The organism is Streptomyces sp. NPDC002926 (assembly GCF_053591755.1).
Map to the genome: position 1 here is coordinate 102,419 of NZ_JBSFUK010000013.1, position 41,357 is coordinate 143,775.

Consider the following 41,357-nt stretch of genomic DNA (forward strand, 5'->3'; position numbering starts at 1 on the left):
TCCCGCTCTAGCGCGCCTATCGCGGCCCCCCGCCCGCCGGGAGCCGGCCCGGCCCCGGCACGCAGGCCCCGGCCCCGGCCCTTTTGCGTACGACGCCCGCACCCGCCCGTCCGGTGGCTCGGCCCCCGGGTCCCGGCGGCTCGATCGTCGCCGTGACTGGCTTTCGGGGCTCGGCTCCCGGATCCCGGCGGCTCGATGGCCGGCGGGGCTGGTGCTGGGGCTCCGCCCCCCGGACTCGTGCCTCGATCGTCGCCGGGGCTGGTGTAGGGGCTCCGCCCCCGGGCCCCCGCCCCCGGGCCCCCGCCTCAGTCGCCGGCGGGGGCTTGAGTCTGCCGGTTCGGCGGACAGGTGAGCCCGTCCGGCGACTGAGGACAACGCCCGAAGGGCCTGCGGCGTCCGGGGCTTGCCCCCGGTTCGGGAAGGGGCGGGGTGGGGGCAAGCCCGCCGCAGGCGGCCGGAGTCAGGCCTTGCGGAGGCGGAACGTCAGGGACAGGCCCTCGTCCGTGAACGGGGCCCCGTAGGTGTCGTCCGCCGGGTTCGTGGTGAACGTCGTCGCCAGCACCTCGTCCGCGATCAAGCCGGCATGCTCTGTCAGGGCCCGGGTGGTGGACGGGTCCGTTGCGGACCAGCTCACCGAGATACGGTCCGCGACGTCCAGGCCGCTGTTCTTGCGGGCCTCCTGGATCAGCCGGATCGCGTCACGGGCCAGGCCCGCGAGACGCAGCTCCGGAGTGATCTCCAGGTCCAGCGCGACCGTCGCGCCCGAGTCCGAGGCCACCGACCAGCCCTCGCGCGGGGTCTCCGTGATGATGACCTCCTCCGGGGAGAGGGACACCGTACGGCCGTCGGCCTCGACCGACGCCGTGCCCTCGCGCAGGGCCAGCGACAGCGCCGCGGCGTCCGCCTCGGCGACCGCCTTCGCCACCGCCTGGACGCCCTTGCCGAACCGCTTGCCCAGCGCACGGAAGTTCGCCTTGGCCGTCGTGTCGACCAGGGAGCCGCCGACCTCGGAGAGGGAGGCCAGGGACGAGACGTTCAGCTCTTCCGTGATCTGGGCGTGCAGCTCGGGCGAGAGGGACTCGAAGCCCGCCGCCGCCACCAGCGCGCGGGAGAGCGGCTGGCGGGTCTTCACACCCGACTCCGCACGCGTCGCTCGGCCCAGTTCCACCAGGCGGCGGACCAGCGACATCCGGGAGGACAGGGTCGGGTCGATGGCGCCGAGGTCGGCCTCGGGCCAGGTCGAGAGGTGGACCGACTCAGGGGCGTCCGGCGTGACCGGGACGATCAGGTCCTGCCAGACCCGTTCCGTGATGAAAGGGGTGAGCGGGGCCATGAGGCGGGTCACCGTCTCGACCACGTCGTGCAGGGTGCGCAGCGCCGCCTTGTCGCCCTGCCAGAAGCGGCGGCGAGACCGGCGTACGTACCAGTTGGACAGATCGTCGACGAATGCCGACAGCAGCTTGCCGGCGCGCTGGGTGTCGTAGGACTCCAGGGAGGAAGTGACCTGATCCACCAGCGCGTTGAGCTCGCTCAGCAGCCAGCGGTCCAGGACCGTGCGCTCCGCCGGTGCCGGATCCGCCGCGGACGGCGCCCAGTTGGACGTACGGGCGTACAGCGCCTGGAAGGCCACCGTGTTCCAGTACGTCAGAAGGGTCTTGCGGACCACTTCCTGGATCGTGCCGTGGCCGACCCGGCGGGCGGCCCACGGGGAGCCGCCGGCCGCCATGAACCAGCGGACAGCGTCCGCGCCGTGCTGGTCCATCAGCGGGATCGGCTGAAGGATGTTCCCCAGGTGCTTGGACATCTTGCGGCCGTCCTCGGCGAGGATGTGGCCCAGGCACACCACGTTCTCGTACGAGGACTTGTCGAAGACCAGCGTGCCCACGGCCATCAGCGTGTAGAACCAGCCACGCGTCTGGTCGATGGCCTCCGAGATGAACTGCGCCGGGTAGCGCTTCTCGAAGAGCTCCTTGTTCTTGTACGGATAGCCCCACTGCGCGAACGGCATGGAGCCCGAGTCGTACCAGGCGTCGATGACCTCGGGGACGCGCGTCGCGGTCTGCCGGCAGGTCGGGCACGGGAACGTGACATCGTCGATGAACGGACGGTGCGGGTCCAGCGCCGACTGGTCCGTGCCGGTCAGCTCGGTCAGCTCGGCGCGCGAGCCGACGCAGGTGAGGTGGTTCTCCTCGCAGCGCCAGATCGGCAGCGGCGTACCCCAGTAGCGGTTCCGCGACAGCGCCCAGTCGATGTTGTTGTTCAGCCAGTCGCCGTACCGGCCCTGCTTGACCGAGTCCGGGATCCAGTTGGTGTTCTCGTTCTCCTCGAGCAGCCGGACCTTGATGGCCGTGGTGCGGATGTACCAGGACGGCTGCGCGTAGTAGAGCAGCGCGGTGTGGCAGCGCCAGCAGTGCGGGTAGCTGTGCTCGTACGGGACGTGCCTGAAGAGCAGCCCGCGGGTCTGCAGGTCGTCCACGAGGGTCTCGTCGGCCTTCTTGAAGAAGACGCCGCCGACCAGCGGGACGTCCTCCTCGAAGGTGCCGTCGGGGCGGACCGGGTTGACCACCGGCAGGCCGTACGCGCGGCAGACCTTGAGGTCGTCCTCACCGAAGGCGGGGGACTGGTGAACCAGACCCGTACCGTCCTCGGTCGTCACATACTCGGCGTTGACGACGTAATGCGCCGGTGAAGGGAACTCGACGAGGCCGAAGGGACGGTCGTACGTCCAGCGCTCCATCTCGGCGCCCGTGAAGGACTGCCCGGTGGTCACCCATTCCTCGCCCAGCGCCTTCTCGAGCAGCGGCTGCGCGACGACGAGCTTCTCCTCGCCGTCCGTCGCGACGACGTACGTGACCTCGGGGTGCGCGGCGACGGCGGTGTTGGAGACCAGGGTCCAGGGAGTCGTCGTCCACACGAGGAGGGCCGCTTCGCCGGCCAGCGGGCCGGAAGTCAGCGGGAAGCGCACGAAGACGGACGGGTCGACGACCGTCTCGTACCCCTGCGCCAGCTCATGGTCCGAGAGGCCGGTGCCGCAGCGCGGGCACCAGGGGGCGACGCGGTGGTCCTGGACCAGCAGGCCCTTGTTGAAGATCTCCTTCAGCGACCACCAGACCGACTCGATGTACGACGGGTCCATGGTGCGGTACGCGTCGTCGAGATCGGTCCAGTAACCCATGCGGGTCGTCAGCTCGGCGAACGCGTCCGTATGCCGGGTCACCGACTCACGGCACCTGGCGTTGAACTCCGCGATGCCGTACGCCTCGATGTCCTTCTTGCCGGAGAAGCCGAGCTCCTTCTCGACGGCGAGCTCGACCGGCAGACCATGGCAGTCCCAGCCGGCCTTGCGGGCGACGTGATAGCCGCGCATGGTGCGGAAGCGAGGGAAGACGTCCTTGAAGACCCGGGCCTCGATGTGGTGCGCACCGGGCATGCCGTTGGCGGTCGGCGGGCCCTCGTAGAACACCCACTCGGGACGGCCCTCGGACTGCTCGAGGCTCTTGGCGAAGATCTTGCTCTCGCGCCAGAAGTCGAGCACGGCGTGCTCGAGCGCGGGCAGGTCGACCTGGGCGGGCACCTGGTTGTACTGGGGTGGCGTCATCGGCGAGCTCCTCCAACGGACAATGTCTGTTCCGTCGGAGGGACGAGAGCGCGTGCTCCCGCGGTACCACCCTCCTTGGCCCGCCGACCGTGCCGGTGAGCCCCCTCATTGGGGTCGCGATGCCGGGTCTAGTCGCCCACGGTCGTGCTGCGGGCTTTCTTCCGACGGCTCAGGGGTGATGCTTCACCTCGTGCTCGCCCCCGGGCTCTCACCGTCCCCGGGTCGCTCATGGCTGCGTACGAAGCTACTCGTCCCCATCCACGCCTTTCGCTGCGCCCAGTGTACGGGCCCGTACGGCGGGGGGCCGACCGCATTTCACCGGGCCGTCCCCGGCTCGCCCGCGGGCCGGGCGGTTGACCCGAATGGCCACACCTCCTCCGGCGAGCTCCGGCTCCGCCCGGCCGGCGGATTACCGGGCGGGGAGCTGGGCACAACGGATGCAGGTTCGTCTTGCCCCGGCCGAGGCGGGGCGGACCGGCGGCGTGCCCCGTTTGCCGCGGGGCTGGGGCCGATTTATCGTCCCAGCACGATTCGCGAGCGATATCACAGTATGTGAAGGGGCCGCGGCCATGGTGGCGAAGAAGACTGCCGAGAACTCGGCGTCCGCAAGATCCACCGCCGCTGAGGCGGCGGCCAAGGACACGAACGGGAAGAAGAACGCCGTCGCGAAGAAGGCCGTTGCAGGTACCGGCAAGGCGGCTGTGAAGAAGACCGTGGCCGCGAAGAAGACTGTGGCCGCGAAGAAGACCGTGGCGGCGGAGAGAGCGGTGACGAAGAAGGCGTCGGCGGGTAAGGCACCCGCGAAGGAGGCGCCTGCTCAGAAGACGAGGCCGGCGAAGACGACGACCGAGAAGAAAGCCGCGGCCCGGAAAGCATCCGCCAAGAAGACCACCTCGAAGAAGACGAACTCCAAGAAGTCCACCTCCAAGAAGACGACCGGGAAGAAGGCGACGGCCGTGCAGGAGACGGCCGCATCGGTGCCTCAGGTGGCACCGTTGAAGAAGGCACCTGCGAAGAAAGCCGCGGCCGGCAAGGCGGCGCCCGCTGGGGCGACAGCCAAGAAGGCCGCCAAGAAGGCCGCACCTGCGGCCAAGGGGGCGGCGAAGGCCGCCAAGCAGACAGGAGCCAGAACGGTGGGAGCGAAGAAGACCGCGGGTACGGCAGCAGCTGCCGGCAAGAGCACGACAGCGTTGTCCATGGCCCCTACAGCGGCCGCGACACCGCCGGAGGAGCTCGCCGTACGGCCCGGTGAGGACCCGTGGACCCCGGAAGAGGTCGCCGGGGCGCGCGCCGAGCTGGAGGGCGAGGTCATCCGGCTGAACAGTGAGCTCACCTCCTCCGAGGCGGCGCTGGCCGGGCTGATGCGGGACTCCGGGGACGGTGCCGGCGACGACGACGCGGACACCGGGACCAAGAACATCACGCGCGAGCACGAGATGTCGCTCGCCGCCAACGCCCGGGAGATGCTGGAGCAGACCGAGCGGGCGTTGCTACGGCTCGACGCGGGGACGTACGGGCTCTGCGAGATCTGTGGCAAACCGATCGGAAAGGCCCGTATGCAGGCGTTCCCACGCGCCACACTCTGCGTGGAGGACAAGCAGAAGCAGGAACGCCGGGGCTGACCGCGGGGCTGAGACTCCGTACGTGTGTGCCGTACCCTCGTGCTCAGTCAGGGCACCTAGGTTGAGGGACTCACGTGGCAGAGGCGGAGCGCACCATCGGTACGTCGAATCCAGCGGGAGCCGACGAGGCTGCGGCGCTCGCCGAGCAGCCCAGGGGCAGCCGCAAGATCGCTGTGCTGTTCGGCGTGGCGGTCGTGGCCTACCTGATCGACCTCGTCAGCAAGATGCTCGTGGTGGCCAAGCTGGAGCACCACGAGCCGATCGAGATCATCGGCGATCTGCTGAAGTTCGAGGCGGTCCGGAACCCCGGCGCGGCCTTCGGCATGGGCGAGGCCTTCACCGTGATCTTCACCTGTATCGCGGCGACGGTGATCATCGTGATCGCCAGGCTGGCGCGCAAGCTCTACAGCCTGCCCTGGGCGATCGCCCTCGGGTTGCTGCTCGGCGGTGCGCTCGGCAATCTCACTGACCGCATTTTCCGTGCGCCGGGCGTCTTCGAGGGGGCGGTCGTCGACTTCATCGCGCCCGCGCACTTCGCGGTATTCAACCTCGCCGACTCCGCGATCGTCTGCGGCGGCTTCCTGATTGTGATCCTGTCCTTCAAGGGGCTGGACCCCGACGGGACAGTCCACAAGGACTGACAAGGCATACTCGTCGGGTGAGTACAGTTCCCGAGATCCGCACCCTGCCCGTACCCGACGGCCTCGAGGGCGAGCGCGTCGACGCCGCCATCTCCCGGATGTTCGGGTTCTCCCGCACGAAGGCGGCCGAACTGGCAGCTGCCGGGAAGGTGCAGGTCGACGGTTCGGCCGTCGGAAAGTCCGAGCGTGTGCACGGCGGCGCGTGGCTCGAGGTGGAGATGCCTCAGGCGCCGGCCCCGGTACAGATCGTGGCCGAGCCGGTCGAGGGCATGGAGATCGTGCACGACGACGACGACATCGTCGTGATCATGAAGCCGGTGGGCGTGGCCGCGCATCCGAGTCCGGGCTGGACCGGGACGACGGTGATCGGTGGTCTCGCGGCGGCCGGGTACCGGATCTCGACGTCGGGCGCGGCTGAGCGGCAGGGGATCGTGCACCGGCTGGACGTCGGCACGTCCGGCCTGATGGTCGTCGCCAAGTCGGAGCGGGCGTACACCCTGTTGAAGGCGCAGTTCCGGGACCGGGTCGTGGACAAGCGGTACCACGCGCTGGTGCAGGGGCACCCGGACCCGATGAGCGGGACGATCGACGCGCCGATCGGCCGGCACCCGACCCACGACTACAAGTGGGCGGTCACGGCGGAGGGCAAGCCTTCGGTGACGCACTACGACCTGATCGAGGCGTACCGGGCGGCGTCGCTGCTGGACATCAAGCTGGAGACGGGGCGTACGCACCAGATCCGAGTGCACATGGCGGCGCACAAGCACCCGTGTGTGGGCGATCTGACCTACGGCGCCGACCCGACGCTGGCGAAGCGGCTGGGGCTGAGCAGGCAGTGGCTGCACGCGGTGCGGCTCGGCTTCGAGCACCCGTCGGACGGGCAGTGGGTCGAGTTCGGGAGCACGTACCCCGACGATCTGCAGGAGGCTCTGGACAAGATCACTGCGGAGAGCGAGTGAGCGTTTTCGCGGTGCGTGAGGCGGTCGGCCCGGCCGACCGTGAGGCGTGTTTCGCGGTCCGGAAGGAGGTCTTCGTCGTCGAGCAGGGGGTGCCGGCGGAGATCGAGTACGACGCGTTCGACGCGGAGGACGCGGCCACGGTGCATGTCCTCGCGGTCGGCGCGGACGGGGTCCCGCTGGGTACCGGTCGCCTGCTCCACGGCCCGGAGGCGGCGGGAAAGACCGGCGGTGACGATGCGGTGGGCTCGCTGGGCCGGCTCGCGGTGAACAAGGCGGCGCGGGGACTCGGCGTGGGCGTGGCGCTGGTGCGGGGCATCGAGAAGGCGGCGCGGGAGCGCGGGCTGGCGGCGGTGGATCTCCATGCGCAGACGCAGGCGGTGGGGTTCTACGAGCGGCTCGGTTACGTGGCGTACGGGGCGGAGTTCCTGGACGCGGGGATCGGGCATCGGGCAATGCGCCGGGCGTTGTAGCCGAGGCCGGGGGTCGTACCCCCGACCCGGAGCGCGGCGGCCTCGCGCCATGAGGGGAAGCTCCCACAGCGCGCCGCCCAGCGCGCCCGGCCCCATCAGGCCGACAGGACCCGCCTCGTCCAGTCTCCCGTCGCGGAGACATCCCCGGCCCTCCGCATGCGCGCCTGGTGCGGTGATCACGGCCGTTGAGGTGGTTGGGGCCATGTGCGTGGCAGGCTTGAAGTCTTGATCGTTGAGGTTTCGAACCGCCGGAGGGCGCACCATGGATCAATTGGCGCTGCTGTTCCTGCTGTTGCTCGGGGCCGTGGTGACAGTGCCGCTGGGGGAGCGGCTCCGGCTGCCCGCGCCGGTGCTGATGACGGTCGGCGGGATCGTCCTGGCGTTCCTGCCCTTCGTGCCGAATGTCGAACTGCCGCCGGAGTTCATCCTGCCGCTGTTGCTGCCTCCTCTGCTGTACGCGGCCGTACAGCGCACCTCCTGGCGGCAGTTCACGGCCAACATCCGGCCGATCCTGCTGCTCGCGGTCGCGCTGGTGTTCGTCACGATGGCGGCGGTGGCGGCCGTCGCCCACGCGATCGTGCCCGGGTTGCCGATCGCCGCGGCGTTCGCGCTCGGCGCGCTGGTGGCGCCGCCCGACCCGGTCGCGGCGACCGCGGTCGCGGGGTCGCTCGGGCTGCCGCGGCGGCTGATCTCCATCCTGGAGGGGGAGGGGCTGTTCAATGACGTCACGGCGATCGTGCTCTACCACGTGGCGATCGCGGCGGCGGTGAGCGGAACGTTCTCCTGGCCGGACGCGGCGGGGGACTTGGTGCTGTCGGCCGTGGTGGCCGTCGCGGTCGGGCTCGGGCTCGGCTGGCTCTCCAACAAGCTGATGGGCATGCTCGGTGACGCGACACTGCAGATCGGCCTGTCGCTGATGGTGCCGTTCGTCAGCTATGTGCTGGCGGAGGAGCTGAAGGGGTCCGGCGTGCTCGCCGTCCTGACCACCGCGCTCTTCCTCGCCGAGCACACCGCCGACGCGGACGATGTGATGGGGCGGCTGGCCGGTACCACGTTCTGGCAGATCGTCGACATGCTGGTCACCGGGGTCGCGTTCGGTCTCATCGGCCTCGAACTGCACAACGTCTTCGGCACGGCGGACGGGCGCGAGGTGCAGATTCTGGGCTGGAGCGCCGCGATCATCGGGGTTGTCGTGGTCGTACGGCTGCTGTGGCTGATGCCCGCGACGTGGCTCGCCAAGCGCCTGCACAAGCTGCGGGACTACGACGAGGAGATCCCCGTGAGCTGGCGGGAGACCGTCATCATGTGGTGGTCGGGGATGCGGGGCGTGGCGTCGGTCGCGCTGGCGCTCGCCATCCCGCTGAAGACGGAGAGCGGCGCGCCTTTTCCGGCCCGGGACGAGATCATCTTCATCGCGTTCGCAGTCATCCTGGCGACGCTTGTGCTCCAGGGCCTCACCCTGCCGTGGCTGGTCCGGCGACTCGGTGTGCGGGCGGACGCGGACGCGGAGGGCGAGCTGGAACGGAACCTCGCGATTCGCGCGGCGAAGGCGGCGAAACACCGGCTCAGGGAGATCGAGGCGGTGGAGGACCTGCCCGAGGACATCAGCGAACGTTTGCTGCGCACGGCGTACGACATGGGGGCGAGGATCAGCCCGGACATCGTCGACGACGAGCGGCGCGAGTGGTTCGCGAAACGGGTGGAGCGCCTCAGGACGGTGCAGCGGATCCAGCGGGAGATGCTGTCGGCGGCGCGCCACGAGGTGCTCTCGGCGCGCAACGAACCGGGCGCGGACCCGGAGGTGGTGGACCGGGTCCTGCGGCACCTCGACGTACGCAGCTTGCGATGACCGTGGGTGCGGCGGACGCACTGCGGCACCTCGACGTACGCGGCCTGCGGTGACGGGTGGGTGCGGCGGGACGCAATGCGGCGACCGGGCGTCAGCCCCGGCCCGTCCGCGGCTGCGTTTCTCCGCCGTGGTCTCCGTCGCTCCCCTCGGGGCCCAGCTCCACGACCGGTGCGGGCTCCGGGCGGGCCAACCACGATCCGTTCGGCGGCAGCACACCCGGCGGCAGCACACCCGGCGATGTCGCTATCCGCGGCAGCGCGTACGGATGCTTCTCGCTGAGCCACGCGATGATCTGCTCCCGTACGGCACACCGGGCCGTCCAGATGTCGTCGGCGTCCTTGGCCGTGACCACCGCCCGTACCTGCATCGTGCTCGGCGTGGTGTCCGTGACCGCCAGGCTCCAGTCCCGGCCGTCCCACGCCGCGCACTCCCGCAGGATGTCCCGCAGCTTCTCGCGCATCAGGGCCACCGGCGCCGAGTGGTCCAGATGGAAGAAGACCGTTCCGGTCATCTGCGCCCCGCCGCGTGACCAGTTCTCGAAGGGCTTGCTGGTGAAGTACGACACCGGCATGGTGATACGCCGCTCGTCCCAGGTCCGTACCGCCAGGAACGTCAGCGTGACCTCCTCGATGACACCCCACTCGCCGTCCACCACCACCGTGTCCCCGATCCGCACCATGTCGCCGAAGGCGATCTGGAAGCCGGCGAAGAGATTGCCGAGCGTGGACTGCGCGGCGACACCGGCGACGATGCCGATGATGCCCGCGGAGGCCAGCATCGAGGCGCCGACCTTCTCCATGCCGGGGAAGGTCAGCAGCATCGCGGCGACCGCCACGACCACGACGACCGCGATGACGATCCGCATGATCAGCGTGACCTGCGTACGTACCCGGCGTACCCGGGCCGGATCGCGGGTCGAGGACGCGTAACGGGCGTAGGTGGACTCCACGGCGGCGGAGACGATGCGTACCACCAGCCAGGCTCCGGCGCTGATCAGCACCAGCGACAGGATGTGCCCGATGCCGGCCTCCTGCTTCTCGATGAGCCGCCACTTCGTCTCGCGGTAGGACCCTCTCAGCAGGGCGGTGAGCAGGACGACCTGGAGGGGCAGCCGGCAGCGGCGCAGGAGCCCCCACAAGGGGGTCTCGGGGTGGCGGTCGTCCGCCCGGCGCAGCAGCAGGTCGACGACCCAGCCGAGCAGCAGGGTGAGCACGACCGAACCACCGATCACGGTCAGCGGGCGCAGTGCGTTCTCCATGACTCCCTTTGACTTCCTTTGACTCCGTTTGACTCGGACACCAACTGGCACGATGGCCGAATGAACATCATGCTTTTTCATTCGGTCTACGGTGTGCGTCCGGCGGTGCACGCGGCAGCCGAGCGGCTGCGCGCAGCCGGGCACCAGGTTCGCGTGCCCGACCTCTTCGAAGGGCAAACCGCCGAGACCGTCGAAGCGGGCAGGGAGCTCAAGGAGAAGATCGGCCAGGAGGAGCTGCTGCGCCGCGCGATCCTGGCGGCCGCGCCCTACTCGGACGAGGGACTGGTGTACGCGGGGTTCTCCCTCGGTGGCTCGATCGCGCAGAACCTCGCGCTGGGCGACGACAAGGCCCGCGGGCTGCTGCTCATGCACGGCACGTCCGACATCGCGGAGGGTGCGAGCGTGGACGAGCTGCCCGTACAGCTGCATGTCGCCGACCCCGACCCGTTCGAGCCGCACGACTGGCTGAGTGCCTGGTATCTGCAGATGCAGCGGGCGGGCGCGGATGTGGAGATCTACCGCTACCCGGGTGCCGGGCATCTGTTCACCGACCCCGGTCTGCCGGACTACGACGAGGAGTCGGCCGAGCTGACCTGGCGGATCGCGCTCGGCTTCCTGGAGACGCTCCAGGAGGATTAGGTGTACTGCCCGGTGAGGTGGGGAACGGCTGCCCGCCGCGGGTGCGGCGGGCAGCCTTCGGTCAGCCCGCCCGGTAGGCGGTCCAGCTGTCCTTCATCCGCTGCACCTGGCCCGCGGTGAACTGGTACATGCACGGGTCGTAGGTGTAGTCCATGAAGTTGTGGATCGGGTCCACACCGGTCTTGTTGGCGCAGCTGTCACGGCCGGTCGGGCATGCCGTCGCGGCGGTCTTCTCGGCCGGGGTGTCCGAGACGTAGTCGCCGCTGCCGGAGCAGCCGCCCTGGAAGGTGTGGTAGAGCCCCATCCAGTGGCCGACCTCGTGGGTGGCGGTGTCGCCCTCGTTGTAGTTGGTCGCGGAGCCGCCCGGCAGCGAGGTGTCGAGGACCACCACACCGTCGTCGGACGGGTCGGAGGAATACGAGGAAGGGAAGGTGGCCCAGCCGAGCAGGCCGCCGCCGAGGCTGGCGGTGTAGAAGTTGAGGGCGCCGACGCCTCCCTTGCGCAGCTGCGACTTCATCGCCGTCTCGGCGGAGGAGCCTGGCTGGATGCCGTTGTACCAGGTGGCGTTGTCCGTGTAGTCCGTGCCGGCCAGCGAGAACTGGAAGCTCGAGTTGGCGTTGCCGGTGCCCTGGCCGGCGTACGCCGCGTTGAGGACCGAGATCTGCCGGGAGATGTCGGTGGCGGTGAGCTTGCCGGTCGAACCGCTGTGGATGACGTGGAAGTAGACGGGGATGGTGGTCGCGGCGGCGACCGAGAGTCTGCGGCCGTCGGCCCGGGCCGCCTCGACTCTCTTCTTCAGATCCGCGTCCATGGCCTTGGCCTTGGCGGCGGTGACCTCGTTGGGCTCGTGGGCCTGGGCGTTGCCGACGGGGCGGGCCTTGCGGGCGGCGGCGCTCGTGCCGGTGTCCTCGGCGCACTCGTCGGAGACCTTGGACACCTTGGCGGCGGGTGCCTTGGCCGCGGCGACGCCCGTGGGGGCGGAGAGCGGTGAGAGGGCCAGGGTTCCGGCCATGATTGCCGTACCGAGTGCGCGGTTGCGCAAACGTGGCGATATTCGGGCAAGAGTAAGCACAGTGTCTCCTCGCGTGGGGGGTTGGGGAAGTGGCCTTTTTCTGGCCACCGCGGGGAGATTACGGGTGCATGACATGGCCTGATGAGAGGCGATCAGGCCCAATCAACTCGCGTAGAACTGAGGACAACAGGGATAAACGCCTGTGCGCCCTCCGGAGGTTGAGATCCCCACGTAACACATGGGGACACAGTGACGGGTGGTGTGTCCGCATTCAGGCCACGGAACACACCACCCGTCGTGGCGATGTGATCACTGGTTAACACATCGCGGAGTGGCTGGAATTCGCCGTCAGCGCACCGGCTGATTCACCCGCTCGACCTTCTGCGTTCCACTGAGCGTCCGGTAGGAGCGAGCCCACTTCGAGGTCGCGTCCTGCTTCGTCTTGTCGGACAGGACGTAGTAGTCCATCTGCGAGCGCTCGGCGGTGACGTCGAGTACGCCGTAGCCGTGCGAGTCCATGTCCAGCCACTTCACATGGCGGTTGGCCGCCTTGACGGCCGCGGAGGCCACCAACGAGACCGTGCCCGGCGCGACATGGAGGATGTCGTCCAGGTTGTCGGAGGTCACCGACGTCACCACGAACTCGGTCGCGGCGGACTGCGAGAGGGGATACGTCGCGGCCTTGACCGGGACGTCGTTCGCCCAGGCCATGTGGATGTCGCCGGTGAGGAAAACGGTGTTCTCGATGCCGCGCTGCGTCAGATGCGAGAGCAGCTCCTTGCGGTCGTCCGTGTAGCCGTCCCACTGGTCGACATTGATCGCGAGGCCTTCCTTGGGCAGGCCGAGCAACTCGGCTATCGGGCCCAGCAGATGGGCCGGTACGGAGCCGAAGGCGACGGGCGAGATCATCACCGAGGTGCCGACCAGCTTCCACGCCGCGTCGGATCCGGCCAGACCGGACTTCAGCCAGTCCAGCTGGGCGCGGCCGGTGATCGAACGCTCCGGGTCGTCCACGCTGCCGTTGCCGATCGTCGTCTGCTGCGAGCGGAAGGACCGCAGGTCGAGCAGATGCAGATCGGCGAGCTTGCCGAAGCGCAGCCGACGGTAGACGGTGCCCTCGGTGGAGGCGCGTACGGGCATCCACTCGAAGTAGGCCTGGCGGGCTGCGGCGGCGCGGGCCGCCCAGTCGCCCTCGGTGCCCGGGGTGTGGTTCTCCGCGCCGCCCGACCAGGCGTCGTTCGCGAACTCGTGGTCGTCCCAGATCGCGATCACGGGATGCGCGGCGTGCAGTGCCTGCAGGTCGGTGTCCGTCTTGTATGTGGCGTGGCGGGTGCGGTAGTCGGCGAGCGTGATGATCTCGTTCTTCGGCGAGTGCTGCCGTACGACGTACTTCGGCTCCGGGTAGCCGCCGGTGGCGTACTCGTAGATGTAGTCACCGAGATGGAGGATCGCGTCGAGGTCGGCACGGGCAGCCAGATGCCGGTACGCGGAGAAGTAACCGGACTCCCAGTTGGCGCAGGAGACCACACCGAAACGGACACCGGGTGTCGCGGCGTCGGTGGCCGGGGCGGTGCGGGTACGGCCGACGGGGGAGAGGGCGGTACCCGAGGCGAAGCGGAAGTAATACGCGGTCGCCTGGCGCAGACCCCTTACGTCCACCTTGACGGTGTGGTCGGAGGCCGCCTTCGACGTGGTGGTGCCGCGGGCGACGACGCGGGTGAAACCCTTGTCCTCTGCGACCTCCCAACCCACAGCGGTGTCCGGGCCCTTGCCCGAGCCGGGCACGGCTTCGGGGGTGGGCGTGATGCGTGTCCACAGCAGCACGCCGTCGGGCAGCGGATCGCCGGAGGCTATGCCGTGCAGGAAGGCCGGGGCCTCGTCGGTGGAGGCGGCGTTGGCGGAGGAGGCGGCCGCGAGGGCGGGAGCGGCGATGACAGCGGTGGCGGCGGCGGCCTTGACGACCGTGCGGCGGCTGGGAGTTGAGGAAAATCGACTGGTCACGGCCGATCAGACTACTGATCGGTAGGACGAATGGGTGAGCGAACGGGGAAAGTTCGCCGGGCGATGGCGAACGGTCTACCGCGGCGTTGCCCAGGGGTCGGGTGGAGGCGTGGCGGTAACCGGGCGGAACAGGGTGAAGGGGGTGAACAGGCTGAACAGGGTGAACGAGGTGTCCCCCGCAGCGCCCCTCCCTGAAGCGGGGGCGATTCGCAGCCCCCTGGGGGAGGTTGGGCGTGGGGACGACGCCCCCACGCCCAACCGCGCGGTCAGGCCTTCAGGGCCTTGGACATCGCCGCGTTGAACTGTTCGACCGTCATGGGCGGGTTCTTGCTGCCCTCCGCCGTGACCGGCTTGCCGTCCATCTTCAGCGTCGGCGTGCCCGTGACCCCGCTCTTGTTGAACGCGTCCGTCATCTTCATCGCCCACGCGTCGAAGGTCCCGTCCTCCACGTTCTTCTTGAACTCGCTGTTGCCCTTCAGCGCAGGCACGGTGTCCGCGATCTCGAGCAGGTACGAGTCCTTGGAGAACTTGTCGTCCGTCTCCTTCGGGTGGAACTTCGCCGAGTACAGGGCGGTCTTGTACTCGGCGAACGCCTCCGGGCTCACATTCAGCGCCGCGCCCAGCGCGCTCAGGGCGTTCTTCGAGCCCTGGCCGTTGATGGACTTCGCGCCGTCGATGAACGTGGCACCGATGTACTTGATCTTGTACTTGCCGGCGTCGACATCCTTCTTCACCGTCGCGCCCACCGACTGTTCGAAGCTCGCGCAGACCGGGCAGCGCGAGTCCTCGTACAGCTCCAGGGTCTTCTTCGCGGTCGGCTTGCCGATGACGACGGTCGTCCCGTTCTCACCCGTGGTGTTCTTCGGCGCGGTGACGTTCTTCTCGGCCTTCGCCGACTCCCAGTGGGTCGGCTTGTTGGCCTGCATGATCGCGTAACCGGCGCCACCCGCGATCGCGAGGACCAGGACCGTCGAGCCGATGACGATCAGCTGCCGGCGGGTCCTGTCCTTCTTCGCCTGGCGCTCACGCTCCTGGCGCAGCCGCTCGCGGGCCGCCGCCTTGTTGGCCTGGCTGTTGCGTGCACTCATGCTCATTCACTCCGTGTGATGTCGTATCAGCAGATACGGAAAAGGGGGACTGCGGGCTCAGCCGAGAACTGCGGCCGAGCGGGGTGGTCCCCGCCGTCCGACGGAGTGCACCAGCAGACGGGTGCCGGAGGTACGGGGCCGGCGGGGCGCGGGGCGCGCTCCGCGGCGTGCGGAACGGTGTGCCGCGCCCACCGCGACGACCGCGAGCCGCAGCGGCCGGAACGCGAACGCGCCGACCGCCCGCGCCAGTCCGGCCAGCGCCGACTCCCCGCGCCGCAGCCAGGCGGCGGCGAGCAGCCCGACCGACACATGTGCGGCGAGCAGCAGCCAGGGCAGCGCCGGGTCCGTGGAGTGCAGCAGCGCGGCCGCGCCCCGCTCGGGTACGCCCACCCCTGGCAGTGCCGTGCCGACGCTGCCGCCGCACAGCACGTCGAAGCCGACCGCGCGCAGCGAACCGGCGACCGGTCCGCCGCCTGGGCCGTAACAGACGTCCTGGCCGGTGGTGAAGACGGTGTCGGCGGCCAGCTCCAGTGGTACGAGCAGGCCCGCGATCCGCCAGAAGCCACGCTCCCGGCCGCACAGCGAGTAGGCGACGGCGAAGACCCCGGCCGCGAGTCCGGCGACGGTCGTCAGCTGCAGCGGGACCCGCGACAGCAACACATGGGAAGCGGCGGACAGCGTCACGACCAGTGCCGTGAAGATCGCTGCCCGCAGCCCCCTGAGCCGCGTCTCGCCCATGTCCATCACCGGGGAGTGTCCCATGCGTCCGTGTAAACGCCCCCTAAGGACCCGGCCCGCGCCCCGCCTGGACGGGGCAGGGACCGGGCCCGAACCCCGTCGGGATCCGGCCGGTCCTAGAGACCCGGAATCCTTCCGTTACGGAAGAGGTCCACGAAGATCTGGTGGTCCGCCCGCGCCCGCGCGCCGTAACCGTGCGCGAACTCCACCAGCAGCTCGCCGAAGCCGTCCTCGTCGGCCGCGATCGCCGCGTCGATGGCCCGCTCCGTGGAGAACGGCACCAGCGAGTGACCGCTCTCCTCGTCCGCCGCGCCGTGCATCGTGGCCGTCGCCCGGCCGAGGTCGGCGACGACCGCCGCGATCTCCTCCAGGTCGTCGATGTCCGACCAGTCCAGATCCACCGCGTACGGGGAGACCTCGGCCACCAGCTGGCCCGAGCCGTCCAGCTCGGTCCAGCCCAGCCACGGGTCGGCATGGTCCTGGAGCGCGCGCTGCGAGATCACCGTGCGGTGACCCTCGTGCTGGAAGTACTCACGCACGGTGGCGTCGGTGATGTGCCGGGAGACCGCCGGGGTCTGTGCCTGCTTCATATAGATCACGACGTCGTTCTCGAGGGCGTCGCTGTTGCCCTCGAGCAGGATGTTGTACGAGGGCAGGCCCGCCGAGCCGATGCCGATGCCACGCCGCCCCACGACGTCCTTGACCCGGTACGAGTCGGGCCTGGTCAGGCTGGACTCGGGAAGGGTCTCCAGATAGCCGTCGAAGGCGGCGAGCACCTTGTAGCGGGTGGCCGCGTCCAGCTCGATGGAGCCGCCGCCGGGCGCGAAACGCCGCTCGAAGTCACGGATCTCGGTCATCGAGTCCAGCAGCGAGAATCGGGTGAGCGAGCGGGCGTCGCGCAGCACCTCGAGCAGCGGGCCCTCGGCGGTGTCCAGCGTGAAGGGCGGCACCTCGTCGTTCTTGGCACCGGTCGCCAGGGCGTGGATGCGCTCGCGGTAGGCGGCGGCGTAGATCCTCACCAGCTCGGTGATCTGCTCGTCGCTGAGCGCCTTGGTGTAGCCGACCAGCGCCAGCGAGGCGGAAAGCCGCTTCAGATCCCAGGTGAAGGGGCCGACGTACGCCTCGTCGAAGTCATTGACGTTGAAGATCAGCCGGCCGTTGGCGTCCATGTACGTGCCGAAGTTCTCGGCGTGCAGGTCGCCGTGGATCCACACCCGGCCGGTGCGGTCGTCGAGGAACGGTCCGCCGTGCTGTTCCTGCTCCAGGTCGTTGTAGAACAGGCAGGCGGTGCCGCGGTAGAAGGCGAAGGCCGAGGCGGCCATCTTCCGGAACTTGACCCGGAACGCGGCCGGGTCGGCGGCCAGAAGCTCGCCGAACGCGGTGTCGAAAACGGTGAGAATCTGCTCACCGCGCTCTTCAGCTGTGACCTCGGCGGGTCGCGGTACCGACATCGCTGGGTGCCTCCTGGTGCATGACGAACATGGGGGTCCCCCCAGCGGTGGCGAGGGGGAGGGCAGTTCCGCCCCTTCAACGGACGACGGTACCCGGGAGTGCCCGCCCACTGTCAGTGCGGAGACGTAGACTTCCAGGCTGTCCCCCCAGACTGTCCGCAGCCTGTCGTCCACCGTTCTCCGGAGGCACTCCGCCGTGACCAAGCCGCCTTTTACGCACCTTCACGTCCACACCCAGTACTCCCTGCTGGACGGTGCCGCGCGGCTCAAGGACATGTTCGACGCCTGCAACGAGATGGGCATGTCGCACATCGCCATGACCGACCATGGCAACCTCCACGGCGCGTACGACTTCTTCCATCAGGCCAAGAAGGCGGGGGTCACGCCGATCATCGGCATCGAGGCGTACGTCGCCCCCGAGTCCCGGCGGAACAAGCGGAAGATCCAGTGGGGTCAGCCGCACCAGAAGCGGGACGACGTCTCCGGTTCCGGTGGCTACACCCACAAGACGATCTGGGCGGCCAACAGGACGGGTCTGCACAACCTCTTCCGGCTCTCCTCCGACGCGTACGCCGAGGGCTGGCTGCAGAAGTGGCCGCGGATGGACAAGGAGACCATCGCCCAGTGGTCGGAGGGGCTCATCGCCTCCACCGGCTGCCCGTCGGGCGAGCTCCAGACGCGGCTGCGCCTCGGCCAGTTCGACGAGGCGCTCAAGGCGGCATCCGAGTACCAGGACATCTTCGGCAAGGACAAGTACTTCCTGGAGCTGATGGACCACGGCATCGAGATCGAGCGCCGGGTCCGCGACGGCCTCCTGGAGATCGGCAAGAAGCTCGGCATCCCGCCGATCGTCACCAACGACTCGCACTACACCTACGCGCACGAGGCCGGCGCGCACGATGCCCTGCTCTGCATCCAGACCGGCAAGAACCTCTCGGACCCGGACCGCTTCCGCTTCGACGGCACCGGCTACTACCTCAAGTCCACGGACGAGATGTACGCCGTGGACTCCTCGGAGGCCTGGCAGGAAGGCTGCGCCAACACCCTCCTGGTCGCGCAGCAGATCGACACCGAGGGCTGGTTCGAAGAGCGCAACCTGATGCCGAAGTTCGAGGTGCCCGAGGGCTACACCGAGGTGACCTGGTTCCGCGAGGAGACCATGCGCGGCATGGCCCGGCGCTACCCCGGCGGCATCCCGGACGACCGGCTCAAGCAGGTCGAGTACGAGATGGGCATCATCATCGACATGGGCTTCCCGGGGTACTTCCTCGTGGTCGCCGATTTCATCATGTGGGCCAAGAACAACGGCATCGCGGTGGGCCCGGGCCGGGGCTCCGCGGCCGGCTCGATCGTCGCGTACGCCATGGGCATCACCGACCTCGACCCGATCGAGCACGGCCTGATCTTCGAGCGCTTCCTCAACCCCGAGCGCATCTCCATGCCCGATGTCGACATCGACTTCGACGAGCGTCGGCGCGGTGAGGTGATCAGGTACGTCACCGAGAAGTACGGCGCCGACAAGGTCGCCATGATCGGTACGTACGGCAAGATCAAGGCCAAGAACGCCATCAAGGACTCCGCGCGGGTGCTCGGCTACCCGTACGCGATGGGCGACAGGCTCACCAAGGCGATGCCCGCCGACGTCCTCGGCAAGGGCATCGACCTCAACGGCATCACCGACCCGAAGCACCCGCGCTTCAGCGAGGCCGGCGAGATCCGCGGGATGTACGAGAACGAGCCGGACGTGAAGAAGGTCATCGACACCGCCAAGGGCGTCGAGGGCCTGGTCCGGCAGATGGGTGTGCACGCGGCCGGCGTGATCATGTCCAGCGAGACGATCACCGACCACGTCCCGGTCTGGGTCAGGCACACCGACGGCGTGACCATCACGCAGTGGGACTACCCGAGCTGTGAGTCGCTCGGCCTGCTGAAGATGGACTTCCTGGGCCTGCGGAACCTGACCATCATGGACGACGCCGTCAAGATGGTGAAGGCGAACAAGGGTGTCGAGCTCGACCTGCTCGCTCTCCCGCTGGACGACCCCACGACGTACGAACTGCTCTGTCGCGGTGACACGCTCGGCGTCTTCCAGTTCGACGGCGGCCCGATGCGTTCGCTGCTGCGGCTGATGAAGCCCGACAACTTCGAGGACATTTCCGCCGTTTCGGCCCTGTACCGTCCGGGCCCGATGGGCATGAACTCCCACACGAACTACGCGCTGCGCAAGAACGGGCAGCAGGAGATCACGCCGATCCACCCGGAGCTGGAGGAGCCGCTCAAGGAGGTCCTCGGCCTCACCTACGGCCTGATCGTCTATCAGGAGCAGGTACAGAAGGCCGCCCAGATCATCGCGGGGTACTCGCTCGGCGAAGCCGACATCCTGCGCCGCGTGATGGGCAAGAAGAAGGCCGACGAGCTGGCGAAGAACTTCGTCCTCTTCCAGGCCGGCGCCAAGAAGAACGGCTTCAGTGACCAGGCCATCCAGGCCCTGTGGGACGTGCTCGTCCCCTTCGCCGGGTACGCCTTCAACAAGGCGCACTCCTCCGCGTACGGGCTGGTAACCTACTGGACCGCATATCTCAAGGCCAACTACCCGGCCGAGTACATGGCCGCGCTGCTCACCTCGGTCAAGGACGACAAGGACAAGTCCGCGGTCTATCTGAACGAGTGCCGCCGCATGGGCATCAAGGTGCTGCCGCCCAATGTGAACGAGTCGCAGTCCAACTTCGCGGCCCAGGGCGACGATGTGATCCTCTTCGGTCTCTCCGCCGTCCGGAACGTCGGCACGAACGTCGTCGACTCGATCATCCGCTGCCGTAAGTCGAAGGGGAAGTACGCGACCTTCCCGGACTTCCTCGACAAGGTCGAGGCGGTCGTGTGCAACAAGCGAACAGTCGAATCGCTCATCAAGGCCGGGGCCTTCGACGAGATGGGCCACACCCGCAAGGGCCTGGTCGCGCACCACGAACCGATGATCGACAACGTGGTCGCGGTCAAGCGCAAGGAGGCCGAGGGCCAGTTCGACCTCTTCGGCGGGATGGGCGAGGAGGACAGCAGCGAGCCGGGCTTCGGCCTCGACGTCGAGTTCTCCGACATCGAGTGGGACAAGTCGTATCTGCTCGCGCAGGAGCGCGAGATGCTCGGTCTCTATGTCTCCGACCATCCGCTCTTCGGTATCGAGCATGTCCTGAGCGACAAGACGGATGCCGCGATCTCCCAGCTCACCGGCGGTGAGCATGCGGACGGTGCGGTCGTCACCATCGGTGGCATCATCTCCGGCCTGCAGCGGAAGATGACGAAGCAGGGCAACGCCTGGGCGATCGCGACCGTCGAGGACCTGGCCGGCTCCATCGAGTGCATGTTCTTCCCGGCGACGTACCAACTGGTGTCGACCCAGCTCGTCGAGGACACCGTGGTGTTCGTCAAGGGACGGCTCGACAAGCGCGAGGACATCCCGCGCCTCGTCGCCATGGAAATGCAGGTCCCCGACATCTCCTCGGCAGGGACCAACGCCCCGGTGGTCGTCACGATTCCGACGGTGAAGGTCACCCCGCCGATGATCAGCAGGCTCGGTGAGATCCTCAGCCATCACAGGGGCAACACCGAGGTGAGGATCAAGCTGCAGGGCCCCCGCAAGACCACGGTGCTCCGGCTCGACCGGCACCGGGTCCAGCCGGACCCGGCTCTCTTCGGCGATCTGAAGGTGCTGCTCGGCCCGTCCTGCCTGGCCGGCTAGTTCGGGTACAGAGGCACACGCGCAGAGGGCGCACGCGAAGGCACATACACGCGCAAGGGGCGCGCCCGTCGTCACGGGCGCGCCCCTTGCGGCTTTGCTGCGCGATCAGTTGTGGCCGAAGCGCCGCTGGTGTTTACGGGCAACATCCGCCGGGCTTCCCTGGGCCTGCGACTGAGGCTGCGCATGGGACTCGTAGGCGGTGGACTTGGCCTGCTCGCCACGGTGCTCGGCGGCGGAGGAACGGTCCTGCTGCTGGCTGCTCTGCTTGCGGTTCTTGTTCTTGGCCATGGTGTGCCTCCTGTGGGATTTCTCGGGGCCAGGGCCGCTGTCAGACTCACATACCGGCAGAACTGCCGCATTTTGGATCATTGCGGTGGGTAAAGGGCCCATGTCGCGCCATGTGCCGCGTTCCGCCACGCCGATGATCGAGTTCCGGCCGTTAACCCTCCCGTGGTCGGGCAGACTCGAAGGAAACCCGGAACAATCCCCGATCCGGAACCTTCCCCGATCCCGAAGTTCCCGAAAGAGGGTGGAACGCGTGGACCGCTGCGTTGTCCTGGTGGACGCCGGATATCTACTGGGCGCTGCCGCGAGCCTTCTTGCCGGAGAACCGGCGCGTTCCCGGATCACCGTCGACCACGCCGCCCTCATCCAGGGCCTGCGCGACCTCGCCGAAGCCGATACCCAGCGACCGCTGTTGCGTATCTACTGGTTCGACGGCGCCCCCGACCGCGTACCGCAGCCGGAGCACCGGCGGCTGCGCGTCATGCCGCGGGTGACGGTCAGGCTCGGCGCACTGACCCGCAGCGACGGCCGCTGGGCGCAGAAGGGCGTGGACGCGGCCATGCACGCCGAGCTCACCGAGCTGGCCAGAAATCGCGCTTGCTCGGACGTTGTGCTGGTGACCGGCGACGGAGACCTGCTCCCCGGGCTGATGTCCGCCAAGGAGCACGGCGTGGCCGTGCATCTCTGGGCGGTGCAGGCCGCCGACGGCGACTACAACCAGTCCGAGGACCTGGTCGCCGAGGCCGACGAGCGGCGGGTGCTCGACCGGGTGTGGATCACCAGGGCCGTGCGGCCCAAGGAGCTCACCGGCATCTGCGCGCCGCCGCCCGTGCCCCGCCCCGAGATCGCGGCGATCCTCTCCGCGCCGCTGCCCGAGTCGGCGCTCGCCGCTTCGCAGGAGCGGGCAGCCGAGGCCGTACACAACGGATCGCAGCCCGCGACCTCCGAGAACGGCGTCGAGTCCGTCCCGGTCCCCGCCTCCGCCAAGGGCGTCCCCACCCCCAAGGACCTGGCGAGCCTGCGCGCGCCCGGCCCGCTCACCGGACCGCAGCCGACGAGCGCCACTCTGCGCTGGTCCTCCGACAAGGGCTGGGTCGAGCGCCCCGGCGGCAACGGCGGGGCGCTGGGCGAACCGGCGGAGACCGCGTCGCTGCCGACGCTGGCCCAGCTCACCAGCGCCGAGCAGCGCTGGGCCGACCGGGAGGAGGACATCACCACGGTCGGCGGCGACCCCTTCGAGGTCGGCCAGGTGTTCGCCCGGCGCTGGATGGAACGGCTGCCGGAGTCCAGCCATGTGCAGAAGCTGTCCACCATGTACCCGCGGATCCCGCACCGCATCGACGGTGAACTGCTGCGGTACGCGGCCCGCTTCGGGCTGCTGGCGCACAAGGACGACCAGATCGACGAGCACGACCGCTATGCGATCCGGGCGGGATTCTGGCGCGAGATCGACGTACGGGCGGCCGCCGAGCACGCGCCGGCCGGTGAGTAGCGCCGCGACGGCACGGCAGTAGCCGGGGCCCGAGGACGTTCCGGGCGGCCGGACCCCGTAGTCTCGTACCTCGTGAGTACGGTGTGCGTGGTGCGGGATCTCGTCAAGACGTACCCCGCCGTGCGCAGCAGGCGGGGGACGCCGGGGACTCCTGAGGTGCGTGCCACCGATGGGATCTGTCTCGATGTCCGACGCGGCGAGATCTTCGGCCTGCTCGGGCCCAACGGCGCCGGCAAGTCCACCCTCGTACGACAGTTCACCGGCCTGATGCGCCCGGACGCGGGCAGCGTCGAGGTGCTCGGCCACGATCTTGTACGCCACCCGGAGCGGGCCTCCCGGCTCATCGGCTATCTCGGGCAGGAGTCCACCGCGCTCGACGAGCTGACCGTCGCGCTCGCCGCCGAGACGACGGGACGGCTGCGCGGACTGTCCGTGCGGGGCGCACGGGCCGAGCGCGACGCCGTACTGGAGGAGCTCGGGCTGACCGGGATCGCCGCGCGCCCCCTGAAGAAGCTGTCCGGCGGGCAGCGACGGCTGGCCTGCTTCGCGACCACGCTGGTCGGAGAGCGGCCGGTGCTGGTACTGGACGAGCCGACCACCGGCATGGACCCCGTCGCCCGGCGAGCGGTATGGGCCGCGGTCGACCGGCGGCGCGCGGAGCACGGCGCGACCGTGCTGCTCGTCACCCACAACGTCATCGAGGCCGAGACCGTCCTCGACCGGGTCGCCGTACTGGAACGGGGCCGTGTCATCGCCTGCGACACCCCGACCGGGCTGAAGGAACACGTCGCGGGCGAGGTACGGGTCGAGCTGGTGTGGCGCGAGCGGGCACCGCTGGATGTGCCCGAGGTCGCCGCGCTGTACGGGTCCGCGCAGGAGTCCGGGCGCCGCTGGGTGCTCAGGCTCGCGCCGGACGAGGCGCGGGCGGCGGTCGCGGCGGTGACGGGCGGCGCGGCGTTCGCGGCGCTCGACGACTTCACGCTGGCCACGCCCAGCCTGGAGGACGTGTACCTGGCGCTCGGCGGGAACGCGATGAAGGGGCTGGTCAAGGCGTGAGCACCGTGCCCGCGGAGGCGGTGGCCGGACAGACCGGACAGGTCGGACAGGCCGGAAAGACCCGAGCGGAGAGCGGGGCCGCGCCCGCGCCGCTCGCGCCGCGGGCGCGGCTGCTGCCGGCACTCGGTGCCGTGTACCGCGCGCAGCTGTCCCGGGCGCGGGTCGCCCGGATCCCGCTGCTCTTCGTGGCGACCTTCCAGTCGATCGGGATCATGGTCCTGATGCGCGGGGTCGTCGACGGCGGCGCGGAGGCGCGGGCCGTCGTCGCGGGGTCCAGCGTGCTCGTCGTCGCCTTCGTCGCGCTCAATCTGCTCGCCCAGTACTTCGGGCAGCTGCGGGCCAGCGGCGGCCTCGACCACTACGCCACGCTGCCGGTGCCGCCGGCGGCGGTGGTGCTCGGCGCTGCCGGCGCGTACGCCTCCTTCACCGTGCCCGGCACGGTGGTCACGGCGGTCGTCGGCAGCGTGCTGTTCGAGCTGCCGCTGACGCATCTATGGGTGCTGGCCGCGGTGATCCCGCTCGCCGGTGCGGCTCTCGCCGGGCTGGGCGCGGCGCTCGGGCTGCTCGCGCCCCGCCAGGAACTTGCCACGCTGCTCGGCCAGTTGGGGATGTCCGCTGCGCTGCTGCTGGGCGTGCTGCCGGCCGACCGGCTGCCGGGACCGATCTCGTACGCACGTGATCTGCTGCCCTCCACATACGGCGTGGAGGCGCTCGCCAGGACTTTCGACGACCATCCGGACTGGGCGGTCGTCGGGCTCGATCTTGCGGTCTGCGCGGTTGTCGGTGTCGTCTCGCTGACGGTCGCGACCTGGGCGTACCGGCGGGCGGCGGTCCGGTGAGGCGGCCTTCCGGCCCGCCTGGCACGATGGCGGTGTGACCGCACCTCTGACACCGCCCCACCAGCCTCATCAGCCGTCGCCGGACAATGGCCCCTGGCAGTCGCCGCCGACGGGTCACGCGTCCTTGCACCCGAAGGACGCTACGGACGCGGAGGAGAACCCCGAGCTGAAGACCGACCTGCGGGACGCGGCCGTGGTGCTGGTGGCCGTCGCGGTTCTGGGCGTGGCACTGGGACTCCTGTGGCTCTGGCTGGCGCCGCGGGTGCCGCTGATCTCGAACGGCAAGGCGGTCTTCCTCAAGGACACGGAGGGCGAGGAGGCGGTGGGCGCGGACGGTACGTTCGTGCTGCTGGCACTCGCTTTCGGCGCCGTCAGCGCAGCGGCGGTCTTCTGGTTGCGCAGGCGCGGCGGCATCGCGCTGGTGGTGGCGCTGGCCGTGGGCGGACTGCTGGGCTCGCTGCTGGCGTGGGGCATCGGTGTGTGGTTCGGCCCCACGCACGATGTGGTCGCGCATGCGAGGGCGGTCGGCGAGGGGGTTACCTTCGACGCGTACCTGGAGCTGAGGGCGAAGGGGGCGCTGCTGGCGTGGCCGGTGGCGGCGATGGTGGTCCACCTGGCGCTGACGGCCCTGTTCGGTCCGCGGGACCCGGAACCGGAGTGGCCCCCGCAGTACGGGGCGCCGGGGCCGGTGCCGCCGGGGGACGGCAAGGCGTGATGCCGGGGGAGTCTCCCCGGGCCCGTCCGCTTCGGTGACAACGCCCGGGGTCCCCTGGGCCCCTGAAGGCGCGGCGGCCTCGCGCGGCGGGTGCGGGGATGCTCTCCCCCGGCCCGGGCTGTCAGGCCGGGCGACGGCCGTGGTTCGCCCGGTGCTTGCGGATGCGCCACTTCCGTTTGCGGGTGCGTTTGGACATGCGCCGTCCTCTCCCGTCGGACCGTTCCTACGGTCGTAGCCGAGGACAGTCGCCCCGTCGAGCCCCTACGCGCGCCCGATCGGAGCCAGTACCGCCGACGTCAGCGTCCGCAGGTCCGCCGGGGAGAGTTCGACCTCCAGGCCGCGGCGGCCCGCCGAGACGCAGATCGTGGCATGGGCGGAAGCCGACGCGTCCAGAACCGTACGCAGACGCTTCCGCTGGCCCAACGGCGAGATACCGCCCCGGACATAGCCCGTCGTACGCTCCGCCGCCGTCGGGTCCGCCATCGTCGCGCGTTTGCCACCGACCGCCGCCGCCAGCGCCTTGAGGTCCAGCAGGCCTGCCACCGGGACCACCGCCACGGTCAGTTCACCGTCGACGTCCGCGACCAGGGTCTTGAAGACCCGGTCGGGGGAGATGCCGAGGGCCTCGGCCGCCTCCTCGCCGTACGAGGCGGACGCGGGATCGTGGTCGTACGCGTGCACGGTGAACTCCGTGCCCGCGGCGGCCAGCGCCACCGTGGCGGGCGTGCCCCCGGGGCCGCCGGACTTCCTGGTCTTTTTCGGCACCGCAGGCTGCTCCCGTCAGTTGGGGCTCGTCGGCGCCCGGGTCAGGTCGACCGCGGGCAGCGACGGAAGATGGCGGATCACCGCGGTCTCCGAGCGCAGGAGCGTCAGCTCCTCCCGCAGACGGGTCGCCGTGTCCGGGGCCTGGAGCAGCCGCTGTTTCGCGGGAGTGTCCAGTACGGCCGCCGCGGCGACCAGATACGAGACCACCGACGGTTCGTCGGGCAGATCGGCCCCGGTCGACAGTGAGCGCTCACGTGCGCCGGCCAGCCGCTTCTGGTAGCTGCGGAAGGCCCGCAGCACGCCCTCGGCGAGCGCGCCCGCGCCGTCCCCCGAGTCCTCCGGGATCTCCTCGAGCTCGGCCGTCAGATACGGGCCGCTCGCGTCGACCGAGAGAAGCTTGACCCGCGTCGTCCCCGTCGCGAGCACCTCGAAGCTGCCGTCCGCGCGTTCGCGGATCGTTGCCGCGTCCGCGACACAGCCCACGGGGTGGAAGGCCTGGATCGGGTCGGAGCCGAAGCCCGCCGCCGGGCCGCGTTCGGGCAGCGCGGTCGGGTCCGGCATGCCGGGCGCCGTCGGCGCGACCTCGCCGCCGTCGCGGATGGCGACGACGGCGAAACGGCGGGGCTCGGACTCGTCCGTCTTCAGCAGCTCGCGCATCATGGCGCGATACCGCTCCTCGAAGACGTTCAAGGGCAGGACGAGGCCCGGGAACAGGACCGAGTTCAGCGGAAAGAGGGGCAGACGTGCGGTGGTCACAACGGTCAAGCCTAATGGCCGAAGGACCAGCTTCGTCCGGCCTGTCCACGCAGTGGCATGGATGAGGCGATCTGGATCCGTACTCCGTCCCTCGCATCGAGGAACCGGCCCAGCGGATCGTCGGTCACCAAGTTCCAGGGGAAGGACGTGGCGTACGGGCCGATCAGCCGGAACTGCTCCAGCGCCTCCGCCCACCGCCCGCGCCCCACCAGAACGTAGGTCAGCAGATTGCGCACCTCGGCCGGCCAGGGATCCCCGGTCGCGTAGTCAGCGGAGAGGGCGATCGCGAGATCCGCCGCCGCGTCGATCCGGTCGTCCTGGACGGAGGTGGTCTCCCCGGTCAGCAGCTGCGCGAACGCGGCGCGCACCGGCAGCGCCTGCACCAGTGAGCCCGGCAGCGCGTCCGCCGCCGCCTGCTCGGCGAAGTCGAAGCACTCGCGGTGTGAGCCGTACCACTGGGCGGACAGATACTGCAGCGCCGCGACATGGCAGCCGTAGTGGTGCGAGGAGCGGCGCACCGCCTGCTCCCAGAGCGACTCGAAGGCCGTGTGCGTCGCATGCGTCCCGCGCGCGTGGTCCAGCGAGATGCGCCACGGTACCGGGTCGTTCGCATCCCCGTCCGCCGCCGCGTCGATCAGTGGCCCGACCTCCCGCAGCCGCTCGCCGCGCGCGGGTGACTCCCAGGCCTTGCGGACCGCGAGTTCGGCCTTGAGGACCAGCGCGTCGGGGTCGCGGGGCGCGGCGGCGAGCCAGCTTGTCAGCCACTCGTCCCGGTTCAGCGCGAAGGTCGCGAGCCGCGTGACGTAGCGGTCGCGGTTCTCCCACTCGGCGCCCTCGCGCGTGGTGGCGAGCAGCTTGGCGGCCGGCTCGTACTCGCCGAAAGCGGCCGCGACCAGCGCGGGGCCCAGCCGCTCGCCGGGGGCGTCGAGCAGCACTGCCGCGTCCGGCGGCAGGCCGTCGGCGAGCTGCGGCGTATGACGGATCATGCGCGCGGTACGGATCAGGGCGCGGAGCAATGACATGGTGTGGACCATTGAAAACTGCAGGTCCAAGGCGCGCCAGAGGACAGCTGTGAAGCTTTCGTAGCGGCCGAATGGTTGTCCTGGCGAAAGCCAAGAGAGCGTAAAGAAAGAGGCCGTACGGGAGGTGGTTCAGCCGCGTCTGAGTAGGCGGGAGGCCCCCGCCGCGACCGTCGTCGCGAGGATCCAGCCGAGCAGGATCAGCGCGGCCGAGGCCCACTGCCAGCCACCGTCCAGCCGCCAGTAGCCGTCCTGGCCGAGATCGATGACCGGCACCAGCAGATCCAGGGCGTACAGCGCGGCATTCCACTGCGGATGTTCGTCGACCTTGATCGGCGCCGGATCCACCTGCGCGAAGGCGACCGCGCCCAGCGCCCAGAGCACAGCCATCCACAGGGCTGCCCGGCCGGGGCGGTAGCCGTAGGCCACCGTCCAGTCCTGGAGATAGCCCCAGAGCTTCGCGGCCAGCGGCAGCGTCTCACGTCGGCGGCGCTGCTTGGCGAGCAGCACCTCGCGCGCGTCCGCGTCCTCGCCGCTGTTGCGCAGCACGGTCGCCAGCCGTTCGTACGGCTCCGGTGAGTACTCCGGGGTCGCCGACGCCACCCAGTCCAGGCGCCGACCGAGCGGGAACTCCTCGTACGGGACAAGGTTTTCGTACACGAAGCCGCCCATCGCCAGACCGCCGGGGCCCGGCCAACTCGCCGCCATGTCGATCAGCGTCACCACCTTCGCGCCGTTCAGTACGACGCGCCCCTCCTCCGGGCGCTCCGCGTTGAACCGCAGCTCCGGAGTGACGATCCTGCGCAGCGACAGTTCCTCGCGCGGGCTCAGGACGAACCGTGCGCGGTGTAAGTCGACCGCGTCGCCGAACCGCCCGTCGTCCAGCCGCACCCCGCCGTGGCACTCGAAGGGCTGCAGCCGCGTGCCGCGCGACGGCGTGGCCGTATTGCCGATACCGAAAGGGGGCGTCGCGCCCTGATTGCCCGTGGACTCGCTCACCCACGCGCCCGTCATATAGAGCGTCCGCTCCACACTCAGCTGCGGGGCATTGAGCGCACGCCGCTCCGCCGCCGCCCGCAGCCGACTGCCGCGCAGGCTCAGCGAGACCCCGACCTTCGCGCCGCGCAGACTGAACTCGCCGTAGGTCTCAATCAGTTCGGCCTGCAGATCCTGCGCGACCGACATCCCGTCCGCGGTGATCGCGCGGCCGCGCCGGTCCGGCCTGACATTTATCTGGTTGATCAGCAGATCCGTGCCGATCTGCGCGTCGGTGAGCCGGATGCCGTGCTCCACCCGGCAGCGCGGCAGATGCAGATCGCCCTCGGTACGCAGCCGGGCCGCCTCGAGCCGCGGGATCGCGCAGCCGACCATGCGCACCGTGGTGAAGTGCGCCTCGGGCATGAGCACTTCGCTCTCGAAGCGGCAGCCGTTCAGCTCGACGTACGGGGCAACGCTGCCGCCCGCGAGCTTGAGCGTCCCGGTTATCTGGACCCCGCGAAGCTTGAGCGCGGCGACCCGGCCGGGCCGCGCGGCCGGGCCGCTGAGCAGCAGCCGGGCGACGATGCCGGCGCGCACACTGCGTTCGGGGCCCCAGGGGCGTGGGGAGAAGGGATCGTTCAGCAGGGGATTGGTGTCGCTCAGGTCGCACGTACTCCCGTTCCGGAAGGCGTTCCACATCTGCAGCTCGGTCGGGCGCAGCCCGTCCGGAGGCCCGTCGTCCAGCGGCTCGGTCACTGCCGCTCCTCCGCTTCCTTGGCTCGTACAGCTGTTCTTCCCGCTGAGTGACGGACTGAACGCTAGTGGTCATGAACATGTACTGGGACATGTATCAGCCAGTGATACGGGCGACCGGCGGCGGATTGCGGTCTGAGAGAATTGGTTCCGTGATCTCACGAATCGATCTGCGTGGCGACGCCCTCCCCGAGGGTGCCGCTCTGCGCGACCTGCTGCCCCGTGCCGAGTTCGACGTGGAAGCCGCCCTGGAGAAGGTGCGGCCCATCTGCGAGGCCGTGCATCATCGCGGCACGGCGGCGCTGATCGACTACGCGGAGAAGTTCGACGGGGTGAAGCTGGAGCGGGTGAGGGTGGACGCGAAGTCCCTCACCGATGCCCTGGAGCAGCTCGACCCCAAGGTCAGGGCGGCTCTGGAGGAATCGATCCGGCGCGCCAGGATCGTCCACCGCGCACAGCGCCGCAGCGAGCACACCACACAGGTCGTCCCCGGCGGCCGCGTCACGGAGAAGTGGGTGCCGGTCGAGCGCGTCGGGCTGTACGCACCGGGCGGCCGCTCCGTCTACCCCTCCTCCGTGATCATGAACGTGGTGCCGGCCCAGGAGGCGGGTGTCGAATCCATCGCGCTGGCATCCCCGCCGCAGAAGGAGTTCGGCGGCCTTCCGCACCCGACCATCCTCGCCGCGTGCGCGCTGCTCGGCGTCGACGAGGTGTACGCCGCGGGTGGCGCACAGGCCGTCGCGATGTTCGCGTACGGCACCGAGGACTGCCCTCCCGCCAATATGGTCACAGGGCCGGGCAATATCTGGGTCGCCGCTGCCAAGCGCTACTTCACCGGACGGATCGGCATCGACACCGAGGCGGGACCGACGGAGATCGCGATCCTCGCCGACTCGACCGCCGACCCGGCGCACGTCGCCGCCGACCTGATCAGCCAGGCCGAGCACGACCCGATGGCCGCCGCGGTGCTGGTCACCGACTCCACGGAGCTGGCGGACACGGTCGAGAAGGAGCTCGTGACGCAGGTCGCGGCCACCAAGCACATCGAGGACCGGATCGTCCCGGCGCTGAGCGGCAAGCAGTCCGCGATCGTCCTGGTCGACGGTGTCGAGGAGGGCCTGCGGGTCGTCAACGCGTACGGTGCCGAGCACCTGGAGATCCAGACCGCCGACGCCTCCGCGGTCGCCGCCCGGGTCCGCAATGCCGGCGCGATCTTCGTCGGCCCGTGGGCGCCGGTCTCGCTCGGCGACTACTGCGCGGGCTCCAACCACGTCCTGCCGACCGGCGGCTGCGCCTGCCACTCGTCGGGCCTTTCCGTGCAGTCCTTCCTGCGCGGCATCCACATCGTGGACTACACGCGAGACGCCCTGGCCGAGGTGACGCACCACGTGGTGACGCTCGCCGAGGCAGAGGACCTGCCCGCGCACGGTGCGGCCCTGAAGGCGCGTTTCGCCGAAGGCGAACTGGACCGGCGCAGCGCCGAAGGCGAACTGGACCGGCGCAGCGAGTGGAAGGCGCCCGGCAAGTGACCTTCGGCATCGACGACCTCCCCATCAGGGACGAGCTGCGCGGCAAGTCCCCCTACGGCGCGCCCCAACTCGACGTCCCCGTACGTCTGAACACCAACGAGAATCCCTACCCGCTGCCCGAGCCGCTGGTCGAGCGCATCGCCGAACGCGTCCGCGAGGCGGCCCGTGAGCTCAACCGCTACCCCGACCGTGACGCGGTCGAGCTCCGCACCGAGCTGGCCCGCTATCTCACTCGCACGGCCGGGTACGAGGTCGCCCTCGACAACGTCTGGGCTGCCAACGGCTCCAACGAGGTCATCCAGCAGCTGCTGCAGACCTTCGCCGGACCGGGCCGTACCGCCATCGGCTTCGAGCCGTCGTACTCCATGCACGGCCTGATCTCGCGCGGCACCGGCACCGGCTGGATCTCCGGGCCGCGCGGCGAGGACTTCACCATCGACGTGGCGGCCGCCGGGGCCGCCATCGCCGAGCACCGGCCCGACGTCGTCTTCATCACCTCGCCGAACAATCCCACGGGGACCGCGGTCGAGGCCGACACCGTCCTCGCCCTGTACGAGGCGGCGCAGTCGGCCAGGGCCGGCACTGCCGGGGCGATAGTCGTGGTCGACGAGGCGTACGTCGAATTCAGTCACCGCCCCTCGCTGCTGCCGCTGATCGAGGGCCGGCCGAACCTGGTGGTCTCACGCACCATGTCCAAGGCCTTCGGCGCGGCCGGTCTGCGCCTGGGCTATCTGGCCGCGCACCCGGCGGTGGTCGATGCCGTCCAGCTGGTGCGCCTGCCGTACCACCTGTCCGCCGTCACACAGGCCACCGCGCTCGCCGCGCTGGAGCACACCGATACGCTGCTCGGGTACGTGGAGCAGCTGAAGACCGAGCGGGACCGCCTGGTCGGCGAGCTGCGGGCGATCGGCTACGAGGTCACCGAGTCCGACGCCAACTTTGTGCAGTTCGGACGCTTCGACGGCGAAGGGGCCGCCCACGAGGTCTGGCAGCAGATCCTCGACCGGGGCGTGCTGGTCCGTGACAACGGCGTACCGGGGTGGCTGCGGGTCACCGCGGGAACCCCGGCAGAGAACGACGCGTTCCTCGAGGCGGTTCGCGCCCTCATGAAGGAACGCAGCGAGAAGGAGCAGAGCGCATGAGCCGCGTAGGACGGGCCGAACGCACCACCAAGGAGACCTCCGTCGTCGTCGAGATCGACCTCGACGGCCACGGAAAGGTCGATGTGTCGACCGGGGTCGGCTTCTACGACCACATGCTCGACCAGCTCGGCCGCCACGGCCTGTTCGACCTCACCGTGAAGACCGAGGGCGATCTGCACATCGACTCGCACCACACCATCGAGGACACGGCCCTCGCGCTCGGCGCCGCCTTCAAGCAGGCGCTCGGCGACAAGGTCGGCATCTACCGCTTCGGCAACTGCACCGTGCCGCTGGACGAGTCCCTCGCCCAGGTCACCGTGGACCTCTCGGGACGTCCGTACCTCGTGCACACCGAGCCCGAGAACATGGCGCCGATGATCGGCTCGTACGACACGACGATGACCCGGCACATCCTGGAGTCCTTCGTCGCGCAGGCCCAGATCGCGCTGCACGTCCACGTCCCGTACGGCCGCAACGCGCACCACATCGTGGAGTGCCAGTTCAAGGCGCTGGCCCGCGCCCTGCGTTACGCCGCCGAGCGCGACCCGCGCGCCGCCGGCATCCTCCCCTCCACGAAGGGCGCCCTCTAAGCTCATGACCGGCCTCTCCACCATCCTCATCGTCGTCGGTCTCTTCCTCGCCGGCGGTGTGTACTCCTTCTCCAAGCAGAAGATGCCCATGGGCCTCATCGTGCTCCTCGGTATCGCATCCGCGATGTGCCTGGTCGCCGGTGTCCTGCGGGTTCAGGGGGTCTGGGAATGACCGTGCCCAGGAAGGTCGTCGTCCTCGACTACGGATTCGGCAACGTCCGCTCGGCCGAGCGCGCCCTCGCCCGGGTCGGCGCGGACGTCGAGATCACCCGTGACTACGACAAGGCCATGAACGCCGACGGGCTCCTCGTCCCCGGCGTCGGAGCCTTCGCCGCCTGCATGGACGGCCTCAGGAAGGCCCGTGGCGAGTGGATCATCGACCGCAGGCTCTCCGGCGGCCGGCCCGTCATGGGCATCTGCGTCGGCATGCAGATCCTCTTCGCACGCGGCATCGAGCACGGCGTCGAGACCGCGGGGCTCGACGAGTGGCCCGGCACGGTCGGCCCGCTGACGGCCCCGATCGTGCCCCACATGGGATGGAACACCGTCGAGGCGGCCGACGACAGCCGGCTCTTCGCCGGAGTCGACGCCGACGCCCGGTTCTACTTCGTGCACTCCTACGCCGTGCACGCATGGGACCTGGAGGTCACCAACCCCGCCATCCGCGCGCCCCAGGTCACCTGGGCCACGCACGGCGAGCGCTTTGTCGCCGCAGTGGAGAACGGCGCGCTGTGGGCGACCCAGTTCCACCCCGAGAAGTCCGGCGACGCCGGCGCCCAGCTGCTGACCAACTGGATTGAGACGCTGTAATGCCGAAGCTTGAACTCCTCCCCGCAGTCGACGTCCGCGACGGCCAGGCCGTCCGCCTCGTCCATGGCGAGTCCGGTTCGGAGACCTCGTACGGCTCTCCGCTCGAAGCCGCCCTGACCTGGCAGCGATCGGGCGCCGAGTGGCTGCATCTCGTCGACCTCGACGCGGCCTTCGGCACCGGCGACAACCGCGCGCTGATCGCCGAGGTCGCCGGCGCCATGGACATCAAGGTGGAGCTGTCGGGCGGCATCCGCGACGACGCCACGCTCGAGGCCGCGCTGGCCACCGGCTGCACCCGGGTCAACCTGGGCACCGCCGCGCTGGAGACCCCCGAGTGGGTGGCCAAGGTCATCGCCGAGCACGGCGACAAGATCGCGGTCGGCCTCGACGTACGCGGTACGACGCTGCGCGGCCGCGGCTGGACCCGCGACGGCGGCGATCTGTACGAGACGCTGGCACGCCTCGACTCCGAGGGCTGTGCCCGCTACGTCGTCACCGACATCGCCAAGGACGGCACCCTCCAGGGCCCCAACCTCGAGCTGCTGCGCAATGTCTGCGCGGCGACCGACAAGCCCGTTGTCGCCTCCGGCGGCGTCTCCTCACTCGACGATCTGCGGGCGATCTCCTCGCTCGTCCCCGAGGGCGTCGAGGGTGCGATCGTCGGCAAGGCGCTGTACGCCGAGGCGTTCACCCTCGAAGAGGCGCTCGCGGCGGTGGCGGAATGACCGATCCCTTCGCCGATTCCCCCGCCGTACGGCGCATCGGCTCCGACGGACCGTGGGAGGAAGCCTTCGGCTACTCCCGCGCGGTCGAGCTGCCGAACGGCCTGGTCCTGGTCTCCGGCTGCACCTCGGTCGTCGGCGGCCAGATCGCCGCGGGCAGCCCCTACGACCAGACGCTCTGCGCCTTCGCCGTCGCCTTCGACGCCTTGAAGGAACTCGGCCTGGGCCGGGAGGACGTGGTGCGTACGCGGATGTACCTCACCCACGCCCGGGACGTGGACGAGGTCGGCCGCGCCCACAAGGAGCTCTTCGACACGGTCCGTCCGGCCGCGTCGATGCTCATCGTCTCCGGCTTCGTCGATCCGAGCCTGGTCGTCGAGGTCGAGGTCGAGGCGTACCGAGGAGGTGCCGGATGACTCTCGCGATCCGAGTGATCCCCTGCCTGGACGTGGACAACGGCCGGGTCGTCAAGGGCGTCAACTTCCAGAATCTGCGCGACGCGGGCGACCCCGTGGAGATGGCCAAGCTGTACGACGCCGAAGGCGCCGACGAGCTGACCTTTCTCGACATCACGGCTTCCTCCGGCAACCGTGAGACGACCTACGACGTGGTGCGCCGCACCGCCGAGCAGGTCTTCATCCCGCTGACCGTGGGCGGCGGCGTGCGCAGCGCCGACGACGTCGACAAGCTGCTGCGGGCCGGCGCCGACAAGGTGGGCGTCAACACCGCGGCGATCGCCCGCCCCGAGCTGATCCGCGAGATCGCCGAGCGCTTCGGACGCCAGGTACTGGTCCTGTCGGTCGACGCCCGCCGTACTCCGGAAGGCTCCTTCGAGGTCACCACGCACGGCGGCCGCAAGGGCACCGGTATCGACGCCGTCGAATGGGCCCACCGGGCCGCCGAGTTGGGCGCGGGTGAGATCCTGCTCAACTCGATGGACGCGGACGGCACGAAGGACGGCTACGACACCGAGATGATCGCCGCGGTACGGAAGCACGTCTCCGTCCCGGTCATCGCCTCCGGCGGCGCCGGCAAGCTCTCCGACTTCCCGCCGGCCATCACGGCGGGCGCGGACGCGGTCCTGGCGGCCTCGGTCTTCCACTTCGGCGATCTGCGGATCTCCCAGGTCAAGGACACCCTCCGCGAGGCGGGGCACCCCGTCCGCTGACAGCCGTGGACAACTGACCTGCAACTCGCGCTGATCGTCGGCGCCGGGGCGATCGCGGCCCTCGCCGCGGTGGCGCACATCGCCGCCGCGGTCGGTGTCGCCGTGGTGATCGGACTGCTCGCGGGGCTGAGCGGCGCGCTGTGCAGCGCCCTTGTGCAGACCCGGACCGGTCCGGCCTGCCTCGGCCGGGTCACCTCGGTCGCGACCTTCTTCAGCCTCGGTGTCGCACCGCTCACCTTCCCGGTGAGCGGCGCGGCCGTCGGCCTGTGGGGCACCGCGCCGGTTTTCGGCTTCAGCGCCGCCGTCTGCGCCCTCGGAGCGGTCTACGGACTGTGCTCCCAGGGAGCGCCGTGCGGAGTTGCCGCGCCGAGCCGCCCGAGCCGAACCGCGCAGAGCCGCCACCGGTCCGGCACGCTCATACCCCGCCGGGCTACATCCCGAGCTTGGCCTCGTGCAGCCGCGCGATCGCGTCCTTGTCGCCCTCGAGGTCCACCTGCGCCGTTCCCTGCCGCCCGAACATGAAGATCGTCAGCTCGCTCGGTTCCCCGGTCACCGTCACCACCGGGGTGCCGCGGTGCCCGACCGCCGTCTGCCCGTTCGAACGGCGCAGCACCAGCCCGACCGGGGACCTGCGGCCCAGCAGCCGGGACGCCTTCTCCAGCCGTGACCACAGGGCGTTCTCGAAGATCCGGTCCAGCTCGCGCGGCTTCCAGTCCGGCTGTGCCCGCCGTACATCCTCGGTGTGGACGAAGAACTCGACGGTGTTCGCGGCCTCGTCGATCTGCTTGATCGCGTACGGGGACATCCGCGGCGGTCCCGTACGGATCAGCTGGATCAGCTCCGAGTAGGGCTTCGCGGCGAACTCGGCCTGCACCCGGTCGAGGCGGCTCTTGAGCGGGCTCAGCACGATCCCGGCCGCCGCGTCCACCCGCCGCTCCCGGACCACCACATGGGCGGCGAGCTCCCGGGTGTTCCAGCCGTCGCACAGGGTCGGGGCTTCGGGGCCCGCCGATTCCAACATCTCGGCGAGCAGAAGTCGTTCACGCTTCGCATGGGTCGACATGACCGCCAGGATACGACTGCGGCGCGGGGTCCGCCCAGTGGACGCACTGTCCGGCGACCCCGGCGGGCACGGCACAATGGCCGTATGACCAGCAGTGTCCCCACAGGTTCCCTCGATCCCGCCGTCGCCGCCCGGCTCAAGCGCAGCGCCGACGGCCTGGTTCCGGCCATCGCCCAGCAGTACGACACGGGTGAGGTGCTGATGCTCGGCTGGATGGACGACGAGGCCCTGCACCGCACCCTGACCACCGGCCGCTGCACCTACTGGTCCCGCAGCCGCCAGGAGTACTGGGTCAAGGGCGACACCTCCGGCCATGTCCAGCACGTCAAGTCCGTCGCCCTGGACTGCGACGCCGACGCCGTCCTCGTCAGGGTCGACCAGGTGGGGGCCGCCTGTCACACCGGGGACCGCACCTGCTTCGACGCCGACGTCCTTCCTCTGGGCCAGTAGGGTCGGGCGCCATGGATCTCGACACCTTCCGCAAGCTCGCCGCCGACCGCCGTGTCATTCCCGTCAGCCGCAAGCTGCTCGCGGACGGCGACACCCCGGTCGGGCTCTACCGCAAGCTCGCCGCCGAGCGTGAAGGCACCTTCCTGCTGGAGTCCGCCGAGAACGGGCGCTCCTGGTCCCGTTACTCCTTCATCGGCGTACGCAGCGCCGCCACGCTCACCGAGCGCGAGGGCCAGGCTCACTGGCTCGGCACCCCGCCGGTCGGCGTACCGGTCGAAGGCGACCCGCTCCAGGCCCTGCGAACCACCGTCGAGGCGCTGCACACTCCCGCTGCGCCTGGCGGTGCGGGAGGTACCGCCGCGGACGACCTCGCCTCCGGGATGCCGCCCTTCACCGGCGGCATGGTCGGCTATCTCGGCTACGACATCGTGCGCAGGCTCGAGAAGATCGGGCCCGGCGAGCGCGACGACCTGCAGCTTCCCGAGCTGACCATGCTGCTCACCTCGGATCTCGCGGTGCTCGACCACTGGGACGGCACCGTCCAGCTGATCGCCAACGCCATCAACCACAACGACCTCGACACCGGCGTCGACGAGGCGTACGCGGACGCAGTCGCCCGTCTCGACGCCATGGAGGCGGACCTATCGCGGCCGCTGGCCTCCTCGCCCGCCGCGCTGCCGCCCTCCGAGCTGCCGGAGTTCTCCGCGCTCTGGGGCGGCAAGGACTACCAGGACGCCGTCGAGGACATCAAGGAACGGATCAGGGCGGGCGAGGCCTTCCAGGTCGTACCGTCGCAGCGGTTCGAAACGCCCTGCCACGCCAGCGCGCTGGACGTCTACCGGGTGCTCAGGGCCACCAACCCGTCGCCGTACATGTACCTCTTCCGCTTCCACGGCTTCGATGTCGTCGGCTCGAGCCCGGAGGCCCTGGTCAAGGTCGAGGACGGGCGCGCCATGGTGCACCCGATCGCCGGCACCAGGCCGCGCGGCGCGACGCCGCAGGAGGACCAGGCCCTCGCCGACGAGCTGATGGCCGACCCCAAGGAGCGCGCCGAGCATCTGATGCTCGTCGACCTCGGCCGCAACGACCTGGGCCGGGTCTGCGAGCCCGGCAGCGTCGAGGTCGTCGACTTCATGTCGGTCGAGCGGTACTCCCACGTCATGCACATCGTCTCGACCGTGACCGGCCGGGTCGCCGCGGGCCGGACCGCCTTCGACGTACTGACCGCCTGCTTCCCGGCCGGCACGCTCTCCGGCGCCCCCAAGCCCCGCGCGATGCAGATCATCGACGAGCTGGAGCCATCGCGGCGCGGACTGTACGGCGGCTGCGTCGGCTATCTCGATTTCGCCGGTGACTCCGACACCGCGATCGCCATCCGCACCGCACTGCTCCGCGACGGCACGGCATTCGTGCAGGCGGGAGCGGGTGTGGTGGCCGACTCGGACCCGGTCGCCGAGGACACCGAATGCCGTAACAAGGCGGCCGCGGTGCTGCGCGCCGTCCATACCGCGAACCGCCTCAACAGCTGACGGGACGGTAAGGGATAGTGGGGTGCGTGAGTGCTGTACCCGTACCCCAGCCCCGCGCCGAAGCCGCCTCCGCCGCCACGAGCAGCCGCCGCAGCCTCGCCGCCGCCCTGTTTCTCGGCGCCGTCGGCGCCGTCGTCGTGCTTCTCGCTGCCGGTCAGATCTGGGCCGAGGGCAAGGCCGCCGTCGGCGGCGGCAGCCTGCCGCTCGACGCCGAGGGCAGCGATGTCACCGGTGTTCCCACGGCGCTCGCCATCGTCGGCCTGGCCGCTCTCGTCGCCGTCTTCGCGGTACGCAGCGCCGGCCGGCTGCTCGTCTCCGCCCTGCTTGCCCTGAGCGGTGCGGGCGCGGCCCTCGCCGCCTTCCTCGGTGCCTCCGACAGCGCGGCACTCGACGAGAAGGCCGCGCGGACAACCGGGGACACGGCGGCCACGGTGGACGCGCTCACCCACACCGCCTGGCCCTACGCGACCGCGGTCGGCGGTCTGCTGATCCTGCTCGCCGGGCTGCTCGCGCTGCGTTACGGCAGGCAGTGGCCCGCCATGTCGGGCCGCTACGAGCGCGACGGGACCCCCCGGCCCCGCAAGGCCGCGGTGGTGGACCCGGACCGGCCCGAGGACCTGTGGAAGGCTCTGGACCGCGGTGAGGACCCGACACGCGAGGCGTGACGCACCCCACGTCATGCCGCGCCACGGCATACGGGACAATGAGAGGTGAGCTTCGCGCTCACCACCGGACAACAGCTCAGCCAAGTACGTCGACGAGGAGCACATTCATGTCGGGCACCAGCCACGGACACACCCCGGCCGCCTGGACCGGTGTCACCATCTCGTTCATCGGCTTCTGCGTCGCAGGCCTCTTCATGGTGGCGGCCAACCCCCTCGGCTTCTGGGCCGGTATCGGCGTCATCGCGCTCGGCGGTGTGGTCGGCGCGGCCATGAAGGCCGCCGGTCTCGGCATGCCGAAGGAGTCCGAGGCCTCGGTGCGGGCCAGGCACCACGCCGCTCAGGCGACGGCGCAGCCCGCAGCGGCTCAGACCACCGCCTGACGCCGCGGTCCGGCCCCACGAGGCGCAGCCCTCGGGTCCGGCCCGACGAGGCGCAGTCCGAGCGAACGGGCTGCGCCTTTCCGTATGAGCTGCGCCTTTCCGTACGAACGGAGAGAATCACGGGGTGGACGTCATGCCTTCTTCCGCCACACGGGCCGGCGAGCCCGGCCCGGCCCCGCTCGCGCGGCGCCTGGCCACTCCGCTGGCCACCCTCGCGGTCGTCGCGGCGGCCTTCGCGTACGTCGGCGCGGTCGATCCCAATGAACCGGGCCACTACCCGGTCTGCCCGCTGTTCCGCGTCACCGGGATCTACTGCCCCGGCTGCGGCGGGCTGCGCAGCGCCCACGCATTCATCCACGGCGATCTGGGCGCCGCCATCGGGTCCAACGCGGTGGCAGTCGTGGGCTATGGAATCTTTGCCGCGGTGTGGGTGATGTGGCTGATTCGCGCCGTACGGGGAGTGCCCCTGCGGATCACCCCCGGGCCCGCCTGGTGGTGGTCGCTCGGCGGCGTCCTGCTGATCTTCAGCGTGGTCCGGAACCTGCCGTTCGGCTCTGCGCTGGCTCCGTAAAGTCCCAGGTAGTGGGACGGCCGCCAACCGGATGCGAGCTCGAGGCCATCCTGCGGATACCATCGACATGGCTGATCCTGATCCATCTCCACGTCCCGGAAGGGGGCCGCTCGCGTGAGTGTGCTCGACGAGATCATTGAAGGCGTACGCGCCGACCTCGCAGAGCGGCAGGCGCGTGTCAGCCTCGACGAGCTCAAGGAACGTGCCGCCAAGGCTCCTGCGGCCAAGGACGGCGTCGCCGCGCTGCGTGGCGAGGGCGTCAAGGTGATCTGCGAGGTCAAGCGCTCCAGCCCGTCGAAGGGCGCGCTCGCCGCGATCGCCGACCCGGCCGCGCTCGCCGCCGACTACGAGGCGGGTGGCGCCGCCGTCATCTCCGTACTGACCGAGCAGCGCCGCTTCGGAGGATCGCTCGCCGACCTCGAAGCGGTCCGCGCGAAGGTCGACATCCCCGTGCTGCGCAAGGACTTCATCGTCACCGCGTACCAGCTGTGGGAGGCCAGGGCCTACGGCGCCGACCTCGTGCTGCTGATCGTGGCCGCCCTCGAGCAGGAGGCCCTGGTCTCGCTGATCGAGCGCGCCGAGTCGATCGGGCTCACCCCGCTCGTCGAGGTGCACGACGAGGACGAGGTCGAGCGGGCGGTCGAGGCCGGCGCGAAGATCATCGGTGTCAATGCCCGCGATCTGAAGACGCTCAAGGTCGACCGCACCGTTTTCGAGCGGGTCGCCCCCGAGATCCCGGCGCATATCGTCAAGATCGCCGAGTCCGGTGTGCGCGGTCCGCACGACCTGATCGCCTACGCCAACGTCGGTGCCGATGCCGTGCTCGTAGGCGAGTCCCTGGTCACCGGCCGCGACCCGAAGTCGGCCGTCGCCGACCTGGTCGCCGCGGGTGCTCACCCGGCCCTGCGGCACGGCCGGAGCTGACCGACCGATGACCGCCGCCCGCGCCGCCGCCACGCCGTACCGGACGCCATCGCGTCCGGCGACGGCGGATCCGCACACGGCCGCGTCCGCCGTC

The 41,357-nt window shown here is 70.0% G+C and carries 38 protein-coding genes; 25 read left to right on the forward strand and 13 right to left on the reverse strand.

All coding sequences use genetic code 11. The features are described from left to right. Positions 1 to 460: 460 nt before the first annotated feature. Positions 461 to 3,598, reverse strand: a complete 3,138-nt coding sequence (gene ileS, locus ACWDZ6_RS20940) for an isoleucine--tRNA ligase (RefSeq protein WP_451504043.1) — start codon at positions 3,596 to 3,598, stop codon at positions 461 to 463. Positions 3,599 to 4,167: 569 nt separating this feature from the next. On the opposite strand from ileS, the gene ACWDZ6_RS20945 reads away from it, so the two are divergent. The 5 genes from ACWDZ6_RS20945 to ACWDZ6_RS20965 all read left to right on the forward strand — a co-directional run bounded on the left by ACWDZ6_RS20945 (position 4,168) and on the right by ACWDZ6_RS20965 (position 9,139). Next, on the forward strand, positions 4,168 to 5,220 hold the full coding sequence (locus tag ACWDZ6_RS20945) for a TraR/DksA family transcriptional regulator (protein ID WP_451504044.1): 1,053 nt from the start codon (positions 4,168 to 4,170) through the stop codon (positions 5,218 to 5,220). A gap of 74 nt (positions 5,221 to 5,294) precedes the next feature. Then, on the forward strand, positions 5,295 to 5,861 hold the full coding sequence (gene lspA, locus ACWDZ6_RS20950; protein ID WP_451504045.1) for a signal peptidase II: 567 nt from the start codon (positions 5,295 to 5,297) through the stop codon (positions 5,859 to 5,861). A 17-nt stretch (positions 5,862 to 5,878) separates the two neighbouring features. Beyond that, on the forward strand, positions 5,879 to 6,820 hold the full coding sequence (locus ACWDZ6_RS20955; protein WP_366733769.1) for an RluA family pseudouridine synthase: 942 nt from the start codon (positions 5,879 to 5,881) through the stop codon (positions 6,818 to 6,820). After that, the gene (locus ACWDZ6_RS20960; RefSeq protein WP_451504046.1) at positions 6,817 to 7,290 is read left to right on the forward strand and encodes a GNAT family N-acetyltransferase; all 474 of its coding nucleotides are present in this window, start codon (positions 6,817 to 6,819) and stop codon (positions 7,288 to 7,290) included. Before ACWDZ6_RS20955 ends, ACWDZ6_RS20960 begins: the two co-directional genes overlap by 4 nt. A gap of 262 nt (positions 7,291 to 7,552) precedes the next feature. Continuing rightward, positions 7,553 to 9,139, forward strand: coding sequence for a Na+/H+ antiporter (locus ACWDZ6_RS20965; RefSeq protein WP_451504047.1), 1,587 nt, complete (start codon positions 7,553 to 7,555; stop codon positions 9,137 to 9,139). A 91-nt stretch (positions 9,140 to 9,230) separates the two neighbouring features. On the opposite strand, the gene ACWDZ6_RS20970 is transcribed toward ACWDZ6_RS20965, so the two are convergent. Continuing rightward, entirely contained in the window at positions 9,231 to 10,397 is a 1,167-nt protein-coding gene (locus ACWDZ6_RS20970; protein WP_366733766.1) for a mechanosensitive ion channel family protein, read from the reverse strand. 60 nt (positions 10,398 to 10,457) lie between these two features. Between ACWDZ6_RS20970 and ACWDZ6_RS20975 the strand changes: the two genes are divergently transcribed. After that, complete coding sequence (locus ACWDZ6_RS20975) at positions 10,458 to 11,036, forward strand: dienelactone hydrolase family protein (RefSeq protein WP_451504048.1); 579 nt, start codon at positions 10,458 to 10,460, stop codon at positions 11,034 to 11,036. 61 nt (positions 11,037 to 11,097) lie between these two features. Here the strand turns inward: ACWDZ6_RS20975 and ACWDZ6_RS20980 are convergent, their stop codons facing one another. From ACWDZ6_RS20980 to ACWDZ6_RS21000, 5 genes are all read right to left on the reverse strand, one after another. After that, on the reverse strand, positions 11,098 to 12,048 hold the full coding sequence (locus ACWDZ6_RS20980; protein ID WP_451504049.1) for a zinc metalloprotease: 951 nt from the start codon (positions 12,046 to 12,048) through the stop codon (positions 11,098 to 11,100). 348 nt (positions 12,049 to 12,396) lie between these two features. Continuing rightward, positions 12,397 to 14,049 (reverse strand): alkaline phosphatase D family protein, encoded by a 1,653-nt coding sequence (locus ACWDZ6_RS20985; RefSeq protein WP_451504050.1) that lies wholly within the window; start codon positions 14,047 to 14,049, stop codon positions 12,397 to 12,399. A gap of 266 nt (positions 14,050 to 14,315) precedes the next feature. Next, positions 14,316 to 15,137 carry a thioredoxin domain-containing protein gene (locus ACWDZ6_RS20990; protein ID WP_451504051.1) on the reverse strand — a complete coding sequence of 274 codons (822 nt, stop codon included), beginning with the start codon at positions 15,135 to 15,137 and terminating at the stop codon, positions 14,316 to 14,318. A 57-nt stretch (positions 15,138 to 15,194) separates the two neighbouring features. Further along, the gene (locus ACWDZ6_RS20995) at positions 15,195 to 15,881 is read right to left on the reverse strand and encodes a hypothetical protein (protein ID WP_451504063.1); all 687 of its coding nucleotides are present in this window, start codon (positions 15,879 to 15,881) and stop codon (positions 15,195 to 15,197) included. 110 nt (positions 15,882 to 15,991) lie between these two features. Then, on the reverse strand, positions 15,992 to 17,326 hold the full coding sequence (locus ACWDZ6_RS21000; protein WP_451504052.1) for a DUF2252 domain-containing protein: 1,335 nt from the start codon (positions 17,324 to 17,326) through the stop codon (positions 15,992 to 15,994). Between the two features lie 196 nt (positions 17,327 to 17,522). On the opposite strand from ACWDZ6_RS21000, the gene dnaE reads away from it, so the two are divergent. Then, positions 17,523 to 21,062, forward strand: coding sequence for a DNA polymerase III subunit alpha (dnaE, locus tag ACWDZ6_RS21005; protein ID WP_326649324.1), 3,540 nt, complete (start codon positions 17,523 to 17,525; stop codon positions 21,060 to 21,062). A 105-nt stretch (positions 21,063 to 21,167) separates the two neighbouring features. Here the strand turns inward: dnaE and ACWDZ6_RS21010 are convergent, their stop codons facing one another. Then, complete coding sequence (locus tag ACWDZ6_RS21010) at positions 21,168 to 21,350, reverse strand: hypothetical protein (protein ID WP_451504053.1); 183 nt, start codon at positions 21,348 to 21,350, stop codon at positions 21,168 to 21,170. 241 nt (positions 21,351 to 21,591) lie between these two features. On the opposite strand from ACWDZ6_RS21010, the gene ACWDZ6_RS21015 reads away from it, so the two are divergent. The 4 genes from ACWDZ6_RS21015 (at position 21,592) to ACWDZ6_RS21030 (ending at position 25,449) form a co-directional block, all read left to right on the forward strand. Beyond that, positions 21,592 to 22,839, forward strand: coding sequence for an NYN domain-containing protein (locus tag ACWDZ6_RS21015; RefSeq protein WP_366733759.1), 1,248 nt, complete (start codon positions 21,592 to 21,594; stop codon positions 22,837 to 22,839). 81 nt (positions 22,840 to 22,920) lie between these two features. Beyond that, entirely contained in the window at positions 22,921 to 23,895 is a 975-nt protein-coding gene (locus ACWDZ6_RS21020; protein ID WP_451504064.1) for an ABC transporter ATP-binding protein, read from the forward strand. Beyond that, complete coding sequence (locus ACWDZ6_RS21025) at positions 23,892 to 24,734, forward strand: ABC transporter permease (RefSeq protein WP_451504054.1); 843 nt, start codon at positions 23,892 to 23,894, stop codon at positions 24,732 to 24,734. Before ACWDZ6_RS21020 ends, ACWDZ6_RS21025 begins: the two co-directional genes overlap by 4 nt. Positions 24,735 to 24,768: 34 nt before the next feature. Further along, a complete protein-coding gene (locus tag ACWDZ6_RS21030) occupies positions 24,769 to 25,449 on the forward strand; it encodes an ABC transporter permease (protein ID WP_451504055.1) in 681 nt (226 codons plus the stop codon). 261 nt (positions 25,450 to 25,710) lie between these two features. Here ACWDZ6_RS21030 and ybaK read toward each other — a convergent pair whose 3' ends face one another. From ybaK to ACWDZ6_RS21050, 4 genes are all read right to left on the reverse strand, one after another. Then, the gene (ybaK, locus tag ACWDZ6_RS21035; protein WP_389183893.1) at positions 25,711 to 26,214 is read right to left on the reverse strand and encodes a Cys-tRNA(Pro) deacylase; all 504 of its coding nucleotides are present in this window, start codon (positions 26,212 to 26,214) and stop codon (positions 25,711 to 25,713) included. A gap of 15 nt (positions 26,215 to 26,229) precedes the next feature. Further along, positions 26,230 to 26,970, reverse strand: coding sequence for an LON peptidase substrate-binding domain-containing protein (locus ACWDZ6_RS21040; protein WP_389183896.1), 741 nt, complete (start codon positions 26,968 to 26,970; stop codon positions 26,230 to 26,232). Between the two features lie 11 nt (positions 26,971 to 26,981). Continuing rightward, positions 26,982 to 28,004 (reverse strand): hypothetical protein, encoded by a 1,023-nt coding sequence (locus ACWDZ6_RS21045; protein WP_451504056.1) that lies wholly within the window; start codon positions 28,002 to 28,004, stop codon positions 26,982 to 26,984. A gap of 117 nt (positions 28,005 to 28,121) precedes the next feature. Beyond that, positions 28,122 to 29,723: an oxidoreductase gene (locus ACWDZ6_RS21050; RefSeq protein WP_366733755.1), complete on the reverse strand. Its 1,602-nt coding sequence runs from the start codon at positions 29,721 to 29,723 to the stop codon at positions 28,122 to 28,124. Between the two features lie 149 nt (positions 29,724 to 29,872). Between ACWDZ6_RS21050 and hisD the strand changes: the two genes are divergently transcribed. The 8 genes from hisD to hisF are packed head-to-tail and all read left to right on the forward strand — an operon-like array spanning position 29,873 to position 35,681. Beyond that, a complete protein-coding gene (hisD, locus tag ACWDZ6_RS21055; protein ID WP_451504057.1) occupies positions 29,873 to 31,249 on the forward strand; it encodes a histidinol dehydrogenase in 1,377 nt (458 codons plus the stop codon). After that, entirely contained in the window at positions 31,246 to 32,391 is a 1,146-nt protein-coding gene (locus ACWDZ6_RS21060) for a histidinol-phosphate transaminase (protein ID WP_406732379.1), read from the forward strand. The genes hisD and ACWDZ6_RS21060 overlap by 4 nt, the downstream gene beginning before the upstream one ends. After that, positions 32,388 to 32,981 (forward strand): imidazoleglycerol-phosphate dehydratase HisB, encoded by a 594-nt coding sequence (gene hisB / locus ACWDZ6_RS21065; RefSeq protein ID WP_326649311.1) that lies wholly within the window; start codon positions 32,388 to 32,390, stop codon positions 32,979 to 32,981. Before ACWDZ6_RS21060 ends, hisB begins: the two co-directional genes overlap by 4 nt. 4 nt (positions 32,982 to 32,985) lie before the next feature. Then, entirely contained in the window at positions 32,986 to 33,153 is a 168-nt protein-coding gene (locus tag ACWDZ6_RS21070) for a hypothetical protein (protein ID WP_366733751.1), read from the forward strand. Next, entirely contained in the window at positions 33,150 to 33,791 is a 642-nt protein-coding gene (hisH, locus tag ACWDZ6_RS21075; protein WP_451504058.1) for an imidazole glycerol phosphate synthase subunit HisH, read from the forward strand. The genes ACWDZ6_RS21070 and hisH overlap by 4 nt, the downstream gene beginning before the upstream one ends. Further along, positions 33,791 to 34,516, forward strand: a complete 726-nt coding sequence (gene priA / locus ACWDZ6_RS21080; protein ID WP_351454366.1) for a bifunctional 1-(5-phosphoribosyl)-5-((5-phosphoribosylamino)methylideneamino)imidazole-4-carboxamide isomerase/phosphoribosylanthranilate isomerase PriA — start codon at positions 33,791 to 33,793, stop codon at positions 34,514 to 34,516. Before hisH ends, priA begins: the two co-directional genes overlap by 1 nt. Further along, positions 34,513 to 34,929, forward strand: coding sequence for a RidA family protein (locus ACWDZ6_RS21085; protein WP_451504059.1), 417 nt, complete (start codon positions 34,513 to 34,515; stop codon positions 34,927 to 34,929). Before priA ends, ACWDZ6_RS21085 begins: the two co-directional genes overlap by 4 nt. Beyond that, positions 34,926 to 35,681 carry an imidazole glycerol phosphate synthase subunit HisF gene (gene hisF / locus ACWDZ6_RS21090; protein ID WP_326649306.1) on the forward strand — a complete coding sequence of 252 codons (756 nt, stop codon included), beginning with the start codon at positions 34,926 to 34,928 and terminating at the stop codon, positions 35,679 to 35,681. Before ACWDZ6_RS21085 ends, hisF begins: the two co-directional genes overlap by 4 nt. A 430-nt stretch (positions 35,682 to 36,111) precedes the next feature. Here hisF and ACWDZ6_RS21095 read toward each other — a convergent pair whose 3' ends face one another. Then, positions 36,112 to 36,744 (reverse strand): TIGR03085 family metal-binding protein, encoded by a 633-nt coding sequence (locus tag ACWDZ6_RS21095; protein ID WP_366733747.1) that lies wholly within the window; start codon positions 36,742 to 36,744, stop codon positions 36,112 to 36,114. Positions 36,745 to 36,828: 84 nt separating this feature from the next. Here ACWDZ6_RS21095 and hisI point away from each other — a divergent pair, with 84 nt between their 5' ends. From hisI to trpC, 6 genes are all read left to right on the forward strand, one after another. Further along, a complete protein-coding gene (gene hisI / locus ACWDZ6_RS21100) occupies positions 36,829 to 37,194 on the forward strand; it encodes a phosphoribosyl-AMP cyclohydrolase (protein WP_366733746.1) in 366 nt (121 codons plus the stop codon). Positions 37,195 to 37,205: 11 nt separating this feature from the next. Next, on the forward strand, positions 37,206 to 38,723 hold the full coding sequence (locus tag ACWDZ6_RS21105) for an anthranilate synthase component I (protein ID WP_451504060.1): 1,518 nt from the start codon (positions 37,206 to 37,208) through the stop codon (positions 38,721 to 38,723). Between the two features lie 17 nt (positions 38,724 to 38,740). Further along, positions 38,741 to 39,388, forward strand: a complete 648-nt coding sequence (locus ACWDZ6_RS21110) for a TIGR02234 family membrane protein (RefSeq protein ID WP_451504061.1) — start codon at positions 38,741 to 38,743, stop codon at positions 39,386 to 39,388. A gap of 107 nt (positions 39,389 to 39,495) precedes the next feature. Beyond that, a complete protein-coding gene (locus ACWDZ6_RS21115) occupies positions 39,496 to 39,768 on the forward strand; it encodes an HGxxPAAW family protein (RefSeq protein ID WP_389183929.1) in 273 nt (90 codons plus the stop codon). Positions 39,769 to 39,901: 133 nt separating this feature from the next. Continuing rightward, positions 39,902 to 40,339, forward strand: a complete 438-nt coding sequence (locus ACWDZ6_RS21120) for a DUF2752 domain-containing protein (RefSeq protein ID WP_451504062.1) — start codon at positions 39,902 to 39,904, stop codon at positions 40,337 to 40,339. A gap of 114 nt (positions 40,340 to 40,453) precedes the next feature. Next, complete coding sequence (gene trpC / locus ACWDZ6_RS21125; RefSeq protein ID WP_351454341.1) at positions 40,454 to 41,263, forward strand: indole-3-glycerol phosphate synthase TrpC; 810 nt, start codon at positions 40,454 to 40,456, stop codon at positions 41,261 to 41,263. Positions 41,264 to 41,357 lie beyond the last annotated feature (94 nt).

Coding starts and splice junctions, on each gene's coding strand:
- ACWDZ6_RS20965 (WP_451504047.1), top strand. CDS start 7,553: ATGGATCAATTGGCGCTGCTGTTCCTGCTGTTGCTCGGGGCCGTGGTG.
- ACWDZ6_RS21010 (WP_451504053.1), bottom strand. CDS start 21,350: ATGGCCAAGAACAAGAACCGCAAGCAGAGCAGCCAGCAGCAGGACCGT.
- ACWDZ6_RS20995 (WP_451504063.1), bottom strand. CDS start 15,881: ATGGACATGGGCGAGACGCGGCTCAGGGGGCTGCGGGCAGCGATCTTC.
- ileS (WP_451504043.1), bottom strand. CDS start 3,598: ATGACGCCACCCCAGTACAACCAGGTGCCCGCCCAGGTCGACCTGCCC.
- ACWDZ6_RS21115 (WP_389183929.1), top strand. CDS start 39,496: ATGTCGGGCACCAGCCACGGACACACCCCGGCCGCCTGGACCGGTGTC.
- ACWDZ6_RS20945 (WP_451504044.1), top strand. CDS start 4,168: ATGGTGGCGAAGAAGACTGCCGAGAACTCGGCGTCCGCAAGATCCACC.
- ACWDZ6_RS21070 (WP_366733751.1), top strand. CDS start 32,986: ATGACCGGCCTCTCCACCATCCTCATCGTCGTCGGTCTCTTCCTCGCC.
- ACWDZ6_RS21120 (WP_451504062.1), top strand. CDS start 39,902: ATGCCTTCTTCCGCCACACGGGCCGGCGAGCCCGGCCCGGCCCCGCTC.
- ACWDZ6_RS20975 (WP_451504048.1), top strand. CDS start 10,458: ATGAACATCATGCTTTTTCATTCGGTCTACGGTGTGCGTCCGGCGGTG.
- ACWDZ6_RS21085 (WP_451504059.1), top strand. CDS start 34,513: ATGACCGATCCCTTCGCCGATTCCCCCGCCGTACGGCGCATCGGCTCC.
- hisB (WP_326649311.1), top strand. CDS start 32,388: ATGAGCCGCGTAGGACGGGCCGAACGCACCACCAAGGAGACCTCCGTC.
- hisH (WP_451504058.1), top strand. CDS start 33,150: ATGACCGTGCCCAGGAAGGTCGTCGTCCTCGACTACGGATTCGGCAAC.
- ACWDZ6_RS20970 (WP_366733766.1), bottom strand. CDS start 10,397: ATGGAGAACGCACTGCGCCCGCTGACCGTGATCGGTGGTTCGGTCGTG.
- ACWDZ6_RS20990 (WP_451504051.1), bottom strand. CDS start 15,137: ATGAGTGCACGCAACAGCCAGGCCAACAAGGCGGCGGCCCGCGAGCGG.
- ACWDZ6_RS21000 (WP_451504052.1), bottom strand. CDS start 17,326: ATGTCGGTACCGCGACCCGCCGAGGTCACAGCTGAAGAGCGCGGTGAG.
- ACWDZ6_RS21045 (WP_451504056.1), bottom strand. CDS start 28,004: ATGGTCCACACCATGTCATTGCTCCGCGCCCTGATCCGTACCGCGCGC.
- hisF (WP_326649306.1), top strand. CDS start 34,926: ATGACTCTCGCGATCCGAGTGATCCCCTGCCTGGACGTGGACAACGGC.
- hisI (WP_366733746.1), top strand. CDS start 36,829: ATGACCAGCAGTGTCCCCACAGGTTCCCTCGATCCCGCCGTCGCCGCC.
- ACWDZ6_RS20980 (WP_451504049.1), bottom strand. CDS start 12,048: ATGGCCGGAACCCTGGCCCTCTCACCGCTCTCCGCCCCCACGGGCGTC.
- ACWDZ6_RS21095 (WP_366733747.1), bottom strand. CDS start 36,744: ATGTCGACCCATGCGAAGCGTGAACGACTTCTGCTCGCCGAGATGTTG.
- ACWDZ6_RS21105 (WP_451504060.1), top strand. CDS start 37,206: ATGGATCTCGACACCTTCCGCAAGCTCGCCGCCGACCGCCGTGTCATT.
- priA (WP_351454366.1), top strand. CDS start 33,791: ATGCCGAAGCTTGAACTCCTCCCCGCAGTCGACGTCCGCGACGGCCAG.